The organism is Actibacterium sp. XHP0104 (assembly GCF_025751515.1).
Classification (GTDB): domain Bacteria; phylum Pseudomonadota; class Alphaproteobacteria; order Rhodobacterales; family Rhodobacteraceae; genus Actibacterium_D.
This window is the reverse complement of sequence record NZ_JAOWLE010000010.1, coordinates 1-54,714: the sequence shown is the minus strand read 5'-3', so window position 1 is coordinate 54,714 and position 54,714 is coordinate 1. Positions and strand designations below refer to the sequence as shown.

General features: G+C 64.0%; 59 protein-coding genes and 1 tRNA gene. 26 read left to right on the top strand and 34 right to left on the bottom strand.

Going from position 1 to position 54,714, the window contains the following annotated elements; genetic code table 11:
• Window positions 1-7: 7 nt before the first annotated feature.
• Window positions 8-478 carry a transcription elongation factor GreA gene (gene greA / locus OE856_RS13490; RefSeq protein ID WP_263716680.1) on the top strand — a complete coding sequence of 157 codons (471 nt, stop codon included), beginning with the start codon at window positions 8-10 and terminating at the stop codon, window positions 476-478.
• Window positions 479-502: 24 nt separating this feature from the next.
• Window positions 503-1,519: a hypothetical protein gene (locus OE856_RS13485; RefSeq protein ID WP_263716679.1), complete on the top strand. Its 1,017-nt coding sequence runs from the start codon at window positions 503-505 to the stop codon at window positions 1,517-1,519.
• On the opposite strand, the gene mobA is transcribed toward OE856_RS13485, so the two are convergent.
• Window positions 1,516-2,103, bottom strand: a complete 588-nt coding sequence (mobA, locus tag OE856_RS13480) for a molybdenum cofactor guanylyltransferase MobA (protein ID WP_263716678.1) — start codon at window positions 2,101-2,103, stop codon at window positions 1,516-1,518. The two genes, OE856_RS13485 and mobA, sit on opposite strands and share 4 nt — an antisense overlap.
• A 91-nt stretch (window positions 2,104-2,194) precedes the next feature.
• On the opposite strand from mobA, the gene OE856_RS13475 reads away from it, so the two are divergent.
• Together OE856_RS13475 and OE856_RS13470 are read left to right on the top strand one after the other, a co-directional pair.
• Window positions 2,195-2,905: an AzlC family ABC transporter permease gene (locus OE856_RS13475; protein WP_263716677.1), complete on the top strand. Its 711-nt coding sequence runs from the start codon at window positions 2,195-2,197 to the stop codon at window positions 2,903-2,905.
• The gene (locus OE856_RS13470; protein WP_263716676.1) at window positions 2,902-3,234 is read left to right on the top strand and encodes an AzlD domain-containing protein; all 333 of its coding nucleotides are present in this window, start codon (window positions 2,902-2,904) and stop codon (window positions 3,232-3,234) included. The genes OE856_RS13475 and OE856_RS13470 overlap by 4 nt, the downstream gene beginning before the upstream one ends.
• Here the strand turns inward: OE856_RS13470 and OE856_RS13465 are convergent.
• The 5 genes from OE856_RS13465 to OE856_RS13445 form a co-directional block, all read right to left on the bottom strand.
• Entirely contained in the window at window positions 3,231-3,839 is a 609-nt protein-coding gene (locus OE856_RS13465; RefSeq protein WP_263716675.1) for a hypothetical protein, read from the bottom strand. The two genes, OE856_RS13470 and OE856_RS13465, sit on opposite strands and share 4 nt — an antisense overlap.
• 45 nt (window positions 3,840-3,884) lie before the next feature.
• Complete coding sequence (locus OE856_RS13460; protein ID WP_263716674.1) at window positions 3,885-4,019, bottom strand: aa3-type cytochrome c oxidase subunit IV; 135 nt, start codon at window positions 4,017-4,019, stop codon at window positions 3,885-3,887.
• Window positions 4,020-4,088: 69 nt separating this feature from the next.
• Window positions 4,089-4,580, bottom strand: coding sequence for a DUF6173 family protein (locus OE856_RS13455; RefSeq protein WP_412174889.1), 492 nt, complete (start codon window positions 4,578-4,580; stop codon window positions 4,089-4,091).
• A gap of 1 nt (window position 4,581) precedes the next feature.
• Window positions 4,582-5,628, bottom strand: a complete 1,047-nt coding sequence (locus OE856_RS13450) for an MBL fold metallo-hydrolase (RefSeq protein WP_263716673.1) — start codon at window positions 5,626-5,628, stop codon at window positions 4,582-4,584.
• Window positions 5,628-7,343 (bottom strand): acyl-CoA dehydrogenase, encoded by a 1,716-nt coding sequence (locus OE856_RS13445; RefSeq protein ID WP_263716672.1) that lies wholly within the window; start codon window positions 7,341-7,343, stop codon window positions 5,628-5,630. Before OE856_RS13445 ends, OE856_RS13450 begins: the two co-directional genes overlap by 1 nt.
• Window positions 7,344-7,455: 112 nt before the next feature.
• Here OE856_RS13445 and OE856_RS13440 point away from each other — a divergent pair, with 112 nt between their 5' ends.
• Complete coding sequence (locus tag OE856_RS13440; RefSeq protein ID WP_263716670.1) at window positions 7,456-8,421, top strand: L-threonylcarbamoyladenylate synthase; 966 nt, start codon at window positions 7,456-7,458, stop codon at window positions 8,419-8,421.
• A gap of 8 nt (window positions 8,422-8,429) precedes the next feature.
• Here the strand turns inward: OE856_RS13440 and OE856_RS13435 are convergent, their stop codons facing one another.
• Complete coding sequence (locus OE856_RS13435) at window positions 8,430-9,008, bottom strand: YqgE/AlgH family protein (protein WP_263716669.1); 579 nt, start codon at window positions 9,006-9,008, stop codon at window positions 8,430-8,432.
• 152 nt (window positions 9,009-9,160) lie between these two features.
• Here OE856_RS13435 and OE856_RS13430 point away from each other — a divergent pair, with 152 nt between their 5' ends.
• On the top strand, window positions 9,161-9,931 hold the full coding sequence (locus OE856_RS13430; RefSeq protein ID WP_263716668.1) for a protein-disulfide reductase DsbD domain-containing protein: 771 nt from the start codon (window positions 9,161-9,163) through the stop codon (window positions 9,929-9,931).
• Here OE856_RS13430 and OE856_RS13425 read toward each other — a convergent pair.
• From OE856_RS13425 to OE856_RS13400, 6 genes are all read right to left on the bottom strand, one after another.
• Window positions 9,909-13,286, bottom strand: coding sequence for an efflux RND transporter permease subunit (locus OE856_RS13425; RefSeq protein ID WP_263716667.1), 3,378 nt, complete (start codon window positions 13,284-13,286; stop codon window positions 9,909-9,911). The two genes, OE856_RS13430 and OE856_RS13425, sit on opposite strands and share 23 nt — an antisense overlap.
• 3 nt (window positions 13,287-13,289) lie before the next feature.
• Complete coding sequence (locus OE856_RS13420; RefSeq protein ID WP_263716666.1) at window positions 13,290-14,747, bottom strand: efflux RND transporter periplasmic adaptor subunit; 1,458 nt, start codon at window positions 14,745-14,747, stop codon at window positions 13,290-13,292.
• 92 nt (window positions 14,748-14,839) lie between these two features.
• On the bottom strand, window positions 14,840-15,382 hold the full coding sequence (gene moaB / locus OE856_RS13415; protein ID WP_263716665.1) for a molybdenum cofactor biosynthesis protein B: 543 nt from the start codon (window positions 15,380-15,382) through the stop codon (window positions 14,840-14,842).
• 4 nt (window positions 15,383-15,386) lie between these two features.
• The gene (locus OE856_RS13410; protein ID WP_263716664.1) at window positions 15,387-16,007 is read right to left on the bottom strand and encodes a LysE family translocator; all 621 of its coding nucleotides are present in this window, start codon (window positions 16,005-16,007) and stop codon (window positions 15,387-15,389) included.
• On the bottom strand, window positions 16,004-16,603 hold the full coding sequence (locus OE856_RS13405) for a metallophosphoesterase family protein (protein WP_263716662.1): 600 nt from the start codon (window positions 16,601-16,603) through the stop codon (window positions 16,004-16,006). The genes OE856_RS13410 and OE856_RS13405 overlap by 4 nt, the downstream gene beginning before the upstream one ends.
• Entirely contained in the window at window positions 16,603-17,382 is a 780-nt protein-coding gene (locus OE856_RS13400) for a uracil-DNA glycosylase (RefSeq protein WP_263716660.1), read from the bottom strand. The genes OE856_RS13405 and OE856_RS13400 overlap by 1 nt, the downstream gene beginning before the upstream one ends.
• Before the next feature lie 108 nt (window positions 17,383-17,490).
• On the opposite strand from OE856_RS13400, the gene OE856_RS13395 reads away from it, so the two are divergent.
• From OE856_RS13395 to OE856_RS13365, 7 genes are all read left to right on the top strand, one after another.
• On the top strand, window positions 17,491-18,447 hold the full coding sequence (locus OE856_RS13395) for an aspartate carbamoyltransferase catalytic subunit (protein WP_263716659.1): 957 nt from the start codon (window positions 17,491-17,493) through the stop codon (window positions 18,445-18,447).
• Entirely contained in the window at window positions 18,444-19,007 is a 564-nt protein-coding gene (locus OE856_RS13390) for a hypothetical protein (protein WP_263716658.1), read from the top strand. The genes OE856_RS13395 and OE856_RS13390 overlap by 4 nt, the downstream gene beginning before the upstream one ends.
• 19 nt (window positions 19,008-19,026) lie before the next feature.
• Complete coding sequence (pyrC, locus tag OE856_RS13385) at window positions 19,027-20,295, top strand: dihydroorotase (RefSeq protein WP_263716657.1); 1,269 nt, start codon at window positions 19,027-19,029, stop codon at window positions 20,293-20,295.
• A 3-nt stretch (window positions 20,296-20,298) separates the two neighbouring features.
• Window positions 20,299-20,907, top strand: coding sequence for a glycerol-3-phosphate 1-O-acyltransferase PlsY (plsY, locus tag OE856_RS13380; protein WP_263716656.1), 609 nt, complete (start codon window positions 20,299-20,301; stop codon window positions 20,905-20,907).
• A 77-nt stretch (window positions 20,908-20,984) separates the two neighbouring features.
• Complete coding sequence (locus OE856_RS13375; protein WP_263716655.1) at window positions 20,985-21,518, top strand: GbsR/MarR family transcriptional regulator; 534 nt, start codon at window positions 20,985-20,987, stop codon at window positions 21,516-21,518.
• Between the two features lie 108 nt (window positions 21,519-21,626).
• Window positions 21,627-21,992, top strand: coding sequence for a hypothetical protein (locus tag OE856_RS13370; RefSeq protein WP_263716654.1), 366 nt, complete (start codon window positions 21,627-21,629; stop codon window positions 21,990-21,992).
• Window positions 21,993-22,005: 13 nt separating this feature from the next.
• Window positions 22,006-22,377, top strand: coding sequence for a hypothetical protein (locus OE856_RS13365; RefSeq protein WP_263716653.1), 372 nt, complete (start codon window positions 22,006-22,008; stop codon window positions 22,375-22,377).
• A 36-nt stretch (window positions 22,378-22,413) separates the two neighbouring features.
• Here the strand turns inward: OE856_RS13365 and OE856_RS13360 are convergent, their stop codons facing one another.
• The 3 genes from OE856_RS13360 to OE856_RS13350 all read right to left on the bottom strand — a co-directional run bounded on the left by OE856_RS13360 (window position 22,414) and on the right by OE856_RS13350 (window position 25,093).
• The gene (locus OE856_RS13360) at window positions 22,414-23,784 is read right to left on the bottom strand and encodes a glutamate--cysteine ligase (RefSeq protein ID WP_263716652.1); all 1,371 of its coding nucleotides are present in this window, start codon (window positions 23,782-23,784) and stop codon (window positions 22,414-22,416) included.
• 62 nt (window positions 23,785-23,846) lie between these two features.
• Window positions 23,847-24,362 (bottom strand): hypothetical protein, encoded by a 516-nt coding sequence (locus OE856_RS13355; RefSeq protein ID WP_263716651.1) that lies wholly within the window; start codon window positions 24,360-24,362, stop codon window positions 23,847-23,849.
• Window positions 24,359-25,093 (bottom strand): 16S rRNA (uracil(1498)-N(3))-methyltransferase, encoded by a 735-nt coding sequence (locus OE856_RS13350; protein ID WP_263716650.1) that lies wholly within the window; start codon window positions 25,091-25,093, stop codon window positions 24,359-24,361. Before OE856_RS13350 ends, OE856_RS13355 begins: the two co-directional genes overlap by 4 nt.
• Window positions 25,094-25,105: 12 nt before the next feature.
• Between OE856_RS13350 and ubiA the strand changes: the two genes are divergently transcribed.
• From ubiA to OE856_RS13335, 3 genes are all read left to right on the top strand, one after another.
• Window positions 25,106-26,071, top strand: a complete 966-nt coding sequence (gene ubiA / locus OE856_RS13345; protein WP_263716649.1) for a 4-hydroxybenzoate octaprenyltransferase — start codon at window positions 25,106-25,108, stop codon at window positions 26,069-26,071.
• A gap of 61 nt (window positions 26,072-26,132) precedes the next feature.
• Window positions 26,133-28,034 (top strand): OmpA family protein, encoded by a 1,902-nt coding sequence (locus OE856_RS13340; RefSeq protein WP_263716648.1) that lies wholly within the window; start codon window positions 26,133-26,135, stop codon window positions 28,032-28,034.
• On the top strand, window positions 28,021-28,347 hold the full coding sequence (locus tag OE856_RS13335; protein ID WP_263716647.1) for a hypothetical protein: 327 nt from the start codon (window positions 28,021-28,023) through the stop codon (window positions 28,345-28,347). Before OE856_RS13340 ends, OE856_RS13335 begins: the two co-directional genes overlap by 14 nt.
• A gap of 64 nt (window positions 28,348-28,411) precedes the next feature.
• Here OE856_RS13335 and OE856_RS13330 read toward each other — a convergent pair whose 3' ends face one another.
• The 8 genes from OE856_RS13330 to OE856_RS13295 all read right to left on the bottom strand — a co-directional run bounded on the left by OE856_RS13330 (window position 28,412) and on the right by OE856_RS13295 (window position 35,327).
• A complete protein-coding gene (locus tag OE856_RS13330; RefSeq protein ID WP_263716646.1) occupies window positions 28,412-28,861 on the bottom strand; it encodes a molybdenum cofactor biosynthesis protein MoaE in 450 nt (149 codons plus the stop codon).
• Window position 28,862: 1 nt separating this feature from the next.
• Entirely contained in the window at window positions 28,863-29,111 is a 249-nt protein-coding gene (gene moaD, locus OE856_RS13325; RefSeq protein WP_263716645.1) for a molybdopterin converting factor subunit 1, read from the bottom strand.
• Entirely contained in the window at window positions 29,104-29,778 is a 675-nt protein-coding gene (pgsA, locus tag OE856_RS13320; RefSeq protein WP_263716691.1) for a CDP-diacylglycerol--glycerol-3-phosphate 3-phosphatidyltransferase, read from the bottom strand. The genes moaD and pgsA overlap by 8 nt, the downstream gene beginning before the upstream one ends.
• Before the next feature lie 18 nt (window positions 29,779-29,796).
• Window positions 29,797-31,674, bottom strand: coding sequence for an excinuclease ABC subunit UvrC (uvrC, locus tag OE856_RS13315; protein WP_263716644.1), 1,878 nt, complete (start codon window positions 31,672-31,674; stop codon window positions 29,797-29,799).
• A 305-nt stretch (window positions 31,675-31,979) separates the two neighbouring features.
• The gene (locus OE856_RS13310; RefSeq protein WP_263716643.1) at window positions 31,980-32,759 is read right to left on the bottom strand and encodes an SDR family oxidoreductase; all 780 of its coding nucleotides are present in this window, start codon (window positions 32,757-32,759) and stop codon (window positions 31,980-31,982) included.
• Between the two features lie 10 nt (window positions 32,760-32,769).
• On the bottom strand, window positions 32,770-33,732 hold the full coding sequence (locus OE856_RS13305; protein ID WP_263716641.1) for a calcium/sodium antiporter: 963 nt from the start codon (window positions 33,730-33,732) through the stop codon (window positions 32,770-32,772).
• A gap of 184 nt (window positions 33,733-33,916) precedes the next feature.
• Window positions 33,917-34,720 carry a S49 family peptidase gene (locus tag OE856_RS13300; RefSeq protein ID WP_263716640.1) on the bottom strand — a complete coding sequence of 268 codons (804 nt, stop codon included), beginning with the start codon at window positions 34,718-34,720 and terminating at the stop codon, window positions 33,917-33,919.
• A 142-nt stretch (window positions 34,721-34,862) separates the two neighbouring features.
• Window positions 34,863-35,327, bottom strand: a complete 465-nt coding sequence (locus OE856_RS13295; RefSeq protein ID WP_263716639.1) for an ArsR family transcriptional regulator — start codon at window positions 35,325-35,327, stop codon at window positions 34,863-34,865.
• A gap of 157 nt (window positions 35,328-35,484) precedes the next feature.
• Here OE856_RS13295 and OE856_RS13290 point away from each other — a divergent pair, with 157 nt between their 5' ends.
• Genes OE856_RS13290 through OE856_RS13280 form a run of 3 tightly spaced genes read left to right on the top strand, consistent with a single transcriptional unit; the run spans window position 35,485 to window position 37,587 of the window.
• On the top strand, window positions 35,485-36,675 hold the full coding sequence (locus tag OE856_RS13290) for an FAD/NAD(P)-binding oxidoreductase (RefSeq protein ID WP_263716638.1): 1,191 nt from the start codon (window positions 35,485-35,487) through the stop codon (window positions 36,673-36,675).
• A 29-nt stretch (window positions 36,676-36,704) separates the two neighbouring features.
• A complete protein-coding gene (locus OE856_RS13285) occupies window positions 36,705-37,136 on the top strand; it encodes a DUF1641 domain-containing protein (protein WP_263716637.1) in 432 nt (143 codons plus the stop codon).
• Window position 37,137: 1 nt separating this feature from the next.
• Window positions 37,138-37,587 carry an iron-sulfur cluster assembly scaffold protein gene (locus OE856_RS13280; RefSeq protein ID WP_263716636.1) on the top strand — a complete coding sequence of 150 codons (450 nt, stop codon included), beginning with the start codon at window positions 37,138-37,140 and terminating at the stop codon, window positions 37,585-37,587.
• 55 nt (window positions 37,588-37,642) lie between these two features.
• On the opposite strand, the gene dmdD is transcribed toward OE856_RS13280, so the two are convergent.
• From dmdD to OE856_RS13260, 4 genes are all read right to left on the bottom strand, one after another.
• Window positions 37,643-38,449, bottom strand: coding sequence for a methylthioacryloyl-CoA hydratase (gene dmdD / locus OE856_RS13275; RefSeq protein WP_263716635.1), 807 nt, complete (start codon window positions 38,447-38,449; stop codon window positions 37,643-37,645).
• A gap of 51 nt (window positions 38,450-38,500) precedes the next feature.
• Window positions 38,501-40,267 (bottom strand): acyl-CoA dehydrogenase, encoded by a 1,767-nt coding sequence (locus OE856_RS13270; RefSeq protein WP_263716634.1) that lies wholly within the window; start codon window positions 40,265-40,267, stop codon window positions 38,501-38,503.
• 177 nt (window positions 40,268-40,444) lie between these two features.
• A complete protein-coding gene (locus OE856_RS13265; protein WP_263716633.1) occupies window positions 40,445-41,257 on the bottom strand; it encodes an enoyl-CoA hydratase/isomerase family protein in 813 nt (270 codons plus the stop codon).
• Between the two features lie 48 nt (window positions 41,258-41,305).
• Window positions 41,306-42,760: an AMP-binding protein gene (locus OE856_RS13260; protein WP_263716690.1), complete on the bottom strand. Its 1,455-nt coding sequence runs from the start codon at window positions 42,758-42,760 to the stop codon at window positions 41,306-41,308.
• Between OE856_RS13260 and OE856_RS13255 the strand changes: the two genes are divergently transcribed.
• Window positions 42,650-42,934: a hypothetical protein gene (locus OE856_RS13255; protein WP_263716694.1), complete on the top strand. Its 285-nt coding sequence runs from the start codon at window positions 42,650-42,652 to the stop codon at window positions 42,932-42,934. The genes OE856_RS13260 and OE856_RS13255 overlap by 111 nt on opposite strands.
• A gap of 229 nt (window positions 42,935-43,163) precedes the next feature.
• Here the strand turns inward: OE856_RS13255 and OE856_RS13250 are convergent, their stop codons facing one another.
• The gene (locus OE856_RS13250; protein WP_263716632.1) at window positions 43,164-44,528 is read right to left on the bottom strand and encodes a class I adenylate-forming enzyme family protein; all 1,365 of its coding nucleotides are present in this window, start codon (window positions 44,526-44,528) and stop codon (window positions 43,164-43,166) included.
• 62 nt (window positions 44,529-44,590) lie between these two features.
• On the bottom strand, window positions 44,591-45,334 hold the full coding sequence (locus OE856_RS13245; protein ID WP_263716631.1) for a TetR/AcrR family transcriptional regulator: 744 nt from the start codon (window positions 45,332-45,334) through the stop codon (window positions 44,591-44,593).
• 86 nt (window positions 45,335-45,420) lie between these two features.
• On the opposite strand from OE856_RS13245, the gene OE856_RS13240 reads away from it, so the two are divergent.
• The 5 genes from OE856_RS13240 (at window position 45,421) to OE856_RS13220 (ending at window position 50,167) form a co-directional block, all read left to right on the top strand.
• Window positions 45,421-45,945, top strand: coding sequence for a TRAP transporter small permease subunit (locus tag OE856_RS13240; RefSeq protein WP_263716629.1), 525 nt, complete (start codon window positions 45,421-45,423; stop codon window positions 45,943-45,945).
• On the top strand, window positions 45,935-47,236 hold the full coding sequence (locus tag OE856_RS13235) for a TRAP transporter large permease (protein WP_263716628.1): 1,302 nt from the start codon (window positions 45,935-45,937) through the stop codon (window positions 47,234-47,236). The genes OE856_RS13240 and OE856_RS13235 overlap by 11 nt, the downstream gene beginning before the upstream one ends.
• A 70-nt stretch (window positions 47,237-47,306) precedes the next feature.
• Window positions 47,307-48,353: a TRAP transporter substrate-binding protein gene (locus OE856_RS13230; protein WP_263716627.1), complete on the top strand. Its 1,047-nt coding sequence runs from the start codon at window positions 47,307-47,309 to the stop codon at window positions 48,351-48,353.
• A gap of 82 nt (window positions 48,354-48,435) precedes the next feature.
• Window positions 48,436-48,981 (top strand): OsmC family protein, encoded by a 546-nt coding sequence (locus OE856_RS13225; RefSeq protein ID WP_263716626.1) that lies wholly within the window; start codon window positions 48,436-48,438, stop codon window positions 48,979-48,981.
• Between the two features lie 130 nt (window positions 48,982-49,111).
• Complete coding sequence (locus OE856_RS13220; protein WP_263716625.1) at window positions 49,112-50,167, top strand: AraC family transcriptional regulator; 1,056 nt, start codon at window positions 49,112-49,114, stop codon at window positions 50,165-50,167.
• 13 nt (window positions 50,168-50,180) lie between these two features.
• Here the strand turns inward: OE856_RS13220 and OE856_RS13215 are convergent, their stop codons facing one another.
• Both OE856_RS13215 and OE856_RS13210 read right to left on the bottom strand, forming a co-directional pair.
• Window positions 50,181-50,981, bottom strand: coding sequence for a glycosyltransferase family 25 protein (locus OE856_RS13215; RefSeq protein ID WP_263716624.1), 801 nt, complete (start codon window positions 50,979-50,981; stop codon window positions 50,181-50,183).
• Window positions 50,982-50,985: 4 nt separating this feature from the next.
• The gene (locus tag OE856_RS13210; protein ID WP_263716623.1) at window positions 50,986-51,807 is read right to left on the bottom strand and encodes a sulfotransferase family protein; all 822 of its coding nucleotides are present in this window, start codon (window positions 51,805-51,807) and stop codon (window positions 50,986-50,988) included.
• An 829-nt stretch (window positions 51,808-52,636) separates the two neighbouring features.
• On the opposite strand from OE856_RS13210, the gene OE856_RS13205 reads away from it, so the two are divergent.
• Window positions 52,637-53,137 (top strand): polysaccharide pyruvyl transferase family protein, encoded by a 501-nt coding sequence (locus OE856_RS13205; protein WP_263716622.1) that lies wholly within the window; start codon window positions 52,637-52,639, stop codon window positions 53,135-53,137.
• A gap of 22 nt (window positions 53,138-53,159) precedes the next feature.
• Here the strand turns inward: OE856_RS13205 and OE856_RS13200 are convergent, their stop codons facing one another.
• Window positions 53,160-54,338: a hypothetical protein gene (locus OE856_RS13200; RefSeq protein WP_263716621.1), complete on the bottom strand. Its 1,179-nt coding sequence runs from the start codon at window positions 54,336-54,338 to the stop codon at window positions 53,160-53,162.
• 256 nt (window positions 54,339-54,594) lie between these two features.
• Window positions 54,595-54,671 (bottom strand) — tRNA-Met (locus OE856_RS13195).
• Window positions 54,672-54,714 lie beyond the last annotated feature (43 nt).

Below are 54,714 nucleotides of genomic sequence, written 5' to 3'. Positions count from 1 at the left end.
GAGTGCAATGGAAAAGATACCGATGACCCGCGCGGGTGCGACCGCGCTTGAGGCCGAACTGAAAACCCTGAAATCGGTGGAACGCCCCTCGGTGATCAGGGCCATTGCCGAGGCGCGCGAACATGGCGACCTGTCGGAAAACGCCGAATACCACGCCGCCCGCGAAAAGCAGAGCTTTATCGAGGGCCGGATCAAGGAACTGGAAGGCCTGCTGTCGCTGGCCGAGGTGATCGATCCGACGAAACTGTCGGGTGCGATCAAGTTCGGCGCCACGGTCGATCTGGTCGACGAGGACACCGACGAGGAAAAGACCTTTCAGATCGTGGGCGAGGCCGAGGCCGATATCGAAAAGGGCCTGCTGAACATCAGGTCGCCTCTGGCGCGTGCCTTGATCGGCAAGGATGAAGGTGACAGTGTTGAGGTCAAGACGCCTGGCGGCGAGAAATGCTATGAGATTCTGAGCATCCGCTACGTCTGACGCGCGGGCCGGGGGCTGTCCGACATGGCAGAAGATAAAAAACAGCAGACACCGATCGAACTGGGCGTGTACGGCCGCAGGATCAAATCGGCCGGGATCACCCCGGCGGATATGATCGCGCTTGCGCTTAGTGTGTTCTGGCTGCTGATCACGGTGGTTTTCTTTTCTTTCGCCGGCAGCGACGAGAACGGGCTGCGGGTCGATCCGGGCACCTTCGTGATGACGCTGCTGGCGATCGTGATGCCGATCGCGCTGATCTGGGTGGGGGCCTCGGCGGCCAAGTCGTCCAAGATCATCCGCGAGGAATCAGCGCGCCTGCAGGCGGCGATCGACGCCATGCGCCACACCTATATCCAACAGCAGCAAAGCGCGACCATGGGCGTGCGCCCGACCGTCGAGAAAAAGCTGGACGAAATTGCCGCCGCCACGCGGCAGGCCGAAACGGTGATCGCCACCTTTGCCAGCAGCCGCGCCCGGCAGGACCGCCCCGCCCCGCCGAAACCGGCCACCGGCGCCGATGCCGATCAGCCGTCGCTGGCCCTGGGCACCACGGCCGAGGACATGGCCCCGCCGCTGCCGGTTGACGACTTCATCCGCGCGCTGAACTTCCCTGAAACCGCCGAAGACAAAGACGGTTTCCGCGCCCTGCGCCGCGCCCTGCAGGATCGCTCGGCCGCGCGGCTGGTGCGTTCGGCCCAGGACGTGCTGACCCTCCTTAGCCAGGACGGCATCTACATGGATGACCTGCGCCCCGATCGCGCCCGGCCCGAGGTCTGGCGTAAATTTGCCCAGGGCGAACGCGGCCCGGCCATTGCGGCGCTTGGCGGCGTGCGCGACCGGTCCAGCCTGGCGCTGACATCGGGGCGGATGCGCCAAGACCCCGTGTTCCGCGACGCGGCCCATCATTTCCTGCGCCAGTTCGATCACACGCTGACCGAATTCGAACCCAATGCCAGCGATCAGGAACTGAGCGATCTGGCCGAAACCCGCACCGCGCGCGCGTTTATGTTGCTGGGGCGGGTGTCGGGCACGTTCGACTAGGCCAACAGCGCCTCGGCCCGCGCCAGGTCCTGCGGCGTGTTGAGGTTGAAAAACGGGTCCACCCCTGACACCGCGAAATCGGCCTGCGCGATGCCATGGCCCTGCGCCCAGTGCCGCACCTTGCGCTGCCCCTCGCCCAGCGCGGCCCGCAGATCATCGCGCAACGCCACCGGCCACAGCGCGAACACCGGGTGCAGCCGCCCGTCGCTGGCGGCCATGGCGATGGGCGCGGCGCCCTCAGAGGCCAGCAACAGCCGCGGCACCAGATCGCAGGGGAAAAACGGTGTATCCACCGCCACGCTGACCATATGCGCGCCACCCTGATCGGCGACCCAATCCAGCCCGGCCAGAATGCCCGCCAGCGGCCCCTGATCGCCCGCATCTGCCAGCGCCGGCAGCCCGGCATCGGCAAACCGCGCGGGGTCTGGCCCTGCGCTGATCGCCAGCCCGGCGACCTGCGGCTCGATCCGGTCGCGCACATGGGCCAGCATCGGTCGCCCGGCCAGACGCAGCGTGGCCTTGTCCTGCCCGCCCATGCGAGTCGACCGCCCGCCCGCCAGAATCACCCCGTATGGCTGCATCATCCCCGTTCCGCCGCGTCACCTGTGGCAGCGTTTGCATCGCGCGCCCTGCTGCCCTAATGCCGAATAGATGAGCACAGTCTAGGGGCGGCACATGTCCGAGGCCACAGCGAAATCCTGGTATTGGAAAGGCGTGCGCGACGGCGCGCCCTTTGTGCTGGTCGTCGGGCCCTTTGGCTTGCTGTTCGGCGTGGTCGGAACCGAGGCCGGGCTGAACATCGCCGAGGTCATGGGCTTTACCGTGCTGGTGATCGCGGGGGCCTCGCAATTCGCGGCGGTGCAACTGCTGTCAGAAAACGCGCCCACGCTGATCGTGCTGGTCACGGCGCTGGCGGTGAACCTGCGCATGGCGATGTATTCGGCCGCTCTGGTGCCGCATCTGGGCGCCGCACCGCTGTGGCAGCGCGCGGTGATGGCCTATTTCCTGGTCGATCAGTCCTATGCGGTGGGCGTGTCGCGGTTCGAGGACACGCCGCAGATGACCCTGCCACAAAAGGTGGCCTATTACTTTGGCGTGGTGTCGCCGATCTGCCCGAACTGGTACCTGATGACGCTGGTAGGCGCGTTGGTGGGCAAGGCTATCCCGCCCGAATTCGCGCTGGATTTCGCCGTGCCGATCACATTCCTGGCTCTGGTCGCGCCCGCGCTGCGCACGCTGGCCCATGTGGCGGCTGCGGGCACGTCGGTGGCGGGGGCGCTGTTGCTGGCCTTTCTGCCCTATAACAGCGGCCTCTTGATCGCGGCGTTGACCGCGATGATCGTGGGCGCCCAGGTCGAGCTGTGGACGAAAGGGCGCAAGGCATGACCGGCCCCGACACCTTTATCACCTGGGTCACGATCGTGGCGCTGGGGATCGGCACCTTCCTGATCCGTTTCTCGTTTCTGGGGATCATCGGCAACCGGCAACTGCCCGAATGGGTGTTGCGCCACCTGCGCTATACGGCGGTGGCGGTTCTGCCCGGACTGATCGCGCCGATGGTGCTGTGGCCCGCCGCAACCGGGGGGCAGCCCGACGCCGCGCGCCTGGCCGCCACGGCGGTGACGCTGGGCGTGGGCATCCTGTCGCGCAACGTTCTGCTGGCGATTCTCAGCGGCCTTGCGGCGCTTTACCTGGTGCTGTTCGGATTGGGTTAATTCACCGGATCGATCTGCTGAGACACCAGCAGGTCGCCGTTTTCGTCATCGTCATCATCATAAATGACATGGGTCTTGACCCCGGGCAGCGCACCGAACTGATCCATCAGCTTGCGCGGGGCAAAGGTCTGGCGCATCGGCCCAAGACCGGGCACCCGGCTAAGCACACCGCTGGTCGCGTTCGAGCACATCGCCTTGGACACGGCGCCATTTTCCTGCACCAGCCGCAAGGCGGCCTCGGCCACCTCGGGCGAGACTTCCAGTTCCTGCACCACAACGCGATAGGTCTCGCGGGCGTGGTAGTCGACGTAGAAATGTTCCATCACCGGGGTAAAGCCGAAATGCACGTCGTTGCGCTCGGGCGCGGCACGGTGCCACCAGGTGCCGGCGGGGTCGAACATCACGCGCTGGCTGCCGCTGATCATCAGCCCGCTGTGACCGCCCGCATTCGTGCGGTTGTTCAGCATCGTATACAGCGTCAGCTTTGCCGGCCCCGGATGCCGGTAGCGCGCGGCCTGAACCTGTTCCTCGGGGGCCCAGGTCTTTTCGGCGGTGCAGGCTGCCAGAAACAACGGCAGCGCGGCGAGAATGAGAAACCGGCGCATCACGGGTACCACAGCAAAAGGCGGGCGCAGGGCCCGCCGGTCAGATCACGAATTGGCCAGGCCCATGAAGATGATGACCAGAATCGACAAAACTGCGACCACTGCCGAGAATTTCACGAAACCCTCAAAGGTCTTTTCCTGTTCGGCGGTATCCATCGAACCGTGCTTGTGCTGCGCCATGGGTGTCTCCCTTTCCATGATCCCTGTTCCGGCCCCGAATAGCGGATATTGATCCGCCTGTCACGGGGGCTATGCGTCGTCGCGGTCTTGTTCCTGTTCGTGTTCCAGATCCTGCACCAGCTGAAACCCGATGCGCCGGGCCTCGGGCGCATCCTGCGCCTTGGCCATGGCACGCAGCATCACGTTCAGCTGGGTCACGTGCTGCACCAGCTGGGTGCGCGCGCCGGTTTCGTCGCTGCCGTAAAACGTGACGATATCGGGGTCGAAATAGCCAACGCCCTCGATCCGCAGCACCCCGGCATCACCGCCGGCAAAGCCCATCGCGACCTCGTGCTCGGCGTCCAGCTGTTCCTCGAAGTTCTTGATATAGAGAATCAGCCGCTCATAGGCCCACTCGGCCTCGCTTTTTTCCTCGACGGGGCGACGGGTCACGGCCTCGGGCAGCGGCAGCGTTTCGGTCAGCGGCGGCCCCGGATCGGCGTGGGCAATGCGGGCGCGCGGTTCGCGGCAGTCTCCGAACTTGGGCGGCGGGGTGGTCTCGTCGGCGTCGGTATCGGCCAAATCAGCTCTCCTTGAGGCGCCACAGCCAGGCGCCATCGGCCCGGCGGGTGCGTGTCACCTCGTCATTATGCAACAGATGATTGAGATGGCCCACGGATTCCACCAGGGCAAGCCCATATTCCCCGCCCCCGATCTGACGCCCGAACAGCGGCTGGAAACATTCGCCCGCCGTATGGGGCGTATCCAGGTGTTCGCGCAGGCGATCCAGCGCGTGGTGATGGTTGTTGATCAACTGCATCAGCCGCGCGGGCAGGCCGGTATAGGGCAGCTTGTGCCCCGGCAGCACCAGGTTGTCCTCGCGGGCAAAGGCGCGGAACTTCTCGCAACTTTCCAGCCACTCGCCCACCGGATCGGCGCCCGGCTCGGTCGCGTAGACGCCAAGGTTAGACGAGATCGACGGCAACAGCTGATCGCCTGCCAGCACCAGCGCACAGTCGCGCGACCAGAATGTCGCGTGCTCGGGCGCGTGGCCATTGCCGATATGCACCTGCCAGTCGCGCCCGCCCATGCGGATCGAGTCGCCCTCTTTGATCCGCGAATAGCCCAGCGGCAAAGGCGCGACGATATCGGCGAAATTATAGGGCCGCTCGTTCAGGCGCTGGTCATAGACCTCGGGGGCCATCCCGGCGCTGCGCCAATAGGCCAGCGTTTCGGGCGTGGGGCGGTCCTGTTCGTCCAGCACCAGCATCCGCGCCATCAGCCAGGCGGTGCGGGTGGTGATCATCTCGGCGCCATGATCGGACTGGAACCAGCCCGCCAGCCCGACGTGATCGGGGTGGTGATGGGTGACGATCACCCGGTTTACGGGCTTGCCACCCAAGGGCCCCGCCAGCAGGTCGCCCCAGATCGCGCGGCTTTTGCGGGTGTCCATGCCGGTGTCGATCACCGTCCAGCCGTCGCCGTCATCCAGCGCGTAGACGTTGATGTGATCCAGCGCCATCGGCAGCGGCAGCCGCATCCACAGCACGCCCTCGGCAACCTCGACCGCCTCGCCAGTGGCGGGCGGCTCGGGCCAAGGATAGCGGATCGGGTTCAATGTTCCATCCATCAGGCCGACAGATCCTCGGGGCTTAGCGCATACAGCCCCGCCGCGCCCTGAGCCGCATGGATCAACAGCGCCGTGTGTTCAGGCAGCAGACGGCGGATGTGGAATTCGGCCAGCGCGCTGCGCGGGCCCTTGCCGCCCTCGGCCCGGGCGGCACGCAGGTGGTAATGCGCCCCCAGCACCCGCGCAAAGGCGCGCAGATAGGGCACGGCCCCGGCAAAGCGGTCGTTCATCTCGGTCCCGATCAGGGCCTCGGTCGCTTCGCGCAGGGTCTCGGCCGCGACCCAAACCTGTTTCGACAGCTCGGGCATCATGCCGCGCGTGTCTTCGGCCGCATCCTGCACCTCTTGCAGCAGGCGGAACGCGGCCTCGCCGCCATCCATCATCTTGCGCGCCACCAGATCCATCGCCTGGATGCCGTTGGTGCCCTCGTAAATCGCCGTCACCCGCACGTCGCGGTAATATTGCGCGGCACCCGATTCCTCGATGAAGCCCATGCCGCCAAAGACCTGCACGCCCATCTCGGACACCTGGCAGCCGACATCCGTGCCATAGGCCTTGGCGATCGGCGTCAGCAGCGCGGCCCGCGCGGCCTGATCGGCGTCACCCGTAGCGCGCCCCAGATCCAGCGCGACCGCACAGTCCAGCGCGATGGCGCGGGCGGCAAAGATCTCGGCCTTCATGGTGGTCAGCATCCGCCGCACATCGGCAAAGTCGATGATCGTGCCGGTGCCGTTCTCGATCGAGGTCTGACCCTGCTTGCGTTCCAGCGCATAGGCCAGCGCGTGCTGATAGGCACCCTCGGCCACGCCGACGCCTTGCAGGCCCACGCTGAGGCGCGCGTTGTTCATCATCGTGAACATCGCCGCCATGCCCTTGTGCGGCTGGCCGACCATCCAGCCGGTCGCCCCGTCGAACTGCATCACGCAGGTGGGCGACCCGTGGAGGCCCATCTTGTGTTCCAGGCTGACCACTTTCAGGCTGTTGGCCACACCGGGGTTGCCGTTTTCATCGGGAATGAACTTGGGCACCATGAACAGGCTGATGCCGCGCGTGCCCGGCGCCCCGTCGGGCAGACGTGCCAGAACCAGGTGGCAGGTATTGCTGTTGAAATCGCTATCCCCCCACGAAATAAAGATTTTCTGCCCGGTCACCGCATAGGTGCCATCGCCGTTATCAACCGCTTTCGAGGCCACCGCCCCCACGTCCGACCCGGCCTGCGGCTCGGTCAGGTTCATCGTGCCGTTCCATTCGCCCGAGATCAGCTTGGGCAGATACAGCGCCTTGATTGCGTCATCGGCGTGATGCTCCAGCGCGTCGATCTGGCCAAGGGTCAGCAGCGGGTTCAGCTGCAACGCCAGACAGGCGCCGCTCATCATGTCGCTGACCGCCATGCTCAGCGCCCCCGGCAGCCCCATGCCGCCATATTCGGGATCCGCCGAAATGCCGATCCAGCCACCCTCGGAGATCTGGCCAAAGGCCTCGGCAAAACCCGGAGAGCTGCGCACAACGCCGTTTTCAAGCCGCGCCGGGGTCAGGTCGCCATTGCGTTGCAGCGGGGCCATCACCTCGTCGCACAGCCGGCCGGCCTCGGTCAGGATGGCATCGACCACATCGCCCGTCGCCTCGGCATAGTGCTCGGTCTCGCCGACGCGGGCCAGGCCGACCACATGGTCGAAAATGAACTTGATATCCCCGACAGGCGACCGATACGGCATGATCTTCTCCCTCATATTCGGATGATCCCGGTCACGGGCATGACCGGGTAGCTATCCCCAACGTTTAAGCGTAATAAGCGCCAAAGCTCCATCAAGGCAAACGCAACGTCAGATGACCGGCCCGATCGACACGACAATTCTGCCCCCCGATGCCGCCGGGATTGTCCGCGCGGCGGATATCCTGCGGGCGGGCGGGCTGGTCGCGCTGCCGACCGAGACGGTCTATGGCCTGGGCGGCAACGCCTGCAACGACACCGCCGTGGCGCGCATCTTTCAGGCCAAGGGCCGGCCGCATTTCAACCCGCTGATCATCCACCTGCCCGACCTGAAAACCGCCCGCCGCTATGCCCGGTTCGACGACACGGCCGAACGGCTGGCCAGCGCGTTCTGGCCCGGCCCGATGACGCTGGTGCTGCCGCTGCGCCCCGATGCCGGCCTGTCGCCGCTGGTGACGGCGGGCAATGACAGCGTGGCGATCCGCGTGCCCGAACACCCGCTGGCCCATGCGCTGCTGGCCGAATTCGGCGGGCCGGTCGCCGCGCCCTCGGCCAACCCCTCGGGCCGCGTCAGCCCCACCAGCCCGCAACACGTGCTGGACGGCCTGTCGGGCCGGATCGAGGCGGTGCTGGATGGCGGCGCCTGCGCGGTGGGGGTTGAATCGACCATCATCGGCCTGACCGGCGCGCCGACGCTGCTGCGCCCGGGCGGCCTGCCCGCCGAGGATATCGAGGCCTGCCTGGGTGCACAGCTGATCCGCCGCGCCGAGGGCGATCCGATCACCGCGCCGGGCCAGCTTGGGTCGCATTACGCGCCCGGCGCGCCGGTGCGGCTGAACGTGACCGCGCCGGAAGCGTCCGAATTATGGATCGGCTTTGGCCGTGATTGCGACGGTGCCGCGCTGAACCTGTCGCCCAACGGCGACCTGGTCGAGGCGGCGGCGAACCTCTTTCACTTCCTGCGCCGGGCCGACACCATGACCGCCCTCGGCCAGACCATCGCCATTGCCCCCGTGCCAATGCACGGGCTGGGCTTGGCGATCAACGACCGCCTGTCGCGCGCGGCCGCCCCGCGCCCCTGAATGGGGAATCAGGCGTGACCCGCCTCGGATGACAGCAGCTTGGGGTCGACACCCATCCGGTGCAGCGCCGCAGTCCACTTGCCGCCATTGTCGCGATCAAACACCAGATCGGGCGACGCATCGCAGGTCAGCCAGCCATTCTGCACGATCTCTTCCTCAAGCTGCCCCGGCCCCCAGCCCGAATAGCCCAGCGCCAGCAGGCTTTGCCGCGGCCCCGTGCCGCGCGCCATGTCTTGCAGGATATCCAGAGTGGCGGTCAGGCCGAACACCTCGTCGATATCCATCGTCGAGGCCTTTTCGGAATGGTAGTCGCTGGAATGCAGCACAAAACCGCGCCCATGTTCGACCGGCCCCCCGAAATGCACCCGGATATCACGGTCGCCATGCGGGCGGGCGATATCCAGCTGTTCGAGAAGTTCGGAAAAACTAAGCTGCGAGGCGATCTTGTTGACGATCAGCCCCATCGCGCCTTCATCGGAATGAACGCAAACATAGACCACGCTATGCTCGAAACGGGGGTCGCCCATTCCAGGCATCGCGATCAGCAGCTTGCCGCTGAGATCCATCTGCGGAGCAATCGGTTCCATACCATTAAGAATGAGGCTGATCGGCGGTATTGCAAGGGAAACCCGTGCTTTGGTTACAATCCCATCGCCGGATTGTGATTTCTATACCGCGCTCAGGGCCTTATGTTCAGGCTATGACAAAGCGCGCGCTGCCCCTTGCCCTGATGGCCCTGATGACCTCACCCGCCCTGGCGGGCGATCCCTATGCCGATCTGGCCGGGGTGGTTCGGGCCGAGGTGCTGCCCGGCTGGGAAACCGGCGACGGGCGGCAGATGGCCGGGCTGCGGCTGACGCTGGCCCCGGGCTGGAAGACCTATTGGCGCGCGCCGGGGGATTCGGGCATTCCGCCCAGCTTTAACTGGGTCGGGTCGGAAAACCTGGCGGGCGTGACCGTTCACTGGCCGCGCCCCGAGGTGTTCTATCAAAATGACATGCGCACGATCGGCTACAAGGACGAGGTCGTTCTGCCGCTAGAGCTGACCCCCAGCGAACCCGGCCAGCCCATCGCCCTGCGCGGCGCGGTCGAGTTGGGCGTATGCCTTGATATCTGCCTGCCGATGGAAATTTCGCTGGCGGCCGATCTGCCCGACAGCGCCCAGCCCGCCCCGATCGAGGCCGCCCTGGCCGCGCGGCCCGTGCCCGGCGATCTGGCCGGTGTCGCCGCCGTGTCATGCCAGACCGAGGTCATCGACGACGGGTTGCGCCTGACCGCCCATATCCACATCGCGCAGATCGGCGCCGATGAGGTTGCGGTGATGGAGACCGGCGACCCCGATGTCTGGGTGTCCGAGGCCATGGTCAGCCGCGCGGGCAACACGTTGACCGCCGTGTCCGACCTGGTGCCGATGTCGGGCGAACCCTTTGACCTGGAACGCAAGGGCGTAGAGATCACCCTGCTGTCGGGCGAGCAGGCGATCTCGATCATCGGCTGCCCTGACGGCTGATACCGGCCTCTAGCGCGGCCCAGCCCGCGCCGGCAATCACCCCCGCCCCGATCACGAACAGAACCAGCGCCCCGCCCATCCCGGCCGGCGCAATCGCCGCCAGCGGACCGGGCAATCCGCCCGTCACAACCGCCCATCCCATCGTCAGCACGAACCACAGGCCCAGCCCCGCCGCCACAGGTCCCAACAGTCGCACCGCGCGCGGCGAATGCGCGCCCTTGCGCAAGGCCCGGCGCAGGGATGCCACCTGCCGCCCGAAATCGGCCTGCACCACCAGCAGCGCGGGCACCACCGTCAGCACCAGCACCAAACCAAAGCCCAGCCCGTAGACCAGCGTGATCACCGTCGGCTTGAGAAACTGCGCCTGCTGCGAGGTTTCATACAGCAAGGGCGCCAGCCCCAGAACCGTGGTCGCCGTGGTCAGGAACACCGGCCTCAGACGGTCGGCCACCGCGTCAATGATCGCCACGCGCAGCCCGCGCGTGCGGGCATAGTCATCCACCGTGCCCACCAGCACGATCGAATCGTTGATGATGATGCCGGTCATCCCCAACAGCCCCACCACCGTGAACATCGACAGGGGCACCTCCCACAGGCTGTGCCCGAATATCGTGCCGACCAGCCCGAACGGGATGATCGCCATCACCACCATGGGCCGGGTCCAGCTGGAAAAGATCCAGGCCAGCGTCAGGTAAATGCCCAAGAGGCACAGCGTCATCCCGGTCAGCGCATCCGACAGGAATTCGTCCTCCTGCTCGGCCAGGCCCGACAGCTGCCAGCCCACGCCCAGATCGCTTTCGATACCGGGCAGAATGTCCTGTTGCAGGATCTGCATGATCTCTTCGGCGCGGGCCGGGTCGTCTTCGGAAATGTCGCCCGTCACCGCGATCAGCCGCACGCCGTTCACCCGGCGCACGGTCGAAAACCCGGTCTGGCGCGTCACGGTCACGATATCGGCCAGCGGCACGTAATCACCGCCCGAGGCCCGCAGCAGCGTGCGGTCGAGGAAATCGGCGGTCAGCTCGCCCGCGGGCAGTTCCACCCGGATCGTGGCCGACCGCGGCCCGTCGGGATAGGTCGCTGCCTCGATCCCGTTCAGCCTGTGCCGCAACACTGTGCCCAGCGTGTCGATACCAAAGCCCAGCGCCGTGCCCTGCGGGGTCAGGTCCAGGATCAGCTCTTCCTTGTCATAGGCCATGTTATCTTCAACGGCCGAGACCTCGGGGAAGCGCGCCACGGCCGCCTTCAGCCGCTCTGCCGCGGCCTTGAGCGTGGCTGCATCGGCGCCAAAGAACTGCACATCCAGCGCATCGCCCCCCGGCCCCGCGCGCCAGCCGCGAAAGCTAAGCGTTTCGACCAGCGGGCCCTGGCGCACCTCGTCCTGCAACTCGGCCAGAAAGGCAAAGGACGAATAGGGCCGCAGGTCGGCGTCGATCAGCTCGATCGCGATCGAGCCCAGCAGATCACTGTCCTTGCTTTCGACGCCCGACAGCCCGCGCCCGGTATTTCCGCCGACCTCGCCCAGCACGTAATCCAGCGGGTTGGTGCCATATTGCGCCTCATAGCGGGCGGCCACAGCATCGGTGGCGCGCTGCAATTCGCGCATCATCGCCAGCGTGTCATCGCGGCTGGCGCCCTCGGCCATGGCGAAATTGCCCGAGATCGACCCCTGTTCGGGCGCGTTAAAGAACCGCCACTGCACATCGCCACGAATGACCGATGACACCTGCGCTGCCAGCAGCACCAGCGCCAACGCCAGCACCGGGTATCGCACCCGCAAGACCTGCGTGATCAGCGGCCGGAACAGCCGCTCACGCACCCAGCGAAAGCCGTCATTCACCTTGCGCGACGGCCAGTCATACCAGTGCTGCTGCGCGGTATGGGTCAGCGCATGGGCCATGTGATGCGGCAAAATCAGGAAACATTCGGCCAGTGACGCCAGCAGCACCACGATCACCGTGAACGGAATGTCGGTGATCAGGTCACCGAACCGCCCGCCAATCGCCGTCAGCCCGAAAAAGGCGATCACCGTGGTCAGCGTCGCGGAAAACACCGGCGCGGCCATGCGGCGGGCGGCGTTCTCGGCGGCCTCGATGGGTGGCTCGCCCAGACGGCGCGCGCGGAAATCGGCATGTTCGCCCACCACGATGGCGTCATCGACGATGATGCCGGTGGTGATGATCAGCGCGAAAAGCGAGATCATGTTGATCGTCAGCCCGGTCAGATACATCAGCGCAATCGTGGCCAGCATCGCCACCGGAATGCCCGCCGCCACCCAGAATGCGGTGCGCGCGTTCAGGAAAAGGAACAGCAATATCAGCACCAGCCCCAAGCCCAGCGCGCCGTTTTCCAGCAGGATGTTCAAACGTCCGGTGATGGCCTCGGCGCGGGTGCGGATCAGCTCGACCCGGACGCCCTCGGGCAGGGTCTGGTTCAGTTCATCCGCGACCTCTTGCACGATGCCCTGAATGCGGATCGCGTCGCCCTTGTCCGACCGGTCCACGCGAACGGAAATGGCCGGGTGGTCGCCCACGAAATAGCTGCGCTCTCGGTCGCCGCCCTCGACCCGCACGCGGGCCACATCGCCGATCGTCAGCTTTGACCCATCGGCGTTCGACCGCAGCTCGATCCCCGCAATCTGCGGCGCGCTGCGTTTCGCCACGCCGGTGCGAATGCGGGCATTGGCGCCGGTCACGTCGCCGGCGGGGGCGGTATCGGCCTCGGCGGCAATGGCGGCGGCGATCTCGGCCATGGTCACATCATGGCGGAGCAGCGCGGCCGAGGGCACCTCGACAATGGTTTCGGGCGCGGCCAGCCCCCGGATCGTGGTGCGCGTCACCCCGCGCGCGAACAGGCGCGCCACGAACTCATCGGAAAACCGGCCCAGCTGATCGACACCAACCGGCCCGGTGATCACCACATCGGTCACCCGGTCGCGCCAGATGCCGCGGGTCACGGTGGGCTCTTCGGCGTCTTCGGGCAGGGTTGTGATGGTATCAACGGCCTGCTGCACCTCGTCGGCGGCGCGGCTCATGTCCCAGCCCGGCTCAAAGGTCAGGGTGATGACCGCGTTGCCCTCGACCGAACGCGCGGTCGACGTATCCACCCCCTCGACGGCCAGCAGCGTGGGCTCCAGCACCTGGATGATGCCCGCGTCCACATCCTCGGCCCCGGCGCCTTCCCATTCGACGCCGACGGTGATGTCGTCATTGACCACATCGGGAAAGAACTGCGTGCGCATGCGCGGCATCGCCGCAAGGCCCGCCACGATCATCACCACCAGCAGCAGGTTCGCCACCGTGCGATGCCGGGTGAAATAGGACAAAACCCCGCGCGCCGCGCCGCCGCCCAGCACCGCCTAGCCCCCCATGCGGCTTTCCAGCCGCTCGACAGTCTGGGCCGGCACCTGATCCTGCGCCAGCTGCGCCAGAACCCGTTCCTTGACCTCGGCGGGCATCTGGCTGTTGCCTTCGACAAAGGCGATCAGACGCGCCCGGCGCTCGGGGTCGAGGGTCAGCATCTCGGGCGTGTCGGGCTGGGCACTGGCCGAGGGCCGCAGCGGCCGCACCTTGATGCCCGCGCCCAGAACCGGGGCGCGCTCGGCCACGATCTCGCGCCCCTCAAGGCCGTCGGCCGCTAGGATCACGTCATCGCCCTGACGCCGGATCAGCCGGGTCGGAATTTCCTCTAGCCGGTCATCCGCGCCCAGCGCCAGCACGGTATTGCCCGCATCCAGCGCCGTCGCGGGCACCAGCACCACGTTGTGCAGCTCGGGCTCTTGCAGGCGAACGGTGACGAAATCGCCGGGCCGCAAACCGGGCGCCGTATCCAGCCGCGCGAACAGCAAGCGCCCGCTCAGCCCCTCGCCCACCGCGCCGCTTTCGCGGGTCAGCGTGCCGGTGGCCGTCAGATCGGCGCCGTATCCATCCAGCGTGACCGTGACCGGCGCCGTGATCAGCGCGCCCGCATCATCCAACAGGCGCCCGAACTGCGCGGTCGAGACACGGAACGACACCTCAAGCTCATCGGGCGCGATCAGCTGGGCCACCTGTTCATTCACCGCGACCAGACCGCCCGACACCACGGAAACACCGCTAAGCGTGCCGGCAAAGGCGGCGTGTATCTCGGTGTCGGCCAGGCGGCGCTCGGCCTCGGCCAGGGCCAGCCCGGCGCGGGTATGCTGGGTTTCGGCGCTGTCCACGCGGCTTTCGGCATTGGCCAGGGCCTGACGGTTCGATAATACCGCCTGGCGGGCGGCGGCGGCCGACAGTTCGGCCCCCTCGACCAGCGCGTCCGAGCCATAGCCGCGATCGCGCACATCTGTCTGACGCGCCAGCGCCTGCGCCCGCAGCTGGGCCTGTTCCTCGGCGGCGGCCAGTTCATCGCGCGCGATTTCCAGCGCGCGGGCAGCATCGCGGCGCTCTGCCTCGGCCTCGTCCAGATCGGCGCGGGCCGACAGCACATCGGCCTCGGCATCCTCTTGCGCGACCCGCAGCAGCAACTCACCGGCGCGCACCTGCCCGCCCTCTTCGAAATTCTCGTGCAGGGCAACGACCGTGCCCGCCACCTTGGTGCGCAGATCCAGCGTGCGGCGGCTGCGCAGCTCGCCAAAGGCGGTCAGTTCGGGGCGCATGTCGCGGGCCTGAGCCTGCACGACGTTCACCGCAAAGACCCGCTCGCGCGCCGGCGGGCCGCCGGGGTCGGATGCCATGCGATCCTGCACCGCGGCCATGACCAGGTAGCCGGCAAAGACCAGCAAGCCCAGCGTCACCGCCGTCAGAAACAGCCCGGCAAGCGAACGTCGCAGAAAACCCATAGAACTCAGCCCTTTCGCTGATCAGTGCGCAGACACAAGGATAGCGCCGCGCAGGCCCAGCTCCAAGCACAACTCTGTTACGGCCCTGGCGGCTATTTCCGGCGCTTGTGCTCGTCCAGGCGCGGCATGATCTCGACAAAGTTGCAGGGGCGGTGGCGGTAATCCAGCTGCCAGACCAGGATTTCGTCCCAGGCATCCTTGCAGGCGCCCGGGCTGCCGGGCAGCGCGAACAGGTAGGTGCCGTTGGCCACGCCACCCGTTGCGCGGCTTTGCACCGCGCTGGTGCCGATCTTTTGCATCGAGACCATGGTGAACACCGTGCCGAAGGCCTCGATTTCCTTTTCATAGACATCGCGATGCGCCTCGACGGTGACATCGCGCCCGGTCAGGCCGGTGCCGCCGGTGCTGATGATCACGTCGATATCGGGGTCTTGAGTCCAGATCCGCAGTTGCTCGGCCAGTTGCGGACGGTCGTCGCGCAGGATGGCGCGGGTGGCCAGGATATGCCCGGCATCGGTGATCCGCTGCACCAGCGTATCGCCCGATTTGTCGTCGGCGGCTGTGCGCGTATCCGACACGGTCAGAACCGCGATGCGGACCGGGATGAAGTCTTTGCTTTCGTCGATGCGGGACAAGGGATCAGGTCCTTTCAAGAAGAGCAAGCCGCAACGCAAGCGCGGCGAATATTCCGGCGGTGAACCGGCTCAGCACCCGGCCAAGCCTCTGGTCCCCAGTCAGGCGGCGCCCCACACCTCCGGCGAACTGGCCCACCACGCCATTGACGATGAAACCGCCGATCGCGATCACCAGACCATAGGACAGGAATTGTATCAGGATCGACCCTGCGGCAGGTTCGATGAACTGTGGGATGAAGGCGAGGACAAACAGGACCACCTTGGGGTTGGTGAGATTGACCAGCATCCCATCCCGAAAGGCATGGCGCGCAGGCTGGATCGGCGCCCCGGATGCGCCGCCCCCCTGCCGCAGCACGCCCCAGGCCAGCCACAGCAGATAGGCGACACCCGCCCAGCGGATAATGTCGAACACCCAAGGCATGGCCTGCACCGCCGCACCCAATCCCATCCCAGCGATCGCGACATGCACCATGCTGCCCGCCGAGATACCGGCGCTTGCCGCCCAGGCCGCCCTTGGTCCGGCGCGCAGACCTTGCCCGAGGCAGAACATCATATCGGCCCCTGGCGTCAGGTTCAGCGCCAGCGCCGCAGGGACGAAGGTAAGCAGAGTGACAGGGTCGATCATTCAGGAACCTCGAACCAATTGACCGTGGGCCCAAGGTTGACGACGCGACTGTGCCCAATCATGCCTTCGGCACCCCAGCTATCGTGAATATGCCCGCAAAGCGCAAGGCGGGGGCGGATGCGGCCAATGGCCTCATGAATCGCGACCGAGCCCACCGACACCCCGCCCGAGGTGCGGTCGGCAATGCCCTTGGGCGGCGAATGGGTGATCAGGATATCGGCCGCCTCACAGCCCGCCAGCATGTCACGTGCCTGCGCCTCGGTCAGATCGCAGGACCAGCTGCCAAAGGGCGTGACCGGCACGCCGTAGCCCAGCCCGAACAGCCGCAATCCCCCCACCGAACAGCCCGACCCGTGCAGCACCTGCACCCCATCGGGCGCGGCGGCGCGCAGCTCGGCGTGGCTTTCGGCATTGCCGGGCACGATGACCATGGGCGCGGCGATCCCGGCCAAAAGGCCCATGGCCTGATCCAACCCCTTGCGCATGTTGCAAAAATCGCCCGCCCCGATCACCAGATCGGCCTGCGCGCTGGCCTCGACCAACACCGCCGCGCGCGAGCGGGACAGGTGCAGATCAGAGAACGCCAAAACCCGCATCAGCCGCCCCGCAAACGGGCCTGAAGCATCAAGAGATCATGCCAGGCCTCGCGCTTGGCCTGCGGGTTGCGCAGCAGGTAGGCCGGGTGGAACATCGGCATCGCGGGCAGGCCGGCGGCCTCGGCCCAGTTGCCGCGCAGCCGGGTGATGCCGCGCATCCCCAGCAGCGCCTGACAGGAATGATTGCCCATCAGCACCAGAACATCCGGCGCAACCAGTTCGATATGCCGTTCGACAAAGGGCAGCATCATCGCCACCTCGTCGGGCTTCGGGTCGCGGTTCTGGGGCGGGCGCCAGGGCAGGATATTGGTGATGTAGATCGCCTTTTCCGCATCCGTCGCATCGCGCGCCATGCTGATGGCGGCGAACATGCGATCCAGCAGCTGACCGGCACGACCCACGAACGGGCGGCCCTGGCGATCCTCGTCGGCGCCGGGGGCCTCGCCTATGACCATCACACGGGCCTGCGCCCCGCCATCTGCAAACACCGTGCTGCGCGCGCCCTTTTTCAGATCGCAGTGATCGAACGCCTCGATCGCGGCGCGCAGGGCCTCAAGGCTGCCCGCAGCGGCGGCGGCGGTCTTGGCCTCGTCCACGGGATCGACCTGCGCCACCTTGACCGGCTGCGCCACGGCGGCCTGAACCGGTGCCTTGGCCGGTTTCGGCGCAGGGGCCTCATAGCGGTTGATCGGCGCATCACAGATCGCCTCGGTCGCGCCAAGTTCGATCTGCCATTCAAGCAGCGCCTTTGCCGTATGATAATCCAGCTGCGATTCCATCGCCCAAACGCTAGGCCCCCTGTCCGCAAAGGTAAAGACGGGCCGATCCCCGGCTTGCCGCGCAGCGCCACCCTTTCTATAAGCATGGCAATCTTTTCGAGGGCTCCCATGACGTTTACGCAGAAACATCTTCTCGGGATCGAGCCGCTGCACCCCATCGAGATCGCCGCCGTTCTGGATCTGGCCGACACCTATGTCGATCTGAACCGCCGGTCGGACAAACGGTCGGATACGCTGGCGGGCCTGACCCAGATCAACATGTTCTTTGAAAACTCGACCCGCACCCAGGCCAGTTTCGAACTGGCGGGCAAGCGGCTGGGCGCGGATGTGATGAACATGGCGATGCAGGCCAGCTCGATCAAAAAGGGCGAAACCCTGATCGACACGGCGCTGACGCTGAACGCGATGCATCCCGACCTGCTGGTGGTGCGGCACCCGCATTCGGGCGCGGTGAACCTGCTGGCGGAAAAGGTGAACTGCGCCGTGCTGAACGCCGGTGACGGCAAGCACGAACACCCCACGCAGGCGCTGCTGGATGCGCTGACGATCCGCCGCGCCAAGGGCCGGCTGCACCGGCTGAACATCGCCATCTGCGGCGACATCGCCCACAGCCGCGTGGCCCGCAGCAACATCATCCTGCTGGGCAAGATGGAAAACCGCATCCGCCTTGTCGGCCCGCCGACCCTGATGCCCGTGCAGATCGACCAATTCGGGGTCGAGGTCTATGACGACATGGCCGAGGGGCTGAAGGACGTCGACGTGGTGATGATGCTGCGCCTTCAGCGCGAGCGTATGGATGGCGGGTTCATCCCGTCGGAACGCGAATATTACCACCGCTACGGGCTGGACGCCGAAAAGCTGGCCCATGCCAAGGATGACGCCATCGTCATGCACCCCGGCCCGATGAACCGCGGGGTAGAAATCGACGGCACCATCGCCGACGACATCAACCGCAGCGTCATCCAGGAGCAGGTCGAAATGGGCGTCGCCGTGCGCATGGCCGCGATGGACCTGCTGGCCCGCAACCTGCGCGCCTCGCGCGAGGAAAAGGGCGTGATGGCATGATCATGCGCGGGCTGGATATCCCCACCGACCACCACCGCCGGGTCTGGGTCTTTGCCGTGGATATTCCGGTCGATCAGATCGATGCCTTCAACACCGAAACCTATTCCGATGACGGCGATCACGTCGACTGGCCGCTGGCCGAGGCGCTGGGGCTTAGCATCCACCCCGATCACGATTTCATCGAGATCTTCGATCCGGCAACGCTCAAAGACTATGGCTTTGCCCGCTACCTGACCGAGGCCAACGGCATGGACGCCTCCGAGGTCGCGCCCGATGCCGCGATGCTGAACGCGCAGAGCGCGCCGGTGCTGCTGGTGTTTTCGCAGGCCCTAAAGGGCGCCGACACCGCCTTTGCCCCCAAACCGCCGCTGCGCTTTCTGGGCAGCTATGGCCTGACGCCCACCGACGTGCCGATGAGCGATCTGCGCTCGGACAGCGCCAAGGGCCAGCTGGGCCAGGGCAAACCGCCCCTCAGCCCGGCCCGCGCCCGCGGCATGGGCGCCATGTTCGCGCTGCTGTTTCTTGCCCTTGCCGTTTTGCTGATGATCTGGGTCGCATGACCCGCCGGAGACCCCCGCAATGACCCTGATAACTAACATCCGCCTGATCGACCCCGAGGCCGGCACCGACACGCCCGGCTGGCTGCGGATCGAGGGCGATACCATCGCCGAAACCGGCACCGGCACGCCCCCCGCCGCCAAAACGGTGATCGACGGGCGCGGCAAATGCCTGGCGCCGGGCATCGTCGATATCGGCGTCAAGATCGGCGAGCCGGGCGATCGGCACAAGGAATCGTTCCGCTCGGCCGGCCGTGCGGCCGCAGCCGGCGGCGTCACCACCATCGTCACCCGCCCCGATACCGCCCCCGCCATCGACACGCCCGAGGTTCTGGAGTTCGTCACCCGCCGTGCGCGCGAGGACACCCCGGTGCGCATCAAGCCCATGGCCGCCCTGACCAAGGGCCGCGAGGGCCGCGAAATGGTAGAGATCGGGTTCCTGCTGGATGCGGGCGCGGTAGCCTTTTCCGATGTCGACCGCGTGACCGAGAACACCAAGGTTCTGTCGCGCTGCATGACCTATGCCCGCAGCCTGGGCGCGCTGATCATCGCGCATCCGCAAGATCCGGGCCTGTCATCGGGCGCTGCCGTCACCAGCGGCAAGTTCGCCAGCCTGCGCGGCCTGCCCGCCGTCACCCCCATGGCCGAACGCATGGCGCTGGACCGCGACATGGCGCTGGTCGAGATGACCGGCGTGAAATACCACGCCGACCAGATCACCACCGCCCGCGCCCTGCCCGCGCTGGAACGCGCCAAGGCCAACGGGCTGGACGTCACCGCCGGCGTGTCGATCCATCACCTGACGCTGAACGAATTCGACGTGGGCGATTACCGCACCTTCTTCAAGTTCAAGCCGCCCTTGCGGTCCGAGGACGACCGCGTCGCGCTGGTGCAGGCCGTGGCCTCTGGGCTGATCGACGTGATCTGCTCGATGCACACGCCGCAGGACGAGGAATCTAAACGCCTGCCCTTTGAAGAGGCCGCCAGCGGCGCCGTGGGGCTTGAAACCCTGCTGCCCGCCGCGCTGCGCCTGTATCATTCGGGCGACCTTGACCTGCCGACGCTGTTCCGCGCGCTGTCTCTGAACCCGTCGCGTCGGCTGGGCCTGGAAACCGGCCGCCTCAGCGCCGGGGCCCCTGCCGATCTGGTGCTGTTCGACCCCGAGGCTCCGTTCGTGATGAACCGCCACGAACTGCGTTCAAAATCCAAGAACACCCCCTATGACGGCGCCCGGATGCAGGGTAAGGTTCTGGCAACCTTCGTGTCAGGGCGACAGGTGTTCGGAGATTAACTTATGCCCCCCATCACAACTGACCCAATGATCCTGGGCCTTGCGGCGGTGCTGGGCTATCTGCTGGGTGCGGTGCCGTTCGGCATCGTCATGGCGCGGCTTTTCGGGCTGGGCGATCTGCGCCAGATCGGGTCGGGCAATATCGGCGCGACCAACGTGCTGCGCACCGGCAACAAGCTGGCCGCCTTTCTGACGCTGATCCTGGATGCGGGCAAAGGCGGCATCGCGGTGCTGATCGCGCGCCAAGCCATTGGCGAAGACGCCGCCCAGATCGCCGGGCTGGCAGCCTTTCTGGGCCATCTCTTCCCGGTCTACCTGGGCTTTCGCGGCGGCAAGGGCGTGGCGACCTATCTGGGCACGATGCTGGCGCTCTACTGGCCGCTGGGCCTTGCGGCCTGCGCCACATGGCTGATCGTGGCGGTGCTGACGCGCTATTCGTCGCTGTCGGCGCTGGTCTCAGTCGCCAGCCTGCCGCTGTGGATGCTGTTCTTTGAGCGCGGCGAATTCATGTTCCTCTGCCTGGCACTGACCGTGCTGATCTATGCCAAGCACTGGCCCAACCTGCGCCGCCTCAAGGCGGGTACCGAACCCAAGATCGGCAAAAAGGGCTAACGGGCCGACACCGTCCCGGTTGACATTGCGCCCCATTCTGTTATTTCTGTCATTACAGAAATTTCAGGAGCAGCCCGATGATTCTCACCCCCGCCATGGAAGACTTTATCCTCCACTGGGGCGAGATGGGCAGCCGCTGGGGAGTGAATCGCTCTGTCGCGCAGATCCATGCCCTGCTGCACATCGCACCCGATCCGATGACCGCCGAAGACATCAGCGAAACCCTGTCGCTGGCGCGTTCCAACGTGTCGACCGCGCTGAAAGAGCTGCAAAGCTGGGATCTGGTCACGGCCAGCCGGCAACTGGGCGATCGCCGCGATCACTTCACCTCGGTGCGCGATATGTTCGATCTGGTGCAGGTCGTCGTCGAAGGCCGGCGCGAGCGCGAGTTCGCGCCCACGCTCAAGGCGCTGGCCATGGTCACCGAATCCGCGAAATCGGATGGTACGCCCCCCAGAATCCAGGCCCGCATGGAAGACACCCGCGCCACGATGCAGATGTTTGACGACTGGTATGCACAGGTCTCGGGCCTGCCGCGCCCGGCGCAACAGGCCCTGCTGAAACTGGGCGGCGGCATCGCGCGCCTGATCCCGAAAGGAAAATCCGGCTAAAAATTTTGCCCTTAAATTTCAGGAATTACAGAAATGACCGCAACAAGTGTTCTTTACCCACCCCCGCGCGCTCCGGCGCTCCACCCGGTCAACGCGACATCCTTTGCCTTGGCGATCGTTCTGGCGCCGATCTGGGTCGCAATCCTGTTCTTCTGGGTTTTACTGATCCCGGTTTTCGCGGTCCCGTTTGGCGCGCTGCCATATCTGCTGACCGCCCCGCCGATCCTGTTGTGGGCCTTCTCGAAGAACGGCCCCCAACCGGGACAGGCGGCGGTACTGGGTCTGATCACCAACCTGGGCATCTGGCTGCTGGTCTATCAGCTGACCGCCGCAGGAGCCCCTCTGCTAACTGAATTCGTCGGCAAGCCAGATGCGATCAATTCCTATTTCGTGCTTGGCTGCCTCGTTGCCCCGGCATGGGGCTATTTCGCAGCCGTCATCTATCGCTGGCTCGAACCCAAAAGCATGACATGAAAGGAGTCCTACCATGACGACAATTCTGATCACCTACGCCATTCTCAGCCTTGGCATTCTGGCCATCCTGACCGCGATGATACTGCGTATCGGGGGGCTGATGGCCGACTGCCCCGACACCGGCCCCGCGACCCGCGTCGCGACCGTATCCGTCGCGACCGGCTTTGCCGCGATTGGCGGCGGCGGGGTGCTGTTGGTGGGGGCGCTGCTGGTGCTGCTGCCGAACGCCGCGGGCGGGCTGCTGCCCATCGCGATGGGACTGGCGGCGCTGTGCCTGGGGCTGGGGTTCACCAACGCCGTGGCCACCCTGCGCGGGGTCGTGACCGGCCGGCCCGCCGAGCCCGTAAAGGAACCGGCCAGCAGCATCGAAGGCGTGCCGGTCTGACAAAATGGCCCGGACTTTGCGTCCGGGCTGTCCTTTTCAATAACTATATTCGGCGTAAATCCGGCTGAGATCGCCCTGCCACTCGCCGTTGTATTTCTCTAACAGCTCATCAGCCGGCACCTTGCCGCTTTCGATGCTGTCCTCAAGCGCGTGCAGGAAATGGCGCTCGTCGGGGATCATGCCGCCGGCACCGGGCTTGGCCCGCGCCTTGAGACCCGCGCGCGAGATGTCCAGCGCCCGTTCGGCCAGCGCCCGCATGTTGATATTGCCGACCTGAGCATGCAGACCGTCCTTGGCCGCGGCCACGCGCAGCGCCTGACGGGTTTCGGCGTCCCAGCCCTTGACCAGATCCCAGGCCGCATCCAGCGCGCCCTGGTCATACATCAGCCCGACCCAGAATGCCGGCAGCGCACACAGGCGCCGCCACGGCCCGCCATCGGCACCGCGCATTTCCATGTATTTCTTGATCCGCGCCTCGGGGAAGATCGTCGTCAGGTGATCGGCCCAGTCCGACAGGGTGGGCGTTTCACCCGGCAGCGCGGGCAACTGGCCCTTCATGAAATCGCGGAACGACTGGCCCAGTGCGTTGATGTATTTGCCGTCGCGATAGACGAAATACATCGGCACATCGAGCGCGTAATCGACGTAGCGCTCGAACCCCATGCCATCTTCGAACACGAAGGGCAGCATCCCGGTGCGCGCGTCATCCAGATGCTGCCACACGTTCGCGCGCCAGCTTTTCATGCCGTTGGGCTTGCCCTCAAGGAAGGGCGAATTGGCGAAAAGCGCGGTGGCCACGGGCTGCAACGCCAGCGCCACGCGGAACTTTTTGACCATGTCCGCCTCGGAGGCGAAATCGAGGTTCACCTGAACCGTGCAGGTGCGATACATCATGGTCTTGCCCATGGTGCCGACCCGATCCATGTAATCGGTCATCAGCTTGTAGCGCCCCTTGGGCATCACCGGCATCTGCTCATGCGTCCAGATCGGCGCGGCGCCCAGCCCGATGAACCCCACGCCAACCTTGTCGGCGATGTGCTTTACGTCGCGCAGATGCTGGTTCACCTCGTCACAGGTCTGGTGAATGCTTTCCAGCGGCGCGCCCGACAGTTCCAGCTGACCGCCCGGTTCCAGGCTGACATTGGCACCGTCTTTTTCCAGGCCGATCAGGTTGCCGGCCTCGAGGATCGGCGTCCAGCCGTGGCCGTCGCGCAGCCCTTCGAGCATCGCCAGGATCGACCGCTCGCCCGCATAGGGCAGCGGGTTCAGCGTATCTTTGCAATAGCCGAATTTCTCGTGCTCGGTGCCGATGCGCCACGCTTCGCGCGGCTTGCAGCCGGATTCGAGATACCCCGCCAGCTGTTCAAAACTTTCGATAGGGCCGCCGCCGGACTGAGGAATGGACATGAGCTTCTCGGATTGGTGCTGTCAGGTGTCAGGCCCAGAGTTGGAACCATTCGACAGGGAAGTCAATGCAATGCGGTCCGCGGGCATGTCCAGACCGTAACCGCACCGGCACACGGGGTTTTGAGCTGCCGCAGCAGTTTCTCGATATTCATCCCCTCAAGCGCGGCGAACACATCGAACAGCGCCTCGGCGCCCTGGGCGTCCGCGGGGATGGTCAGGGGGGGCTCGGAAAAGCTGGAAATCCGCCAATAGCGCCCGTCGCGAGGCGCCGGCAGTATCTCGATCCGGGTCAGGTCATCCACCGCCGCCACACCGCCCGAAAACGGGCCGAAATAGCGGATCGCGCGCTCATCCACCTCGACCAGGCCGGGGCCGTCGCCGGCCTGGGAAAACCGCGCGCGCTGTGCGCCCGCCACCGCCACCGCCATGCCGGCGGCGATCACCGCATAGCCCACATAGCGCGTGATCCCGAAACTATGCGCCACAATCCACAGGCCCAGCGCGGCGATCCCCACCCCGATCAGCGGCTCGCGCCAGCGCCACAGAACCGCGCGCAATTCGGGGCGGATCAGGCTCATGCCCAGTCTCCCAGCAGGCTTTGCCACAGGGTCATCGCCGCCACCGCCGCCGTGTCGGCGCGCAGGATGCGCGGGCCCAGGCTGACGGCATGGGCGTTGGGCATGGCGTGCAGGCGGGCGCGCTCGGCGTCAGAAAAACCGCCCTCGGGGCCGATCAGAATGGCCCATTTACCGCCCCCCGACGACAGCGCCTGCGCCGCGCCCACCAGCGCCTCGTCGCAGAACATGATCTGCCGGTCCTCGGGCCAGTCGGCCAGCACCCGGTCCAGCCGCTCCAGCTCGGCCACCTCGGGCACGAAGGTACCGCCGCATTGCTCGGCCGCCTCGACGGCATGGGCCTGCAACCGGTCGCGCCGGATGCGTTCGGAATTGGTGAACTCGGTCTGCACCGGGCAGATCCGCGCCGCGCCCATCTCGGCCGCCTTTTCGACGATGAAATCGGTGCGCGCCTTCTTGATCGGCGCGAACAGAAGCCACAGATCGGGCGGCATCTGCAACGGCCGGGTCTGCTCGACACAGCCCAGCGCCCCGCCGCGTTTCGACGCCTCGGTCACCTCGACCAGCCATTCGCCGTCGCGCCCGTTGAACACCAGCAGAAAATCGCCCACAGAATGACGCATCACACCGAAAAGGTAATGTGCCTGGTCCCGATCCAGAGGAATGGTTTGCCCCTGGCCCAACGGGTGCTCTACAAAGAGCCTGACTTTTGCCGATGATTTCACATTGCTCATGGGGAAATTGATATGACCGCGACGAACAAAACGCCAGAGCCCTCCGGCCAGGTTTCAGACGCGGTGAGAGGCAACTGGGTCGACCATCTGGCCCCCGCCGAATCCCGCCCCTACCTGCGCCTCAGCCGCGCCGACCGCCCGATCGGCACCTGGCTTCTGCTGCTGCCCTGCCTGTGGGGCGTGCTGCTGGCGGCGAATGCCACCGGCTGGCGGCTGTTCGACCTGTGGATCATCGTCGGTTGCGCCGCCGGGGCCTGGCTGATGCGCGGCGCGGGCTGCACCTGGAACGACATCACCGACCGCGACATCGACGCCCGCGTGGCGCGCACCCGGTCGCGCCCGATTCCGTCGGGGCAGGTGACGGTGAAACAGGCGATGATCTGGCTGGGCGCTCAGGCGCTGGTGTCGTTCGGCATCCTGATGACCTTCAACTGGAACGCCGTCGTGCTGGGCATCCTGTCGCTGGCGCTGGTCGCGATCTATCCGTTTGCGAAACGCTTCACCTGGTGGCCGCAGGTCTTTCTGGGGCTGGCCTTCAACTGGGGCGCGCTGCTGGCCTGGACGGCCCATACCGGCGCGCTGAGCCTGGCGCCGGTGCTGCTCTATTTCGGCGGCATCGCCTGGACGATCTTTTACGACACGATCTACGCCCACCAAGACAAGGAAGACGACGCCCTGATCGGCGTGAAATCGACCGCCCGCCTGTTCGGCGACGACACCCACCAGATCCTGCGCCTGTTCCTGATCCTGACCATGATCCTGCTGACCGCGGCCGTGGTCGCCGCGATGATCGACGGCGCCGGGCTGATCAGCATGGCGATCGGCGTGGCCGGCGTCTGGGCGATGGGCTGGCACATGAGCTGGCAGCTGCGCCGCCTCAACACCAACGACCCCGATACCTGTCTGTTCCTGTTCCGCGCCAATCGCGACACCGGGCTGATCCCTGCGCTGTTTTTGGCCGTCGCGCTGCTGGTGTGATTGCACCACCGGCGCGACCCCGATAAGACAGGCCAACCCGAAATAAACGCTGGCCTTTCCAATGCGCCTGACGCCCAAGAACATGATTGCCCTTGCCGCCATGGCCATTGCCGCGCTGCTGTCGGTCGGCAGCGCCTTTCTGGCCGCCAGCGCGATCGAGAAACGGTCGGTCGCGGCTATCAACACCGCGCTGGCCCGCGAAGGCATCACCTGGGTCGACCTGCGCGGCGACGGGCTAAAGGTGCACCTGACCGGCACCGCCCCGACCGAGGCCCAGCGCTTTCGCGTCGTCACCATTTCCGGCACCGTCATCGACGCCAACCGCGTCATCGACACGATGGAGGTCACCCCCAGCAAACCGGTCGACGCGCCCGATTTCTCGGTCGAGCTGCTGCGCAACGACGCCGGCATTTCCATGATCGGGCTGATCCCGGCCAACGGGCAGCGCGGCGAAATCACCGCCGCCATCCGCAACATGGCCGGCGAGGACCGCATCACCGACATGCTGACCGTGGCCGACTATCCCGTGCCCGAAAACTGGGACGCCGCGCTGAAATTCGGGCTCGAGGCGCTGCGCCGCCTGCCGCGCTCGAAAATCTCGGTCACCGCCGACAGCGTCACCATCACCGCCGTGTCGGACAGCCGCGCCCAGAAACGGCAGCTTGAATCCGAGCTTAACCGCGCCCGCCCCACGGCAATCACCGCCAAGATCGACATCTCGGCCCCGCGCCCGGTGATCACGCCCTTTACCCTGCGCTTTGTCATCGACGAAGACGGCGCGCGGTTCGATGCCTGCTCGGCCGACACCGACAAAGGCGCCACCGCGATCCTGGCCGCAGCTCAACAGGCCGGCGCACCGCAAGATGCCACCTGCACCGTCGGCCTGGGCGCCCCCACCCCGCGCTGGACCCGCGCCGCCACCGCCGGCATTACCGCCCTGGCCGAACTGGGCGGCGGCTCGCTGTCGATCTCTGACGCCGACCTGACACTGATTGCCCGGCAAGGCACCGAACAAGACCTGTTCGACAAGGTCGTCGGCCAGCTCGACAAAACCCTGCCCGAGGTCTTCTCGCTGCACGCCGTGCTGCCCGAACCGCCCGCCCAAACCGACGGCACCACCCCCGACCTGCCCGAATTCGTCGCCACCCGCAGCCCCGAAGGCCAGGTCGACCTCAACGGCGTCGTCCCCGACGAACTGACCCGCGCCGCCACCGAAAGCTATGCCCATTCGCGCTTTGGCCTGTCCAATATCGCCACCGGCCTGCGTCAGGACGACACCCTGCCCGACGGCTGGCCGATGCGCGTCTTGACCGGCCTCGAAGGCCTGGCCGAGGTCAACTATGGCAGCGTCACGGTCCGCGCCGACTTTATCGAACTGCGCGGCATGACCGGCGACCCCGAGGCCAAGGCCCGCATCGCGCGGCTGTTCGGGCTGAAACTGGGCGACGCGCAGAATTTCAACATCCAGGTCACCTACCTGCCCTCGCTTGCCCCCGAAAACCAGCAGGCCCAGATCGACCCGCAGCAATGCGTCGATCGCGTCAACGCCATCCTCAATGAACAGCAGATCATGTTCGAACCCGGCTCGGCCCGCATCGACGGCCCCTCGCGCGAGATCCTCGACCAGATCGCCGATGTCCTGCGCGACTGCCCGGATGCCGAGATGGAAATCGGCGGCCACACCGACAGCCAGGGACGCGAGGAAATGAACCAGACCCTCAGCCAGCAACGCGCCGATGCGGTGCTGAATGCCCTGCTGGCCCGCCGCATTCTTACCTCTAACCTGACCGCCCGCGGATATGGCGAGGTCGCACCCATCGCCGAGAACGACACCGAAGAGGGCCGCGAGGCCAACCGCCGGATCGAGTTTCGGATCGCGCCACCTATCCTGAAGATGCAGTCAGAGCAGAACGCCCAGGACGAAACCGCCCCCCAAGAGGACAGCAGCAATGAACCGAACTGAATTCGTCATCGCCACCGCGATCATCCTGTTCGTGGCCTTCCTGCTGGGCTGGTTCGCCTCTTGGATCATCCACCGCGTCGCCCGCGTCACCCAATCCGACATGGGCGAGCTTGACCAGATGGCCCAGCAACTGCACGAGGCCGAAGAGGCCCGCGACCACGCCATCACCCAGCTGGAACACCGCGAAGCCGAGCTGACCAGCAAACTGTCGCAAACCCAGGCCGAACTGCGCGCCGCCATGGAAGGCTTGCGCGAAGCCCGCCACGAGGCCGAAGACCTGCGCGCCTACATGGAGAAAAAGGCCCAGTCCTGAGCCTCTGCTTTCATCTTGGCTGAAATACCTCCGCCGGAGGCCAGAAAGCGGCCAAAGGCCGCGTTCACTCTTTCGACCAGCGCCCCAAAGCGGCCTCGTCCTCGTCCTTGCTGGCAACCCAGCCCGTGCCCGATCCGGTGATCTCTTTCTTCCAGAACGGGGCGCGCGATTTGAGGAAATCCATCAGATACTCGGCCGCCTCGAACGCCGCCTTGCGGTGCCGCGCGGCGGTGGCGACCATCATGATCATCTCGCCCACGGCCAGATCGCCATGGCGATGAATGATCAGACAATCCTTCAGATCCCAACGCCCGGTCGCCTCACGCGCGATCTTCTCCAGCGCGCGTTCGGTCATGCCGGGGTAATGCTCGATCACCATGCGCTGCAGGCTGCCGGTGTCATCGCGCACGATGCCGGCAAACGTGACCACCGCGCCGGCATTGTCATGCCCCGTGGCAAAGGCGCCGGCCTCGGCCCCGAAATCGAACGGCGCGGATTGAACCCGGATATCCATCCTACCCCCCGGTCATCGGCGGAAAGAACGCCACCTCGCGCACACCGTCCAGCGAGGCATCAAAATCGGCCAGATCCTGATCCAGCGCCACGCGCAGCGCGCTGAGGTCGGCAAAGGCCGCGGCATAGCGTTCTTCACGGGCGCGCAGCTCTTCGACCAGATCCGCCACCGTCGCGGCATTGGTTTCGACCTGCTCACGCGGCAACCCGATGCGTTCGCGCACCCAGGCGAAATACAGAATTTCAACCATCTTGGCCCCCATCGCGCAGGAATGGCATTGATTTCATGAAATAATCCCACCCCGTGACGAATGTCAGCACAGCCGCCAGCCAGATCAACCCAACCCCGGCGATCCAGCTTTGGCCCATGGCCATCCAGTAATAGCGCAGGTTGCCGTGATCGGCCTCTACCCCCTCAAGCACGCGGCTGGTCATCAGCGCATCCATGCCCATGCTGCGCATCCCGAACTCATGCGCAAAAATGCCATGCGCCAGCAGAACGGCAATCGCGACCATCTGGATCGTGGTCTTCCACTTGGCCAGCTTGGTCACCTGCAACAGCCCCGCCTGCTCGCCCAGGAACTCACGCAACCCCGAGACGAACACCTCACGGAAGAGGATCACCGTGGCCGGCAACATCACCAGGAACGGCATCCCCGTCGCGGCCACCACCACCATCAGCGCGATCACCACCATCACCTTGTCGGCGATCGGGTCCAGCATCGCGCCAAAGCGGCTGGTCTGGTTCCACTTACGCGCCAGATAACCGTCGAACCAATCGGTCACCGAGGCCCCCACGAACAGGATCAGCGCCGCCCAGTCGGCAAAGGGCCGGGGCAGTAGCAGAAAGGCCAGCGCGACACCGGGCGCCGCCAACAGGCGCAGCACGGTCAGGATATTGGGAATGTTCCATGTCATGGCTTCAGCCATACAGCCTCAGCCGCGCTCATGGAAGAAGCCATAGATGGTTTCCGCCAGGCTGTCGGAAATACCATCGACCGCCTTGAGATCGGCCAGACCGGCGCGGCTGACGGCCTTGGCGCTGCCGAAATGGGTCAACAGCGCGCGCTTGCGGGTGGCGCCCACGCCGGGGATCTCGTCCAGCGGGGTCGCGCCCACGGCCTTGGCGCGTTTCTGGCGGTGCGCGCCGATGGCATAGCGGTGGGCCTCGTCGCGCAGGCGCTGGATGAAATACAGCACAGGGTCATTGCGGCGCAGGGCAAAGGGGCGCTGGCCGGTGCGGTGGAATTCCTCTTTGCCTTGGTCGCGGTCGATGCCCTTGGCCACGCCGACCATCGGGATGTCGGTCACGCCGAGCTCGGCCATGATCTCGGCCACGGCGCTGACCTGCCCGGCGCCGCCGTCGATCAGCAACAGATCGGGCCAGGTGTCGGTCTGGCGGTCGGGGTCTTCCTTCAGCAGCCGCTGAAAGCGCCGGGTCATCACCTCGCGCATCATGCCGAAATCGTCGCCCGGTGTGATCGCACCCTCTTTGATGTTGAACTTGCGATACTGGCTTTTGATGAACCCCTCGGGGCCCGCCACGATCATCGCGCCCACCGCATGGGCGCCCTGGATATGCGAGTTGTCGTAAACCTCGATCCGCTGCGGCGGTTCGTCCAGCCCAAAGGCCTCGGCCACGCCGCGCAGCAGCTTGCCCTGCGCCACGGTTTCCGACAGCCGCCGGCCCAGGCTTTCGCGGGCATTGCGCGCGGCATTGGCGACCAGCTCCATCTTTTCGCCGCGCTGGGGCACGCCGATTTCCACCTTGCGGCCCAGCCTGTCGCTTAGCATCTCGGTCATCAGGTCGCGGTCTTCGATGTCATGCGACAAAAGGATCATCCGGGGCGGCTGACGGCGGGTGTAGACCTGGCCCAGAAAGGCCTGCAACACCTCGGCCTCATCCACGCCGACACCAACCTTGGGATAGTAATCCTGATTGCCCCAGTTCTGATGCGCGCGGATAAAGAACACCTGCACGCAGGCCTGCCCGCCCTCGAGATGCACAGCGATCACGTCGGCCTCGGACACGCCGCGCGGGTTGATGCCCTGCGACGATTGCACCTGGGTCAGCGCGCGGATGCGGTCGCGCAGGGCGGCGGCGCGCTCGAATTCCATCGCGTCAGAGGCCTCTTGCATCTCGGCGGCCAGCTTTTCCTGCATCTGGGTGCTGCGGCCTTGCAGGAACCGTTCGGCATCGGTCACCAGCTCGGCATAGTCATCCTCGGAGATCTTGCCGACACAGGGCGCGGAGCACCGCTTGATCTGATAGAGCAGGCAGGGCCGCGTGCGGCTCTCGAAGGTCGAATCCGGGCAGTTGCGCAGCAGGAACACGCGCTGCAGCTGGTTCAGCGTGCGGTTCACCGCCCCCGCACCGGCAAACGGGCCGTAATAGGCGCCCTTTTCGCGCCGGGCACCGCGGTGTTTCTTGATCTGCGGATAGGCATGCGCCTTGGACACCAGGATATGCGGAAACGACTTATCGTCGCGCAGCAGCACGTTGTAATGCGGCTTGAGCTGCTTGATCAGGTTCTGCTCCAGCAACAGCGCCTCGGTTTCCGTCCGGGTGGTCAGAAACATCATCGACGCAGTTTCGCGGATCATCCGGTCGATACGGGCATTATGGCCCGAGGGCGTCGCATAGTTCGACACCCGTTTGCGCAGGCTGCGCGCTTTGCCGACATACAGAACACGGCTATCCGCATCCAGCATCCGATAGACGCCGGGCGAATGGTCGAGCCCCGGCAGATAGGACTGGATGCAGGCATATCCGGTGGGCCGCTCGACAGGGTTCTGGTCGGTTTCGTCGTTCATTTGATCCGCGTCATGATTCCCTGCTCTGGCTGCAAAAATAGCAGAGAAGGGGCAAGGGAAAAGCTGTCCACGGAATCTGTGGATAAGTCTGGGGGAAAGTTCCCGGCGAGGAACAATTTCCCTTGTATTTTGGGGCGTTCATCGAATTGCCTATTTTTTAGGCGCAAATATAACATATTGAAAATAAACAAATAAAATTATGAGCGTATACAAATTGTTGAAATTGCAGCGAAATTTCGGGGTCTACTGTCATCAAAATGTGATGTGTGGACGGAAACGCACGGCGCGTTAACCTGAACGGCGTTTCACTCGATTCCGATCACGTCGGGGGTTTTCCATCCCAGATGCTGCCCGCCATCCACACAGATCAGCTGGCCGGTCACGGACGGGGCCGCCAATAAGTAGTCCAGCGCCGCCGTCACATCCTCGGCATTCGCGCCCCGGCCCAGAATGGTCGCGGCCCGCTGGGCGTCGAAATGGGACTGGCTTTGGCGCGACCCGCGCAACGTCGGCCCCGGCCCGATGCCGTTGACCCGGATCGCGGGGGCCAGCGCCTGGGCGGTGGTGCGCGTCATCGCCCACAGCCCCATCTTGGCCAGCGTGTAGGTCATGAATTCTGGCGTCAGCTTGTGCACCCGCTGGTCGATCATGTTGACGATCAGGCCGGCGGCGCGCGGCTCTCCGTGCTCGTCCGTGATCGGGTGCAGCCCCTGGGCCGCAAAGACCTGCGTCAGCAGGAACGGCGCGCGCAGGTTCGACTGCATATGCCTGTCCCAGCTGTCGCGAGTGGCGCTGGCCAGACTGTCATATTCAAAGATAGAGGCGTTGTTCACCAGCACCGTCAAAGGCCCGCCCAGGGCCTCGGCCGCGCGCGGGATCAGGGTCTCGGTCTCGGCATCGATCAGCAGATCGGCCCGCAAGGCGACCGCGCGACGGCCCATGGCGATGATCTCGGCCACCACGCCTTGAGCCTCGTCCTCGGACCCGTGGTAATGCACGGCGACATCATACCCGCGCCGCGCCAGGCACAGCGCCATCGCCCGGCCCAGCCGCTTTCCGGCACCTGTCACAAGCGCTTTTTGCATCGGGGCCACCTCAGATCAGAACGGAAACGACATATCCACCATAAAGCAGGGTCAGCACAACACCCCAGAATTTTGTGATGTTCCAGCCGCGAAAGACGAACGGAAACAGGATCAACGACGCCGCCAGCATCACCCACAGGTCATAGCGCAGCATCTCGGGCGGCACGGCCAGATCGCCGACGAAGGTGGCAATGCCGATGATGGCCAGCAGGTTGAACATGTTTGACCCGATCACGTTGCCCAGCGCCACATCCGCCTGCCGCCGCAGCGCCGCCATGACCGTTGTCGCCAGTTCGGGCAGCGAGGTGCCAACGGCAACCAGCGTCAGGCCGATCACGGTCTCGCTGATGCCATAGGCGCGCGCCAGGTTGACCGAACTGTCGACCAAGAGGTCCGCGCCCAACGGCAGGCCGATCAGGCCCAGCAGCATGAACATCACGATCTTCCACACCGGCATCGACGGGTCGGCGCCTTCGAGATCTTCGAGATCGTCCTCGTCCTCGGCTTCGGCCGCACAGGCGCGCCGATGTGCCCGCGCGGTGCGCAGCGCGTCAGTCAGCAGATAGGCCAGCCCAGACAGCAGGATCACCCCGTGCCACCATGTCAGCGGCCCGACAAAGCACAGCGCGATGAACACCACCGACGCCAGCAGCATCATCACATAGGTGCGCCGCGTGTCGCATTCGCCCGTATGCAGCCCCGCCATCAGCGCCGGCAGGCCCAGCACCAACAGCGCGTTCGCGGTGTTCGATCCCACAACGTTGCCCAGCGCGATGCCCGGCGCATTGTCCAGCGTGGCCTTGATCGCGATCAGCAGCTCTGGCGCCGAGGTGCCGAATGCCACGATCGTCAGGCTGACGATCAGGGCAGGCACGCCAAGGCGCAGGCTCATGTTCACCGCGCCCTTGACCAGCGAGTCCCCCGCCAGGAGAAGGATCACCAGCCCCAGCGTCGCATACATCAGATCGACCATAATGTCGTCTTATCCCTTCCTGCAGGGGCAAGGCCCGCTGCCAATCTTGTATCGCCCGCAATCGGGGCATTTGCCGGGTTTCCCTATCCCGGTGATGCGCCCGCCTCCGGGCAGCCGCAGCCGCCCGAACATTGCCAGCACTGCCATTCCGATCAGAAAGAAAGAGATGATCTTGAACAGCATGTCACAACCCGTATTGCGCCCACAGGGCGCGTTCCTCGATCGTATCCGCCAGCTCGGACACGGCGCGCGCCCCCAGCCGCTGCCACAGTGACCGCTTGGGGTCATAGGTGCGGAATTTGACCTTGTCTCCGAATATCGCCTTCATGTTCGGCACCATATGCCCGATGCCGTCGGCCAGCCCCAGGTCGACCCCGCCCTGCCCGACCCAGATATCGCCGGTGAACAGATCCGCGCCCTCGGCCAGACGCGCGCCGCGGCGATCGGTGACATGGGTGACAAAGCTTTGGTGAATCTGATCCTGCAACGCCTTCAGCCGGGTGATGTCGGCCTTTTTCTCGGGCTGGAACGGATCAAGCATGCTTTTCGATTTGCCGGCCGTATGCACCCGGCGCTCGATCCCGTGGCGGGCGATGAATTCGTGAAATCCGAACCCGGCCGAGATCACCCCGATCGACCCGATGATCGAGCTGGCATCGACCCAGATCTCATCCGCCGCACAGGCCAGCCAATACCCGCCCGAGGCGGCGACATCCTCGACAAAAGCATGAACGGGGATCTCTTTTTCATCGGCCAGCCGGCGAATGCGCGCGGCGATCAACGACGACTGTACCGGCGAGCCACCTGGCGAGTTGATCACCAAGGCCACCGCGTCGGGCTTGCCCCGCGAGAACGCGCGCTCGATCATCGGCGCCAGCGCCGCATCGTTCAAACCGCTCCCGCCGCGCCCTCCCGAAGAAATCACACCCTGCAGCCGCAACACGGCCACCAGCGGATCGGATTTCACGAAGGGCAGGTAACGTTTCATGCCATGGATGTAGATTGCCCCCCAGCCGGGAACAAGGCATCGCGGCGAAACTCATGCCGATGTGGCCAGTTTTTCGCATAGATCACGCGCCAATCGCCCGCTTGGGCCGCTCAGGGGCCCCGCCCGCCCGTCGCAACTGGCGCTAGCGGGCATCCCGGCGAACGGGGAAGGCCGATAGGATCGCCGCCTGGTTCGCCCCGCAAAACCGCTCTGCCGCGAAATCAATATCGCCCTTGTATAGGCGGCGCAGGGTGTCGACCATCGCATCAAACGACTTGTCGAGCGATATGCAGGTCTGGTCTGTCGGGGCGATGTAGATGGATTTTCCCACCGGGTGACGACGCAGGAAACCGTCTTCGACCAGTTGGCCGATCTTGCGGTGCAGCGTGCTGATCGGCAGATCCAGCACCTCGGAAAGCGCCGAGAGATCGTAAAGCTTGCCCTGAAGATTGCCCTGCACGACGGTGCGAATGATCAGGCAATCGATCGGCTTGCCCCACATCCCCGTTTCCATCGCGTAAAACCGGTTCAGACACTCGATGATCTGGGCCTGCACCTCTGCCCGCACATCAAGATGCGCGCTGTCAGTCTGCACCTTCTCCTGCATGTCACATGCCTCCCCTGGCGCGCGGATCAGCACCCGCCCTTTCCAATGTGGAAAGGTTAACTCTTGGCGACAAGGGACATGTGGTCGCATCTAGGCAGCACCGATGCGAACCACAGGGGGCGGCACCGGCCAATCGAAATCTCTAGGAGGAGACACCATGACAAAGCATATTCTCGTTGTCGGCGGCGGTATCGGAGGCACGATGACCGCGAACAGCATTGTCAACAAACTCTACCCAGAGGTCTCGGCGGGCAAGGTCAAGGTCACCATGCTGTCGGACAGCCCGTGGCACTATTACAAGCCCGCCTTCATGTATGTCGCCTTTGACATGTTCTTCGAGGGCGAACTGCGCCGCAAACAGCAATCTCTGCTGCGCCCCGAGATCGACTTTCAGGTCGACAAGGTCATGTCGTTCGATTTCGCCGGGTCCAGGGTGAAAACCGCCAGCGGCAAGACCATCGGCTATGATTACATCGTCGTTTCAACCGGTTGCGTGCCCGCGCCCGAGCGGATCGAGGGCCTGAAAGAGGGCGGCGACTATTTCTACCAATACGACCCCGCCCGCCAGCTGTCCGAGAAACTGCGCAAGCTGGAAAAGGGCCGCGTCTTTATCACGGTGAACTTCCCCGAAACGCCGAACGTCCCGCACCAGTGCGGCATCGCCCCGCTGGAAACCACCCTGATGCTGGACGAATACCTCCGCCGCAAAGGCGTGCGCGACCAGATCGAGATCGTCTACACCTACCCCACCGTGTCGCAACTGCTGCGCAACTGCCTGTTCCTTCAGGAAGAGGTGTGCTCGGTTCTGCCGCCGATCTTTGAACAGCGCGGCATCAAGTTCCAGCGCAGCTTTACCCTGAACAAGGTCGATGCCGAAAAGAAAATCGCCTATTCGGCCGAGGGCGAAGAGCAGGATTTCGACATTCTGATGTCGACGCCGCCGATTCGCGCCGTTGATGCCGTTCTGCAAAGCGGCGTGTCGCAGGCCCCCAATAACGAGGGCTGGCTGCCCACCGACCGCGCAACCCTGCAACTGGACGGCTATCCCAACGCCTATGTGATGGGCGACACGGTTGACCTGCCGATCTCGAAAGCGGGCGGGTCGTGCCACAACCAGTGCCCGGTGATCGCCAACAACATCGCCGGCGACATCCGCCTTGGCCGCACGGTCGATGTCTATGACGGCAAGGTTCAGGCCGTGGCCCAGATGGGGCTCGAGGCCGGCATGCCGCTTTGGTACGACTATGACGAAGACGTGCACCCCACCCCGCCCACCAAGGTCGGTGGCCTGCTGCGCAAAGCATTCAATCGCGGCATCTACTGGTCCGTCGCTCGCGGCATCGTCTGATTTCAAACATTCACGAACAGGAGGACGCCATGGCGAACCCCACAGCACCCCAGGCGGATACACCGCTTCTTGAACGCATCAGCCAGCAAAGCGCCTTTGCCGACGCGGCGACCGAGGCCGGGCTGATTGACCTGGCCAACAAGGTTGCCCCTCTGATCCAGGGCCGCCGCTTTCACAACGTCGTCGATCTGATGTCGCTGGCCGCAGACGGTGTGGATATGGCGGATGACGCCATGATCCAAAAGATGATGGGCGGATACGAAGATCTGGTCAGCAATCTCTGGATGCTGTCCAACGCCGCGCGCTATGCCTCGAACGAGGCCATGCGGCAGCCGGTGCCGTCGCGCATGGGTCTGCTAAAGGCCGCCGCCGACGAAGACGTGCGCCGCGGCTTGCATTTCGCGCTGCAGTTCCTGGCCGTGCTGGGGCGCCAGACGGCACCGCAAGCCGACGACGCCTAACGTGGCCCAGGCCGACGCGGCGCTTGCGGCGTTATATCAACCGCGCATCCGGGAACTTGCGGCCCGGGTGCGCAACGACCGTCGCCTTGGCGCGCCCGATGTGACCGTCACCTGCCGCAGCCCGGTCTGCGGCTCGATGTTGACCCTCGACATGACCCTGCGCGACGGCACCGTGACAGAGCTGGGCTGGAAAGCCCGCGCCTGCACGCTGGGCATGGCCTCGATGGGCATCGTGTCACGCGCCGCCCCCGGCCTGACCGCCCCACAGATCGCACAGACGGGCGAGGCGGTGGCCCGGCTGTTGAAGGGCGCCGACGACATCACCTTTGCAGAGCCCTGGCACGATTACGCGGTCTTTGTGGCCGCGCGCGATTTCCCCACCCGCCACGGCTCGATCCTGTTGCCGTTCACGGCCCTGGCCCAAGGCTTTGCCGAACGCGCCCCTGCCTGAAACGCGAACAGGGCGCCCAAAGGCGCCCTGCTTGATCGTGCGTACGTGATCCGCCTTAGCTGTTGGGGCGGATGCGGGCGGCGCTTTTGTCGGCAAAGGCCTCCAGCCGCGCGCGGGCAGCGGGCTGGGTGTTGACGATGCCCGCGACAAAGGATTCCGCATAGGCCGCATCCAGGCCCGACATGTTCTGCATGTGGCTGATCGCCGAGCAGATGGCAAAGTTGGTCAGCGGCAGGTTGGCGGCGACCTTCTCGGCCAGCTCCAGCGCCTTGTCCATGCTAGAACCTTCGGTGATATACTGGGCCAGACCCAGATCGACGGCCTCTTGGCCCTGATAGACACGACCGGTCAGGATCATGTCGATCATGCGGTATTTGCCGATCATGTCCGACACGCGGATCGTCGCGCTGCCGCCGGTGAAAATGCCGCGCTGGCCTTCGGGCAGGGCGAAATAGGTGGTCTGATCCATCACACGCACATGCGCCGCGCTGGCCAGTTCCAGACCGCCGCCGACAACCGCGCCCTTCAGCGCCGCGATGATCGGCACACCACCATATTCCATCTTGTTGAAGGCCTCGTGCCAACGCAGGCAGACATGCATGAAGTCTTCGGGGCTGCGATCGGCCTTCCAGTGCTCGACCAGATCCAGACCAGCGCAGAAATGTTCGCCCTCACCGGCCAGAACCACGGCTTTGACGCCGATCTGACGGGCCGAGCTGAAGAAGGTCACCAGCTCTTCGATGGTGGCGGCGTCCAGAGCGTTACGCTTGGTCGGGCGGTTCAGGGTTACGACAGCAACCCCGTCGCCATGCTCGCGGATCGCGAGGTTTTCGTATTCCAGGTCTTTCTTGTCCAGTGCCATGGTTCAGCCTTTCGTTCAGATGTCGTGATCCATTCAAAACCGAATGGGGTGTCAGATTTCGGCAGCCATCAGGCTGGCCGCGCCCAGGGTGATGCGCGTGCGCTCGGCCGTGCAGTCGGGCAGGATGTGATGGGCGTAGAACAACGCGGTGGCGATCTTGTCGCGCATGAATTGCGTGTCTTCGCCACGCTCCAGCGCCTCTTGCGCAGCCAAGAGCGCCCGGCCCAGCTGCCAGCCGGCGGCCAGATTGCCCGACAACAGCAGGAACGGCACGCTGCCGGCATAGGCGGCGTTGGGGTTGGTCGGCGCGGTTTCAAGCAGATACTCGAGGCTGGCCTCGAAATCTTCGCGCGCCTCGTGCAGGCGTGCCGCAACGGCGGTGGCGGTCTTGCCGGCCCCGCGCAGCTTCTGCTCGGTATCGGCGATCATGTCGGCAAACCGGCGGGCGGTTTCACCGCCATCGCGCAGCACCTTGCGGCCCAGCAGGTCGTTGGCCTGGATCGCGGTCGTGCCTTCGTAGATCGGCAGAATTCGCGCATCGCGATAAAGACGCGCGACGCCGGTTTCCTCGATGAACCCCATCCCGCCATGCACCTGAATGCAGTGCGAGGCCACCTGAACGGCCTGCTCGGTGCAATGCCCCTTGACCAGCGGCACCAGCAGCTCGGCCATGGCATCGGCATCCGCGCGCGCCTCTTCGGGGCCGTTATGAGCCAGGTCCAGCCAGCCCGCGGTGGCCGCAACCAGCGCGCGCCCGCCCTCGACCAGGGCCCGCATGCGCATCAGCATCCGGCGCACATCAGGATGCGCGATGATGGCAACCGCATCATTCACAGACCCATCGACCGGGCGGCTTTGCACCCGCTCTTGCGCCTGCGACAGGGCCAGCTGATAGGCCCGCTCGGCCACGGCCACGCCCTGAACGCCGACGGAAAAGCGCGCGGCGCTCATCATGACGAACATATAGCCCAGGCCCTTGTTTTCCTCTCCGACCAGAAACCCCTTGGCCCCGTCGAATTCCAGCACAGCCGTCGGGCTGGCCCGCACACCCAGCTTGTGTTCCAGGCTGACACAGCTGACCGCGTTGCGCTTGCCCGGCTCGCCGTCCTCGGCCACCAGGAATTTCGGCACCACGAACAGGCTTAGCCCCTTGGGCCCCTCGGGGGCGCCGGGGGTGCGCGCCAGCACCAGGTGGATGACGTTCTGCGACATCGGGTGGTCGCCATAGGTGATAAAGATCTTGGTGCCGGTGATGGCATAGCTGCCGTCATCCTGGCGCACAGCCTTGGTGCGCACGCGGCCCAGATCGCTGCCGGCCTGCGGCTCGGTCAGGTTCATGGTGCCGGTCCATTCGCCGGTGACCATCTTGTCGAGATACAGAGCCTTTTGCTCGTCGCTGCCCTTCATGCTCAGCGCCTCGATCGCGCCGTCGGTCAGCAGCGGGCAGAGGCCAAAGCTCATGTCAGCAGCGTTCATCATCTCGGTGGCGGCGGCCCCAACGGCGCGGGGCAGACCCATGCCGCCGAATTCAGGAGAATGCGACAGGCTTTGCCAGCCCATTTCGACGAATTGCGCATAGGCGGCCTCGTACCCGTCGGGCATCACCACCTTGCCATCGACCAGCTTAGAGCTGGTCTCGTCCCCGGTGATGGCCAGCGGCGCGATCACCTCGGAGCAGAACCGGCCAAACTCTTCCAGCGCGGCGCGCGCATCTTCGGTGCCGATGTCGCTGTAACAGGGCGCCGAACACACCTCGGACCATTGCGACAGATGCTCGATATTGAACAGAATGTCTTTGACTGGCGGGTGATAGATCATCCCATGCGCTCCTGATCTTGTCTCTTTCTGCCATTTTGAACGAAGCTATGGCCGAAACAATCTCTATGCGGGACAATTTTATATCATAAAGTGACAAATCCGGTGGATTCCACATGTATAATGCCGCCGCATGGCATCAAAGCACCGTGCGGCGGCATATCAGAACGAAAGGCGCGCCTACACCGTCAGCTTGCCATATCGCTCATCACGAAAGTTCAACGCCTCGCGCAGACCCTTGGTGCGAACCAGTTCCTGGAACTGCGCCTTCTCCGGCGCCTCCGCCGCATTCAGCGTCGCCGCGATATCAAGATTGGCATGAACGGCAGTGCGCAGGCCCATGGCCTCGTATGCGCGCACCAGCGCGGTCTTGGTCAGGCGCAAGATCACCAAAGGCGTCAGGGCGATTTTCTGGGCCAGCGTGTTGACGGTCGCCTCCAGATCCTCGGGCGCCACGACACGGTTCACCAGACCGATCTCAAGCGCAGTCGCCGCGTCCACGGTATCGCCGGTCAAAAGCAGCTCCATGGTTTTTTTCTGCCCCAGGATGAACGGCATCAACAGCGTAACCGGCCCCGAGCCGAAACGGATCTCGGGTTCGCCAAACTTTGCCCGATCCGTCGCGATGATCATGTCGCAGGCCATGGCAAGCTCGCAGGCCCCTGCCAGACACCAGCCATCGACCGCACCGATCGTCGGCTTGGTGCAGGAAAAGACGGCCATGCTGAGACCAACATTGTTCGACAGGGCGGCATGCCAGTCTTCGGGGCGGGCCAGGCCCATTTCGACCTCTTGCGCAATGTCATAGCCGACCGAGAAATTACCCTCGGCGCCGCGAAGAACGATGACCTTCACATCGTCGTTCTTCTCCATATCCGCCACGGCCTGACGGGCACCGGCCACCACTTCGGCCGCCAGCGCATTCAGCTTTTTGGGACGGTTCAGCGTGATCCAGCCGATACCATCCTCGATTTTCGTCTCTACAACGCTCATGTTCCTCTCCTTTGTTTGAAACAGTGGTTTGTCGTGCTTTCGACGGCACTATGTGCCGTGCGTTATTGGCAGCTGCCCCTTGGCCAGCATGTCGCGCAGTTGGCGTTTGTCGGGCTTGCCCAGGGTCGTGCGCGGCAAGGCGTCGACGACGCACCATTGGTCAGGCACCCACCAACCGGGCACCGTGTTGCGCAGATGATTGCCCAGCTCGGCCGCATCCATGGAATGGGCGGGGTCAATCGCAATCACGGCAAAGGGGCGTTCTTGAAAGCGGGGGTCGGGCCGGGCAATCACCGCGGCCTCGCGCACCCATCCAAGGGCACAGATCGCGTCTTCCAGAGGGCCGGCGGGAATCCACTCGCCACCCGATTTGATCGCATCCTTCAGGCGGTCCGTCAGGGTCAGAGCCCCGTTGTGGTCGATAGTGCCAATATCACCGGTCGCAACCCAGCCGCTGGCATTCGCCGCAGCTTCGCTCGCGCCAAGATAGCGGGCGATAACGGTCGGCCCGCGCACCTGCACCTCTCCGGCCTCGGCACCGCCCATCGGTAAGGCCGCGCCGGTTTCACCCACCGTGCGGATCTCGAGCCCCGGCACCGGATGCCCCAGCGGACCATGCGCGGCAGTCTCTTGCGCCACTCCGATGACCGACATCGACGAGGTCTCGGTCATCCCCCAGGCCTGAAAGGTTTCTATGCCGCGCTCTGCCAGCGCCTTGCTCAGACGTGCGGGAACCGCCGCCCCTCCCGTGGCAATGCGAGACAAGCTAGGGGCCAGCGCCAGTTCGGCCTCGGACATATGGGCCAAGAGATCGGTCCAGATTGTCGGCACACCGGCGGCAATCGTCACCCCGGCCTTTTCGATCAGCTCAACCAGAACGTCAGAGCGAAACGACCCCCCCGGCAAGACAATGCCCGCCCCCGCCATCGCGCATGCATAAGGAAGCCCCCAGCCGTTCACGTGGTAGAAAGGCACAGCCGGCAACACAGTGTCAGACCGGCCGATCGCCAAGGTATCGGCCAGACACAGGTTGAGAGCCTGCAACCACAAGGAACGATGCGAATACGCCACGGCCTTGGGGCGGCCGGTTGTTCCGCCCGTATGGCATATCGTGGCGGCCAGATGCTCTTGGATATCGGGAATGTCCGCCGGATCGGGCAAAGCCGCGCCCGCGATGAAATCCGCATAGCGCATGACCTCGATGCCACTGGGCAGCTCAAGCTTTGGCTTGGTCGCGCCCGCCACAAGGATCAGCCGCACCCGCGTTTCCGCCAGCAGCGGGGCCAGGGTCTTGAACCTCTCGGCCAGCCCGGCATCAAGGATCAGCGCCTTGTCTTCATTCTCGACCACCATGTCGGCAAGATCGGAATCCGACATTCGGATATTCAGAGGATGCAGAACGAACCCAAAGGCCGGAACACCCAGGCAGGCCTCGAAATGCCCGCCGGTCGTCGCGCAAAAGGTGGCAACCCGGTCGCCAACTTGCAGCCCGCGGGCCTGCAAAGCACGCCCCAACCGCGCGGCCCGGCGGGCGCAGTTTTGCAGGTTGTCGAACTCGACACCGTGTTCTGCATTACGCACAACCTGCGTGCCTGCACCGCTGCGCAAGGCACGCCTAAGGATTCGCGCGACCCCAAGGTCGCCCATTTGCATCGTACTTTTCATTTTATTTCCTGAACTTAGACGACCAAGACCGCCGCGGACGCCAAACACCCACGTATCTTGAACCGTATTGCCGACACCCCTGGGGCCTGATCTTGCTGGCCCTGCATCTGGTGACTTGCTCGCTCGCTAGTGGTCAGTCATCGCATTGACCCCCATGTCAGCACCTCGCGTGTTGGTGATCGCCTTGTCTGGTTTGTGAATGGCCGCGCAGCCGACGGGCGGCGGCGCGCCTCTATGTGGTTCATGACACCGCGCCCCCCGTGATCAGCTCTCTGAGCGCGGCACGATCCGCCTTTCCGGTGCGCCCGGTCGGCAGGCTTTCGGCAAAATGGATCGCATCGGGCAGCTTGAACCGATCCAGCCTGGACCGCGCCCAATCGATCAGTTCCTGACCGGAAACCGTCGAAGCGCCCGATCGAATGATCAGCAGGTGAATCGCCTCGCCGAATACGTCATCAGGCACCGAGGCCGCCAGCGCGGCAGCCACATCCGGGTGCTCACGAAAAGCCGCCTCGACCTCGAGCGGCGAAATCTTGTTGCCCCCGCGGTTGATCAGTTCTTTGATTCTGCCCTTCAGAACCACCTCGCCAGAGGGCAGTATCTCTGCCTGATCGCCGGTTTTGATCCAGCCATCGACCAGCGTCGAACCCGTCAGCTCGGGCATATCCAGATACCCCAGCATCGCATAGGGGCTGCGGATCATCAGCTGCCCGGTACCGGGCTCGGCAGAGACTTCGACCCCCGGCGTAACATGGCCCAGACTGTCATCCCCGCGATCTGGCGCAATGTCGCGTCGGAACAAATCGCAGGTGCCCGTTTCGGTCAGGCCATAGATGCTTTGAATGGTTGCCCGCGGCCAGGATCGCAGCACGGCCTGACGAAGAGTGGCATCCACAACCTCGCCGCCCGCCAGAACATCAAAGGCATGGTCCGTGCGGATCGTATTCAGCATCAGCCGCAGCATGGTCGGCACAGCCGCCAGATAGTCGAAATCTGCCGCGCCCATCACCCGCGCGGCCCAATCCGTCGAAAACCGGCCCGTCATATGAACCGTACCGCCCAGCATCAACGGCAGGAACGTCGCCCATTGGCCGAAACTGAACAGCAGTTGCAGTGGCACGATGGCGGTTGGGGCGGGTTTCATCTGGGTGAATGCCCTGATTGCCAAAAGCTTGGCATTCAGCCGCTTGCGCGAAAGCACGACCCCCTTGGGCGCGCCGGTAGAGCCGGACGTGAAGGTGATGATGGCCGCACCGTCAAGCAGCGGCCGAGCGGGCGGGGCGGTATCCGATATACGCGTCAGGCCCGTTTGACCGGCCTCGCCGACAGGGCCTGCGCCAATCACGAACCGGGCCCGCGTCACGGCCCGGACCTGATCCGCCATGTTCGAATCATGATGAACCGGCACCGCCACGGCACCGGCACCGATCACGCCCAGAATACCGGCGACATCCTCGGCGCAGCCGCGTACCGGCACCAGAACGGGCTCATGAGGGGCCACGCCATTCTGGCCAAGAAGGCGGCTGACCTGCGCGATCTTGTCTTGCAGCACCGACATCGGCACATGACCCGAGTCATCATGGATGCCACCGCCGGTGCCATGCATGATTGCATCATGAAGATCAGGTGCTTGCGTCAGGTGCGCCATGTTTCGACCCCGGCCCCTGCTTAGGCCCAGGCCGCGGCGGCACGCATGTCGCCGATGGATTTTATACCACCCACGACATAGGGAATCAGGATCTCTTGATAACCGTCATAATCGGCCGAAAGGCTGTCATCGCCCAGCAGGCCATTGATCCGACTGTCGTTGGTTGTTGACCCGTAAAGCCCAGCCAGCAGGAACTGAAAGGCACGGGCGCCATCAACCTTGGTCAGCGTCGGAACGGCGCGACGGATCGCTTCGATATAGCGATGCGCCGTGGGGTTGAAACCTTCGCTGATCGCTTGCGACAGCTTTGCATCCCACACGTTGCGCCCGATGAACAAGGCATAGCACCGCCAACCCGGATCATCGCTTTTCAGCTTGGCAAAGTAGGGGTCAAGAAACGCGCGCACGACCGGTTCTAGCTCGACCTTATTCAGACCGACCAGCCGCTCATACGAATCCAACAACTGCAAACGTTCGTCGCTGATCAAACCCGCGCGCCTCAACACGACCTCTTTGATCAGCTCGTCTTTTTGACCAAAGTGATATACGATCTGACCGACATTGGCGCTGGCGACCTCTGCAATCTCTTTCAGAGTGACCGCTTCATAGCCCCTTTCGGCAAAGAGATGCTCGGCTGCATCAAGCAGGTTGCCCCGTGTGGCTACGTTGTAAGACCCGGCCCGTTTAGCACTAACCACCGTCACCTCCAGAAATGAATTTCGTAATCCAGTATCTAAATTGGATCGAAATTTTATGTTTGACAAGTTGTTTGTTTCCAAAAACCATAAGCGTCATACAAATTTCAAAGCCAAAACGCGTATGACGTTTCGGTTTTGCTCGGGGAGGAGCAATGAATATTCTGTTATGGATCGACAGGTTAAACCTGTTGGCAGGTCGCGCCGTCAGCTACGTCGTCTGGATCGGCGCAGCGATTCTCGTCTGGGAAGTCGTGTCACGCTATGCATTCGGCAACCCAACCGTTTGGGCGCACGGATACACACAACGCATATTCGCGTCCTACTTCATTCTGATCGGCGCCTATACCTTGCTGCGCGGCGGGCATGTTCGGGTCGATCTTTTGCTGACGAACCGGGGGCCGCGCGCCTTGGCGTTCTTTGATGCGGTGAACTATGCGTTCTTGCTGATCTGGACCTCGGCCCTGACATACGAGGGCTGGAACTTCTTTCAGGAAGCCCTGCTGTGGTCCGAGCGCGACGACAGTGCGCTGGCGCATCCGCTCTGGCCTGTAAAACTTGTGCTGGTTGTGGCCGCGGGCCTGATCGCGCTTCAGGCTTTTGCCGGATTTATCCGCTCTGTCGTGGCCATTTCTTTCCCCTCGAAATCAAACCTGGGGGCGCTGCGCCATGAGTCCTGAGCTTCTGACAATCGGCATGTTCGGCGGCCTGATCGTTGCCATCATGATGGGCGTTTCCCTGTCTTTCGCCGTGGGTGGCATCGCGGTCATCTTTGCGCTGATCCTGAACGGGCCCCAGGGGCTGTACTCGGTCGTTTCCAGCACTTTCGGCAACATGTGGTCCATCCTGCTGTCCGCCATCCCGCTGTTCATCGCAATCGGTATCGCGCTTGGCCGCTCGAAGATCGCCGACGACCTGTACCGCGCCTTTTACCTTTGGTCGGGCAAGGTGAACGGGGGGCTGCTGATCGGCACGTCGGGCTTTGCTGCGGTCTTGTCGGCGATGACGGGTAACTGCTCTGCCTCGACCATTACCACCGGCCTGGTCGGCATTCCGGCAATGAAGCGTCACGGCTACAATGATCGTTTCGTTCTGGGCACGATTGGCGCCTCCGGCACGCTTGGCATCCTGATCCCGCCTTCGATCACGCTGATCATCATCGGCATGATGACCGGCCTGTCGGTGGGCAAACTGTTCTTTGGCGGACTGATCGCGGGGCTGTTCATTCTTGCCGCCTTCATTGCGTATGTCGCCATCAAGGCCAATCTCTATCCCGAACTGGCCCCTTCGGCCGAAGTTTCCGCACCGTTCCGAGAGAAAGTCCGGGCGCTGAAATCCGTCTTGCTGCCGCTGCTGATCGTTCTGTCGGTTCTGGTGTCCATTTTCATGGGCATCGCAACACCGACCGAAGCCGCGGCCGTCGGCGTGGCCGCCGTGCTGTTCTCGGTCTGGCTGCGCGGCGAGCTGACATTCACCTTTATCAAAGAGGTCAGCCACGACACCGCCTCGGTCACGGGCATGGTTGTGTGGATCATCTTTGGCGCGGGCGCATTCGTGTCGATCTATTCCAGCGGCGGCGGCATCGCGTTCATGCTGGAGCTGTTGCGCAGCAGTGATCTTAGCCCCTGGGCCCTGATCATCCTGATGCAGATCGCGGCGCTGATCATGGGCATGTTCCTCGATCCGGTCGGGATCATCCTGCTGACCCTGCCGATCTTCTTTCCGATCGTCGTCGAGCTGGGCTTTGACCCGATCTGGTTCTGCGTGATTTTCCAGCTGAACCTGTGCATCGGCTACATCACCCCGCCGTTCGGCTACAACCTGTTCTATCTCAAAAGCCTCAGCCCTCAGACCCCGATCTCGCAGATCTACATCGCCGTGATGCCCTTTCTGGGAATCATGCTGGCGACCGGGGCGTTTCTGATGGCGGTGCCAAGCATCCTGATCTCGCTGACAGCGATGATGAACTAATCCCCACCTGACCCAGGCCGGACGCCCCCTCGGCGTTCGACGCCACAAATTCAACACGGAGGAAACCAAAATGACTGACACACCTATCAACCGACGCCGACTGCTAAGCGGCGGTGCTTTGGCGGCGGGGGCAACCATGCTGTCCGCCCCCGCGGTGCTGGCCCAGGAACAGATCAAGTGGCGCATCCAAAGCCACTGGACGCCGGGCGTGGAATATTACGACTCGGTCTATGTCGAGTTTGCCCGCTGGGTGACCGAGGCCACCGATGGCGAGGTGCAGATCGAGGCGCTTCAGGCCGACACCGTCGCGCCGACGGGCGAGGTTCTGGGCGCGCTGCGCCGGGGCCTGCTGGATGCGGCCTTTATCTTCCCCGGCTACTGGATCGGCAAGATCCCGGTCGCCGGCCACCTGAACGGCAACCTCGCCACGTGGGACAGCCACGAAGAGATGCAGATGTTCTTTTACGACATGGGCGCGCTCGACATCATCCGCGAAGCCTATGCCAAGTTCGGCATCTACCAGGCGGGCCCGATCTCGTTCGCCGGGATTGCCCTTTATGCCAAAAAGCCGATTGAAACGGCCGAGGATTTCAAAGGGTTCAAGATCCGCTCGACCGGCACCCCGGCGCGCGTGTTCGAAAAGATGGGCGCCGCGCCCGTGTTCATTCCGGGCGGCGAGCTGTACCAGAGCCTTCAGACCGGCGTCGTCGATGGTGCCCATTGGGGGGGCGTGTCCACGGGCTGGGGCATGAACCTGCAAGAGGTCACCGACCACATCATCGCCCCCGATTTCCTCAGCCATTCCAACGGCGAGTTCATCGTGGGCATGGATCAATGGAACAAGCTGGGCGATGACCACAAACGGGTCATCCATAGCGCCGTGCGCGCGATGAGCACCAATGCCAGCGCCCATTTCCGCCATCTCGACTATATCCGCATGGATGAGTTCACCAACAAGATGGGCAAGACCGTCTCGACCGTAAGCGACGACGTCCTGGCCCAGCTGCGCAAGCATTCTCTCGAGGTCGTCGACGAATATTCCAAGGAAGACCCGGAATACAGCGGCCGCGTCGGTGATCTGTTGCACGAATTCATGCGCCTGACCGGAAAGGTCTGACCGTTCTCTCCCCCCTCGGCGCCCCCCCTCCTCTCTCTCCCGGGGGCGCCGCTTTTTCACACATCAATGAATGGAAGAAACGATGTTGAATAATGTCGATGTCGACGCCCTTGATGGCGCGCGTCAGCAGATCCGGGAAACCCCCGAGGCCGGCTTGGCCACCTATGGCGTCAACCTCGCCTGGCAAAGTGGCGTGCGCGCCGAAGTGACGGCCCTGTCCATGACCGTGGGCGGAGAAGAAATTCCCCGCGATTACACATGGGTCGTTGACGAACCGCCGCAGCTGCTGGGCGAAAGCAAAGGGCCGACACCGCAGGAATATCTGATGTCGGGCGTGGGCGCGTGCATCATGGTTGGCTTTGTCGTCAATGCCAGCGTCCGCGGGATCGAAATTCGCAAGCTGGATGTAAAAGTGACCGGCGGGCTGGACCTGGCCGGATTTCTCAACCTGCGCGATGACGCAAAGGTCGAGATGTCTGGCCTGACCTACGAGATTTCGGTTGATTGCGATGCCGACGCGGAAACCCTGGCCGAAGTCGAGGCCGCCGCCGTCGGCTTTAGCCCCAACGCCATGTCGGTCAAGAATGGCATCCCTGTCACCGGATCGGTGACGCGGGTCGCGGCCTGACACCATCATGAAATCGGGCGCCGCCATGCCGGCGCCCGGTCTTCACGGCAATCGCCGTCATCGCCAGGGCACGCCTGACACAGCCGATATTATGCTTTTCCAAGCCGGCCGATGCTGTTTAGCTGCCGCCATGATCAACGCTTCGGACCCAGTCAGCCTTACCACCGTCTCGCGCGGCCTGATCGCGGATTGGCTAGAGGCCATGCGCCGGTGTTTCTCTGACCCCGAGATGCGCGACCTGCTCCGGCGGGCGGGGCTTGAGGCCTCTCAAGACCATCCAAACGCGCGGGTGACGCTGGAACAGATCGTCGCCATCTACCAGATCGCCGCCGTCGAAAGCGGCGACGAGATGATGGGCCTGTGGAGCCGGCCGATCCGCTCGCGCGCCTTGCAGCATCTGCTGACCACCGTTCTGGCCGCCGATACGCTGCGCTCGGCGCTGCACCGGTTTTCGACCTTCTGGAACCTGCTGCTCGAGGATTTCCGCTTTGACCTGACCGATCAGGGCCGGACCCTGACCCTGTCGCTGCACCCGCTGGGCGAGGGGCCGGTTCAGCGGTTCGGGCATCTGCTGATCCTCAAGCTGGCGCATGGCGTGCTGTCCTGGCTTGCGGGCTACGAGGTGCCGGTGCACTCGGTGCACTTTGCCTTTGCCCAGCCCCCCTATGCCGAGGATTACACCGTGATCTTCCCGGCCCGCGTCGGCTTTGACGCGCCCTGTTCAGAGATCTCGTTCGACGCCTCGACGCTGGGCACCCCCGTGGCGCGTAACAAATCCGAACTGGTCGATTTCGTGAAACGGGCGCCCCGCGACTGGATCTTTACCGCCTATCGCGAACATGCCCAGTCGCTGCGCGTGCGCGAGTTTCTGTTCCGGTCGAACTGGCAGAACTGTCGCCTTGTCGATGCCGCCGATGCGTTTCGGATGACCCCCCGAACCCTGATGCGCCGGCTCGATGCCGAGGGCACCTCGTTTCAGGCCATCAAGGACGCGCTGCGCCGTGACATCGCGATCCGCGATCTGCGCGAGACCCGCAAAACGGTCGATCAGATTGCCGAAGATCTGGGCTTTTCGTCCGCGACCAATTTTCACCGCGCCTTTCGCCGCTGGACGGGCGACACCCCCGGCGCCCATCGCGATCGGCCGTCAGACTACCTGGTGCTGTCGCGGCCGCAGCCAGACTGACCCCGCGTGCCAATCACGACGCGGCCTGCGCCACCGGTGTTGCGTCGTGGCCCTGGTCGCGATCAAACGCCCATTGGTGGCGTTTGGCGGCCAGTTTGTTCACGTAAAGCCGCCGCTGTTTGCGCAGCTGGTAGAACCGGGCGCGGCGCACATCCTTGGGCTTTTTCGCGGTGTTGATATCGCTTTCCGCCCCCGACGGGGTGAATGGAACCTGGGTCAGCCCCACACCGGCATTGGTTTGCACGCCCCAATAACGCAAGAAATGATCGACCGGCATGAAGATCGGATAGGCGGCCTTGAGGAAAGCCTCGGCCCCGGCGCGCGACCAAAGGATTGCCGTCGTGGTATCGGGGAAATAATGCGCCCGGCACAGCTGCGCGTCGTCCGCGTTCAGGGCCTTGATCGGAGAGAAGAACCGCTTTACCGGACGGCCCAGATTGACCATGTGCCAGCCCGGCGCGATGCCGGCGGTCAGGTCAGACATCACCTCGTCAAGCACGGCGCGGGCATTGGGCGCACATGTCAGATCGTCTTCAAGCGCCAGGCCATACCGCGCGTCAGATTCCAGAAAACGCCGTGCCACGTCGACATGCGAAAAATAGCAGCCCAGCTCGCCCCCCGACAGCTTGCGCCCGAACCACGAACAGGCCCGCGCCTCGTCATATTCGGGGCGCGTCAGCGGATCGAGCTGACGCCCATCAAAGGCCGAGATGCGTTCGAACGGAATACCGGCCTGATCCAGTTGAGCGGTCGCGACATTCAGACGCTCGGTCGAGCTGTCGAGATTGATGAGATATGCGGAAAACTGGGTCACTGTTCTAACACTTTTCGAAGGTTTCATTATAGCTCTCGGGAAAGAGCTGCGCCAGCCATGCATAGTCTTTGGCATAGAGCGCCTTGATGCGCTCGATCTGGGCATCTGTCGGCGAGTACTGGCTGCGCGAGCTGTTCTTGCGCTGGGCACCCGGCGGCGCCTCGCCGGTTTCCAGCCCCAGCCGCACCCCCAGCGCGTGAATGTCGCGGCGCAGATGTTCCACCTGCCCGACGAACCCGTAATCGATCAGATCGGGGCGCAGGTTGTAGAACTGCGGGCGGAAATGTTCGTCCATCCGCTCTATATCCTTGTCGATACAGGCCTGAACATAGTCGAGGTAGATATCGAACCGCTGCGCATCATCGCGTGCCGCGGACATGCCCATCGCATCCCAAAACGGCGCGTGGCGTTCGTAATTGTTGTTCTTCTTGTCCAGGGCAAAGTCGGTAAAGCCCGAGACACAGCGTCTTACCGGGTCGCGCAGGATCGTCACCTTCAGGCAGTCAGGATCGGAGATCGCGCGCACGATGTCGGGATAGGACCACAACCCCTGCGACAGTGTCTTGTCGCGGTGGACGGTGCTTCCCGTATATTCGGTGCCCTTCTCCCACTCGTAGATCTTGTGGCACAGGCTGGTGCTGGCGGCCTTCGAGTTCTTGATGAACAAGGCCCGCCCCTGATGGAACAGCAACGAATGGATGGCCATCGGCACCAGCTTGGAGGGCAGATTGGCAAGGGTTTTCTTATGTTCATAACGGCGGCTGACGGGGGCCAGGACCTTGGCCTTTGCCAGGTTCATCCGCTTGTGAAGAAAGACTTTTGTCAAAACTCAGCTCTCTCGCATGGCCGGCCAACGGGCTTTATCCCCAAAGAAGATACGCCGCAGGCGCGTTCAGGCTCTTCGCCGCCGTCCAGTGTCCTCCGACCCCGCCCGCCCAATCCTGGGCGCCAGCATGGATCGGTCCTTTTACGTCGCCATACCATGAAGGGGCACCATTGACCAGCTCCCCCCTAGGGAGAGTTGCGAAAAACCGGCACAATTTTGCCGACACGCTGCTGCTACGGCCTGATCACCGGCGGTTTTCAGCCAAAGCAGCCGCAAAAAACCACCAAACCGGCGCTTGGGCGAATCGCCTGCATTCCTGCTCGACGGAGCCAATCCGAGGGGCTATGTCCAACCAGGATGAGAACTGCCACGCGCGGGGCCGACATATCGACGCGATGTGCAAAAGACGACTTTGGGCGCGCTGCCTCTGTGTGAAACGAGAACGGCGAACTGTGGTAAAGAGTATTGATGAGACCAGAGATCAAATCGTGCTTTGACGCTTTGGCGGACGAGCTGAAGAACGTCTGCCAAGGGCGGCCCGTTGTATTCTTGCTGAATGACGGGAACTGGGGCGACAGCCTTATTCGTGAGGGCGCCGAGGCATTCCTGACCAGCCATGGCATTCGCTATCACATGCTCAAGGTTCTCGACCTCAAGAAGGGCAAAGTGTCCCTTGCCCAGGCGAAAGAGCGGCTTGGCCACTCTGATCCGGTTGCCGTCTATAACGGGGGCGGCTCATACGATCCGCGTTATGGCCGCCTGCCGTTTCTGGGCGAACTGGCCGGCGCGTTTTCCGCCAATGTGTTTCTGCCGGCAAGCTACCCCCGGCATGCGCGACGGGCTGCCGAAAGACGCGATCTTCTACGCCCGCGACAAGGGCGAAAGTCTGAGAAACGTCGAGGACGCGCGTTTCTGTCACGACATGGCGTTCTTTCTGACCCCCGAACCCGGCACGCCGACACGCAAGGTCGGGGCGTTCATGCGCGAAGACGGAGAGCGCCCCGCCAACGCCCCCATTCCGCCGGGAAACCGCGACATCTCGGCCGAAGGGCGCGCCCATACGCCCGTAAGACGTTTCCTGGATCAGATTGCACGATACGAGACCATCTACACCAACCGCCTGCATGTCTCGATCAGCGGGGCGCTGTTGGGGCGCAGGGTTCACCTTTTCCCCAACGACTATCTCAAGAACGAGCTGGTCTTTGAGGCCACGTTGAAACCTAATTTTCCGAATGTCTCATTCGAACGGGATTACGAAGAGCTTCGCAACCTGACCGTGACGCCGGATTCGATCTGGACCCGGCTTGGAACCACCTTCAGGCGCAAATAGCGCCCGCCGACCATAGCGCGCCTTAGCGCCCGCCAAGGCATCGTCTTACGGCGCGTTTCACCGTGTATTTCCGAAACACATGCGACAAGGCATGATCCAGATCGGTCTCGCCCCTCTCGCGAAACCCGGCCTGAATATCGCGCCAGAAATCCCAGGTGAACCGGTTCTCCCATCTCCACGGCAGCTTCAGCCGCCGAAGTGTTTTGCTTGAAAGTTCGGTGTCAAACGTATCTGCCAGCTGTTGATAGCCGCCAATGATCAGCTGCGCCTGGGTCCGCATGCATTTCTCACAGACCCCGCAGTTATAAGCGCCGCCCGTATTCTTGTGACAGACCCGAAGCCCCTGCAGAAGATACGGCGCATGTGTCGCGACTGTCTCGATCTTGTCTTGGCGGCTTGCCCGGCACGAGAAATGCCGCACGCTCTGCTCGTCACACGACCACATCGGGTCGACCAGGGGCGAGCTGGCATGAGGCACGATCTTGTCATACTTGGCGTATGAGCCGATCAGCACATTCGGCACAATCGGGGCAAAAACCTTTGAAATGCCCCCCAGCACCACGCTGAAACCCAGCTTTTCCCAATCGACGATCTTGTAATGCAGATCCCGAACATTGGTGCGAATGTCTGCACAGATCATGTCATGGCCCGCCGGCAGCTGCGCGAATATCGTCGATTTTGTCTTTTCCCAAAGGTCGTCTTGATCCAGCGCGATATCCATCCCCTGGATAAGCCACAGGTCAGTGATCGGCAGGGTTCCGAACTCGCGGTGCAGACGCGCGCTCTCGGCGATATTGTACAGTGAATCAACACCACCCGAATAGAAAGACCCCACCCGGGCAGACGCACCGCGCGGGCGGAACTCACCCTCGGCATCCAGATCGACGATCTCGCACAGGCCGAGAAAGTAGTGTTTGTAGATCGCCATCGCCTCGAGCAGGTTCAGCACCAGAGACTGCGACATCGCGCCCCGAACCTGCAAGCGTTCCCCCAGACACATGGCAAGCGTCAGGCACATGATGACAAAGCCGTCGGGCCTGGCCTCGGTCGGCTTTAAATAGCTTTCAGGCCAATCAATCCAAAGCTCCTGGGTTCGCGTGCCGGTCTTGGGAAAGACCCGCCCCGGGGTCTCTATCTCGATCGTTGCACTAACACGGCAGCGGCCGAGAGCGCTCGATATCTCAACAGGATGAATAATCATAAGGACACTTCCGCAGAAATCCGTTCACTTGGCCTGTGTACATGGAAAGGGCTTGAGATGGGCGAAAAGCGGGACGGTTGGACTGTGATCTTTACGATCGGCCAGAGCAACCTTGCCGTAACACGGGTCTCTACAACACGAACGCCACACTCTGTAGCGCGCGCCTATTGCTTCCAGTTTGCTTCCATCGGTGATTGCGCGACGCGGAATACCTCCCGAGGGAGGTTTGTAAATTATTGTAATGTTGTAATTATTTTGGTTGCGGGGGCAGGATTTGAACCTGCGACCTTCAGGTTATGAGCCTGACGAGCTACCGGGCTGCTCCACCCCGCGCCGATGATGTTTTGATTGATCGTTTTGAGAGATACGTTGTTGT

Excerpts from the sequence above, each read along its gene's own strand:
- OE856_RS13360 (WP_263716652.1), bottom strand. The coding sequence starts at position 23,784 with ATGTCCATTCCTCAGTCCGGCGGCGGCCCTATCGAAAGTTTTGAACAG.
- moaD (WP_263716645.1), bottom strand. The coding sequence starts at position 29,111 with ATGGTTGAAATTCTGTATTTCGCCTGGGTGCGCGAACGCATCGGGTTG.
- OE856_RS13395 (WP_263716659.1), top strand. The coding sequence starts at position 17,491 with ATGACGTTTACGCAGAAACATCTTCTCGGGATCGAGCCGCTGCACCCC.
- OE856_RS13250 (WP_263716632.1), bottom strand. The coding sequence starts at position 44,528 with ATGCATGGCACCGGCGGTGGCATCCATGATGACTCGGGTCATGTGCCG.
- OE856_RS13335 (WP_263716647.1), top strand. The coding sequence starts at position 28,021 with ATGAACCGAACTGAATTCGTCATCGCCACCGCGATCATCCTGTTCGTG.
- OE856_RS13445 (WP_263716672.1), bottom strand. The coding sequence starts at position 7,343 with ATGCCGTATCGGTCGCCTGTCGGGGATATCAAGTTCATTTTCGACCAT.
- OE856_RS13235 (WP_263716628.1), top strand. The coding sequence starts at position 45,935 with ATGAGTCCTGAGCTTCTGACAATCGGCATGTTCGGCGGCCTGATCGTT.
- greA (WP_263716680.1), top strand. The coding sequence starts at position 8 with ATGGAAAAGATACCGATGACCCGCGCGGGTGCGACCGCGCTTGAGGCC.
- OE856_RS13285 (WP_263716637.1), top strand. The coding sequence starts at position 36,705 with ATGGCGAACCCCACAGCACCCCAGGCGGATACACCGCTTCTTGAACGC.
- mobA (WP_263716678.1), bottom strand. The coding sequence starts at position 2,103 with ATGATGCAGCCATACGGGGTGATTCTGGCGGGCGGGCGGTCGACTCGC.
- OE856_RS13375 (WP_263716655.1), top strand. The coding sequence starts at position 20,985 with ATGATTCTCACCCCCGCCATGGAAGACTTTATCCTCCACTGGGGCGAG.
- OE856_RS13420 (WP_263716666.1), bottom strand. The coding sequence starts at position 14,747 with ATGGGTTTTCTGCGACGTTCGCTTGCCGGGCTGTTTCTGACGGCGGTG.
- pgsA (WP_263716691.1), bottom strand. The coding sequence starts at position 29,778 with ATGACATGGAACATTCCCAATATCCTGACCGTGCTGCGCCTGTTGGCG.
- OE856_RS13200 (WP_263716621.1), bottom strand. The coding sequence starts at position 54,338 with ATGATTATTCATCCTGTTGAGATATCGAGCGCTCTCGGCCGCTGCCGT.
- OE856_RS13465 (WP_263716675.1), bottom strand. The coding sequence starts at position 3,839 with ATGCGCCGGTTTCTCATTCTCGCCGCGCTGCCGTTGTTTCTGGCAGCC.
- OE856_RS13475 (WP_263716677.1), top strand. The coding sequence starts at position 2,195 with ATGTCCGAGGCCACAGCGAAATCCTGGTATTGGAAAGGCGTGCGCGAC.
- OE856_RS13300 (WP_263716640.1), bottom strand. The coding sequence starts at position 34,720 with ATGAAACGTTACCTGCCCTTCGTGAAATCCGATCCGCTGGTGGCCGTG.
- OE856_RS13460 (WP_263716674.1), bottom strand. The coding sequence starts at position 4,019 with ATGGCGCAGCACAAGCACGGTTCGATGGATACCGCCGAACAGGAAAAG.
- OE856_RS13225 (WP_263716626.1), top strand. The coding sequence starts at position 48,436 with ATGTTGAATAATGTCGATGTCGACGCCCTTGATGGCGCGCGTCAGCAG.
- OE856_RS13440 (WP_263716670.1), top strand. The coding sequence starts at position 7,456 with ATGACCGGCCCGATCGACACGACAATTCTGCCCCCCGATGCCGCCGGG.
- OE856_RS13240 (WP_263716629.1), top strand. The coding sequence starts at position 45,421 with ATGAATATTCTGTTATGGATCGACAGGTTAAACCTGTTGGCAGGTCGC.
- OE856_RS13205 (WP_263716622.1), top strand. The coding sequence starts at position 52,637 with ATGCGCGACGGGCTGCCGAAAGACGCGATCTTCTACGCCCGCGACAAG.
- OE856_RS13270 (WP_263716634.1), bottom strand. The coding sequence starts at position 40,267 with ATGATCTATCACCCGCCAGTCAAAGACATTCTGTTCAATATCGAGCAT.
- OE856_RS13410 (WP_263716664.1), bottom strand. The coding sequence starts at position 16,007 with ATGATCGACCCTGTCACTCTGCTTACCTTCGTCCCTGCGGCGCTGGCG.
- OE856_RS13340 (WP_263716648.1), top strand. The coding sequence starts at position 26,133 with ATGCGCCTGACGCCCAAGAACATGATTGCCCTTGCCGCCATGGCCATT.
- OE856_RS13430 (WP_263716668.1), top strand. The coding sequence starts at position 9,161 with ATGACCTCACCCGCCCTGGCGGGCGATCCCTATGCCGATCTGGCCGGG.
- OE856_RS13365 (WP_263716653.1), top strand. The coding sequence starts at position 22,006 with ATGACGACAATTCTGATCACCTACGCCATTCTCAGCCTTGGCATTCTG.
- OE856_RS13485 (WP_263716679.1), top strand. The coding sequence starts at position 503 with ATGGCAGAAGATAAAAAACAGCAGACACCGATCGAACTGGGCGTGTAC.
- OE856_RS13435 (WP_263716669.1), bottom strand. The coding sequence starts at position 9,008 with ATGGAACCGATTGCTCCGCAGATGGATCTCAGCGGCAAGCTGCTGATC.
- pyrC (WP_263716657.1), top strand. The coding sequence starts at position 19,027 with ATGACCCTGATAACTAACATCCGCCTGATCGACCCCGAGGCCGGCACC.
- OE856_RS13290 (WP_263716638.1), top strand. The coding sequence starts at position 35,485 with ATGACAAAGCATATTCTCGTTGTCGGCGGCGGTATCGGAGGCACGATG.
- OE856_RS13390 (WP_263716658.1), top strand. The coding sequence starts at position 18,444 with ATGATCATGCGCGGGCTGGATATCCCCACCGACCACCACCGCCGGGTC.
- OE856_RS13305 (WP_263716641.1), bottom strand. The coding sequence starts at position 33,732 with ATGGTCGATCTGATGTATGCGACGCTGGGGCTGGTGATCCTTCTCCTG.
- OE856_RS13350 (WP_263716650.1), bottom strand. The coding sequence starts at position 25,093 with ATGAGCAATGTGAAATCATCGGCAAAAGTCAGGCTCTTTGTAGAGCAC.
- dmdD (WP_263716635.1), bottom strand. The coding sequence starts at position 38,449 with ATGGCACTGGACAAGAAAGACCTGGAATACGAAAACCTCGCGATCCGC.
- OE856_RS13330 (WP_263716646.1), bottom strand. The coding sequence starts at position 28,861 with ATGGATATCCGGGTTCAATCCGCGCCGTTCGATTTCGGGGCCGAGGCC.
- OE856_RS13265 (WP_263716633.1), bottom strand. The coding sequence starts at position 41,257 with ATGAGCGTTGTAGAGACGAAAATCGAGGATGGTATCGGCTGGATCACG.
- OE856_RS13220 (WP_263716625.1), top strand. The coding sequence starts at position 49,112 with ATGATCAACGCTTCGGACCCAGTCAGCCTTACCACCGTCTCGCGCGGC.
- OE856_RS13295 (WP_263716639.1), bottom strand. The coding sequence starts at position 35,327 with ATGCAGGAGAAGGTGCAGACTGACAGCGCGCATCTTGATGTGCGGGCA.
- OE856_RS13310 (WP_263716643.1), bottom strand. The coding sequence starts at position 32,759 with ATGCAAAAAGCGCTTGTGACAGGTGCCGGAAAGCGGCTGGGCCGGGCG.
- ubiA (WP_263716649.1), top strand. The coding sequence starts at position 25,106 with ATGACCGCGACGAACAAAACGCCAGAGCCCTCCGGCCAGGTTTCAGAC.
- OE856_RS13470 (WP_263716676.1), top strand. The coding sequence starts at position 2,902 with ATGACCGGCCCCGACACCTTTATCACCTGGGTCACGATCGTGGCGCTG.
- OE856_RS13355 (WP_263716651.1), bottom strand. The coding sequence starts at position 24,362 with ATGAGCCTGATCCGCCCCGAATTGCGCGCGGTTCTGTGGCGCTGGCGC.
- OE856_RS13255 (WP_263716694.1), top strand. The coding sequence starts at position 42,650 with ATGCAGAACGAACCCAAAGGCCGGAACACCCAGGCAGGCCTCGAAATG.
- plsY (WP_263716656.1), top strand. The coding sequence starts at position 20,299 with ATGCCCCCCATCACAACTGACCCAATGATCCTGGGCCTTGCGGCGGTG.
- OE856_RS13230 (WP_263716627.1), top strand. The coding sequence starts at position 47,307 with ATGACTGACACACCTATCAACCGACGCCGACTGCTAAGCGGCGGTGCT.
- OE856_RS13405 (WP_263716662.1), bottom strand. The coding sequence starts at position 16,603 with ATGCGGGTTTTGGCGTTCTCTGATCTGCACCTGTCCCGCTCGCGCGCG.
- OE856_RS13450 (WP_263716673.1), bottom strand. The coding sequence starts at position 5,628 with ATGGATGGAACATTGAACCCGATCCGCTATCCTTGGCCCGAGCCGCCC.
- uvrC (WP_263716644.1), bottom strand. The coding sequence starts at position 31,674 with ATGAACGACGAAACCGACCAGAACCCTGTCGAGCGGCCCACCGGATAT.
- OE856_RS13400 (WP_263716660.1), bottom strand. The coding sequence starts at position 17,382 with ATGGAATCGCAGCTGGATTATCATACGGCAAAGGCGCTGCTTGAATGG.